A 57,671-nucleotide genomic window follows, 5' to 3' on the forward strand; every position below is an offset into this window, starting at 1 on the left:
CTGCTGCGTAAATTTTTAATGGAGCGGGAAACGAGATTTGAACTCGCGACTCCAACCTTGGCAAGGTTGTACTCTACCACTGAGTTATTCCCGCTCGTAATGCTTTTCAGCAATGCAGTCAGCTTTTTAAGGAACTTTCTTGTTATAATCAAGTCCTAAATTATCTGCTGCGTAAATTTTTAATGGAGCGGGAAACGAGATTTGAACTCGCGACTCCAACCTTGGCAAGGTTGTACTCTACCACTGAGTTATTCCCGCTCGTTGCGTAGGAACTTGTTCGTCCCAACGGGTGAGGTGTATACGCAGAGGTTGCACACTGGTCAAGCAAAAAAGAGTTTTTTTTATTTTTTTCTGTAAATTGTCATTAAAGCGTTACTAAAATAGATTAGCACTCTTATGTAGTGAGTATGCGGGGATGGTGGGGCAATATATAATAAAGGATGCATGCTAAGGTAGAGTAGAAGGAAAATGCATTTGTCCGGTGGTATATATGATTAACTCCGGTAATGCGTTTGAGGTATTCAATAATCATGGTAACCTTGCCTTCTGAAGCTACATTTATCAGGATACAACGCAATTTTTCCAAACATATTATAACTCATAACGAGAGCTTTGCTTTTTGAGATATTTTAGTTTATTGGGTTGTTCTTCTTTTATGGTAATGCGCATACGACCACACTCTTGGCGTTATTTGCAGTGTAGTTTTGACCGTTATGAGAATGGCGGTCTCGGTTTAGAGATGCCGAGGAGGACATACATGGAACAGAAAGATCTTGATTACTTCCGTAAGCTTCTTAATGATATGCTCGAAGAAGCTCAGCAAAAAGGTGACGCAACTCTGGATGATCTGACAGACAACAGCGAAATGTTTGCAGATCCTGCAGACCGTGCAACCGCGGAATCTGATCGCGCGTTTACATTGCGTATTCGTGACCGTGAACGCAAGCTTATTAAAAAGATTCGTTCTGCTATTGCTCGTCTTGACGAGGGGTCTTTTGGCATTTGTGATGAATGTGGTGAAGACATCGGTATTGCACGACTTAAAGCACGTCCTGTTACTAAACTTTGCATTAATTGCAAAAGCAAACAGGAAGAGGACGAGCGCCAGCGCGCTGACTAGCAAACAATGGAAGCACATTTTTTTCGGCGGTTGTGCGTGGAACTTGCTGTGCATCTTACTGGTGCACGTATAGAGAAGTTCTTTGAGCCAGCACCCGATACAACTACAATAGTAATACACCGCACCGGCCGGAAACAGAATCTTCTGCTTCAGGCCGGTCGCCGTTTTCCCCTTCTTTTTCTCAGCGACAAACGTCCTGTTAATCCCGATAATCCTTCTGCAAAATCCATGTGGCTACGCAAGTATGCTGCCGGTAAACGACTGGGAGCACCTGTTGTAGACTGGAGTAACCGTCGCCTCGCTTTTCCGTTAACAACTACCCCGACAACGTGGCTTGTTCTTGATTTGTGCAATGGCGTAAGCATTGCCAAAGAAAAGCCGGAGTGGGGCGGATATGAGCCGGAATGGTGTGAGCCGGAAGACTTGCCGCAAGTACTCGCCAGTAGTGATGTGTGGAGCAAGTATCCGCAACTTACGCCTCCGTTGCGTAAAACGCTGGCAGCGCTTCTTCACGATGACCCTATGGATGCACAAGCACTTTTTGTTGATCTTGAATATGGATACGGCGTTGTAGCGACGGCGGAAGAGGTTAACGAGCTTGGCGAAGTGTATTTATATACTAAAGATGGTAAGCCTACAGATGCCTATGTGTGGCCATTGCCAGAGAGCCTGCTTGGAAAGCGTGAAGAGCAGCGGGTGGCAACGGCTCTTGAGGCTGCAACAGCCATTGGTGAGATGCGGCTGTTTGCTGAGCTTGCACAATCCCAAGCTGCGGCTGCTGCAAAACCTGTTCTTGCCGCATTAAAACGTACAAAAAAGACTCTTGCCAGATTGAATCAGGAAAAAGATCGGCTAGAGCGCATGATAGCTGGGCAGCAACATGCCGTACTGTTGCAGGCAAATTTGTGGCAGCTTGATGCAGATTCTAAGCTGTCTTCAATTACGCTTTCTGTGCCGGAAGGAATTGAAGGCATGGCGGCAGGGAGCAGCTGTACGATTAGCCTTGATCCACGCAAAACTATTCGTGAAAATATGGCGTTTATGTTTAAGCAGGCAAGGCGTGGCAAGCGCGGTATGGATATGCTTGCTGAGCGACGTCATGTTTTAGAAATGCAATATGCACGTCTTAAGAGTGGAGAAGAAGATGCACCTAAGTCACAGGCGATTAAGCCGTTGACAGGTGGTGCACTGAAGCGTCAGCAAAAGCGTCAGGCTAAAGATAAATTTATTCAGCGTTACAGAAGTTCTGATGGTTTTCTTATGTTGCGTGGGCGTAATGCGCAGGGGAACCATGAAATTTTAAATCGTGTTTCTTCGTATGACCTATGGTTTCATGCAGAAGACGGCCCGAGTGCACACCTTGTGTTGCACCTTGATTACCCGGATCAGCAAATTCCTGAGCAGACATTGCAGGAAGCTGCTATTTTAGTGGGGGTTAAGAGTTGGCAGCGTGAGGACGAGCAGGCAAGAGTTATGTTTGCACGAGTCAAGAACGTACGAAAAATAAAAGGCGCTGCTGCTGGTAAGGTTCGTGCAGAAGCAGAAGGTTCCGTTCTCGTAAAGCTCAACCCAGAGTTGGAAGAAACACTGAAGTCAAGCATATAGGTGTGCCTGCCATTGTGCCGACACACCTACAGACATGGTATAGATCAATGGCTATCGCGATAGAGGTAGGGGAGCAGAGCAGGTGATATGCTTGCAAAATAGCCCTCTATCCGAAAAAAGCTCCTTTTAATTCGTCCAGCAAATCTTTTATAGAGTCCTTAAGTTCAATCAGTAACTTTTGGGCTTTTGCAGTGCTTTCCTTCAGCGTATCTATTTCGTCTTGTAAATCTTTTTTGCAAAGAGTGTAATCGGTGGTGGATTCTGCCCGCTCCATAATGCGCTCTTGCTGTTCGTTAAGCGTCTCGACCATTTCTTCAGAGCGCTCCTGAGCTGATTCTACAAAGTCATTGAACGATGTAATGTCGTTAGCATTTGCTCGTTTGTTGAGAGCTACGAGTGCTTCTGTTGTCGCAGCAATAGATTTGGCAAGCAAGCGCGCGGTGGTTGCCAGTGGCTTTGCGTAGTCAATGCATTGGTCATCAGCAAAGGCAGGTTGGCTAAAGCACAGCATACATGTGCATATGAAGGCAAAAAAAGCGGTGGCAAAACATTTCATGGTGAACTCCTGTACGTACTATCCCGTGAAAATAGTATTATGAAATAGTACAGCGTTGCTGCGTTGTCATTCTAGTATTGTTTTTGTGCTAATTATATAAAAACCCCTCTGAAGCGCTGCCTCAGAGGGGTTTTGTGTTCGATAGAAACAGGGCAGCTTACATTGCGTCGCCTGCATCAAGTTCGTCGATCTGTTGTTCAATTGCGTCTTGCAGCTCTTTAGGCAGACCTTCCATGTCCACGTTGAGGAAGCCTCGAACGATGGTGGAGGTCGCTTCGTCTTCATCAAGACCGCGAGCCATCAAGTATTCAATTTCTTCTTGTGCAATTTTACCTACAGCAGCTTCGTGCGAAAGTTCTACGCCGTCCTGATCGGAATCAAGTTCAGGGATTGCGTGGATGCGACCGCCGCCGAGGATAAGACCTTTACACTCAAGGTGACCACGGGCAGGAACAGACTCTGCACCAATGTAACCACGGTTGATAATAGTACCACCTGTGGTGAGTGTGCGTGCGATGATTTCTGCGCGAGTATTTGGAGCCTGCATTTCAATGCGGTTACCGCAGTCGATGTAGGAACCTTCCGGTGCAACGATTACAGAGTTGAATCGTGCTACGGAGTTTTCGCCTTTGAGGGTAAGTTTAGGGTACATCTGCAAGTCTTTTACAGGCTTGAGCAGAACGTAGTTGCTAAGGAATACCGCGTCTTCTTCGAGAACACCGGCAGAGCGTGGACGTACAGCTGTATCAACGCTCCAGTTGTGAATCATAGTAAAGGTGAGCTTGCCGCCTTTGTGAACGTAAAATTCGGAGATGCCGAGGTGAGCAGATTCTTTAGCGCCGTGTGCTGTTGCACAGCCGGAGATAATGTGAAGCTCTGCGCCTTCTTCAACAACAACGATGTTGTGCACGTTCTGGGAGATTCCAGCCTTGTCGATAAACAGACATGACTGAACAGGCTCAGTAATTTTTGTTCCTGCTTTAGCACGGATAAAGTAGCCGCCATGCAGGTTTTCAGCAGTTGCTTTGGTAAATTCGTCTTTATCTTTGTCAACAAGCTGCCAGTAGTAATCTGGAAGACCGTCAAATTTATCAAGCGCTTCTTTGATGTCCATAACTTCAAGACCTTCACGGTGGGTCTTGCAGTGAACACCGGAGTGGTTCAAGTGCATGAATGCACCGGAGTCACTTGGATTCTCAACATCTATGCCAGCAAATAACAGGCGTTCTTTATCTTCAGCAGAAAAGCCGGAGAAGTCTTCGATAGTAGTTTCGGTAGCACCATCAGTACGGTACTGGGAGAGATCAAGTTTTTTCATGTCTAGGAAGCCTCGTTAAAGCTGGAGAGATCAAGAATCTCGCCGGTTTCAGCAGAAAGACAACGCAGACATTCCTGATAACCGTGGTTGGAAATATGATCGAGAATGTCACGCGGGTTCGCTTCACAACACAGCTTACCGTTGTACATTACCTGACCGCGGTCTGCATTTACGTATTCGAGAATGTGACCTGTGTGGGTAATAATAAGACCGGAAGTGTTAGAACGCTGAATTGCCTTTTTCATGGTGCAGCCTTGAGCAAGACCGTCCAGCAGGTTGCGTGCAGTCTTGCCGATAAGAGCCATGTTCTCAAGGTCAACGCCGGATTCCGGTTCGTCAAATAAAATCAGATCAGGACGCTGTGCCATCAGCTGAAGCATTTCAGAGCGCTTTATTTCGCCGCCGGAGAATCCAGCGTTGATGTCGCGATCAAGGAAATTGCTGAAGTTAACTTTCTGAGCGAGTGCTTCAACGTCAACTTCGCGTCCTTGTCCGCACATGCGTACAAGGTGGCTTGTTTTGAGACCATGAATTGTAGGAGGGCGCTGGAAGGACATACCGATGCCGAGGCGGGCACGTTCATACATAGGAGCGTATGTGATGTCCTGACCCTTATAAATGATCTGACCTTCAGTCACTGTGTAGTTTCCGAAGCCCATCAGAGTCATGAGCAGCGTTGTTTTACCGGAGCCGTTCGGGCCAAACAAAATAAACGTTTCACCGTCTTCGATAACGAGGTCGATTCCTTTCAATACCTCTTTATCACCGATGTTAACGTGAAGGTTTTTAATTTCAAGCATGGGAGAACCGTCCTTACGGGATTCTTTTTCAGTCACGTCAAGTGTAACTGGACGTCCAGTTATGAGGCATCAATCGGCTCAAGTCAATCGTGTTTTCAATACTGAATGATCGCAAAAGGTTGGTGAGTGGTAGCTTATCACTTTTTAGGGGTACGAAAATCACTCGGTTTTGGGAGGATAAGTTGCGGGCGAACCGGAGGGGTTCCTTCCGGTACTGTGCAGTAATAGCATCGATCTTTTTTGCGGAAAAAAGGCAGCAGAATAAAACCGCAGGCAAAGCCTCCTGCGTGTGCCCACCATGCAACAGCAGAACTGCCATGTCCGCTTAATGTGGCTATGCCGAAGATAATCTGCATGGCAACCCAAAGCAGTAGAAAGAACACTGCGGGTAGGTTGAAGAAAAAAGGGATGATGACGACTGGAATGAGTGTAAGAACTTTTGCATGCGGATATAATAGAAAGTATGCCCCCATAACGCCTGCAATGGCTCCAGATGCCCCGACGACAGGGGTAGTACTGGACGGGTTGAACATAATATTAACCCCTATGGCGACAATGCCGCAGGTAATATAGAACAAAAGAAAGCGCAGTGGTCCCATAACGTCTTCAATATTGTCACCGAATATCCACAGAAACCACATATTGAAAATGAGATGCATCCATCCGCCGTGAATAAACAAGTGCGTGATGAAAACATATTCTGCATCAGGAGGAAAATGCATGCGCGCTGCCCACGCCGTGTTTGTAAAACGGGCAGGGACAACGCCGTACAGATAAAAAAACTCTGTCAGGCGCGGTTCAGATAATATTTGTTCAAATAAAAAAACAAAAGAACATGCTGTAATTATGGCATAAAGCATGTATGGCTTATGGACACGCGGGATAGAGTCATGGAGTGGAATCATGCCTAACGATAAACCAATCTTGTAATGCTGCCTAGTACAATCACCTTTTTGTAGAAAGAATCAAAAAGCATTAAAATTCACTGCGGCTCAGTAAAAAAGGTTGTAATAAAAAGCATCTAAGGAGTTGAGGAAAAAATATTATGCAGTTACAATGGATTAGTGCTTTGATATTCTAGTAAAATTATGTACAAGGTTCTGTAATGTAACAAAAAAGTGAAAAACGTACAGTCACGATAGAAAGTCCGTTTTTTTTATAACTTTTTATTTGTAGTTTCGATACCGCGCGAAACTGCGCAATAGATTACCTATTGTAGCGGTTATGTATTTGAAAAAAGATGCTTGTTTGTACCGGACAATTGTCGTGCAGTTATCATAAGTAATATGACGGGGGTAAGGACACAATGAAACGCTTTTTACTGTGTCTCATACTAGCGCTAAGCGCTTGCAGCTATTCATTGGATGCAAGGGCTGAATCGCTTGTCGTCGGGTTAATGAATGTAGATAGACCGCCATATTTTTGGAAAGATGACGCCGGAGGTTACCAAGGAATATTTATAGATATTTTGCACGAATTGAAAAAAGAAACCGGAATTCATTTTATTTACAAAGCGCTGCCAATGGCTCGTCTGCGGTTGTATATGGTTGTGGGCAAGGTAGATGTTGAAATGGGTATAGATCCCCAGTGGCGCACTGCTCGGAATGAAGCGGAATCTTCCATTTATTCTGAACCGTTTATGGAATCGAAAGAAGTATATGTAATTGGCGCTTCAAAGGGCAATTTTGATTACGCAAGGAATGTGCCTTCTGCAGGAAAATTTTGTGGTGTTCTTGGGTTCAATAAACCAAAGTTTGTTGGCGAAACGTATCGTCAGGCTCTTTTGTCTGAGGCGCAATTGCTTAAAATGATAAATAAAAATAGATGTGACTACACGGTGATGCCATACGACGCATTTCGTTATCTGAAAGAAGGGCAAATTTATAACCTCACGACCTCAAAGCCGATTGCAACATATAAATTGCGAATGCGATTGCATAAGCAAAAAGCGGAGTTGTTGCCAAGAGTTGATGCAGCACTAGCCAGAATGAAAAAAGATGGAAGGCTGGCAGCACTGTTACAGAAATATAATTAATTATTCCAATAGATAAAAAGAATTACAAGCTCTCAATTTTGAGACCTTATAGTAATGTGCATGGGAACAATTCGAGGTAGTGTTTTGGGGTCATTCGCTTCCTAGATTGTCCAGATTATGTACTGTAGTTGCAGTGAAAGCAGGACTCACGAGTGGGTGGAACGTTGAAAAAATTTCTACAGAATGTGTTTTGGTTGCTGATGGTATCCGTTCTTTTGGTAGCGGCGGTTCCTACGGCATATGCCAGCCCGGATGAAGCATATGCAAGATCAGGTCAGAATGGCTCTGAACTTGCGACAGAATTATCGCATTTGAGTGCGGTTTTTTTATATAATCTTGATAAAATCCAGCTTGAAGGGACACTTTCTGTAATTATTAAACGAACGCCCGCAATCAAAGCCTTACGTGTAGTAGACACTATTACCGGTGAATCTTTTTTTACGTATTATAGAGCGCGCAGACATCATGTTTTCAATGAAAAAATTCCTCTTATAGCAGAACAGTATCCTAAATATACTTCGTCAATTTTTTACGATGATACCATTATCGGGCGCCTTGAGTTGTTTTATGACGATCCAACGATGGTGCGGAAGGGTAAAAGAGATGTTTGGCTGACGAATAATGAGCAGCAATGGCTTGAAGAGCACCCCGTAGTCACAGTTGGAATTGAGCAGATTCCTCCATTCAACTACTTTACTCAAGGGGAACAGCCTAAAGGTATTATCGTAGATTTAATACAAAAAATTTCCGAACGCGTGCCTGTCCGCTTCGAATTTAGAGGGGGAGAATTCGCTGAAATTTTGCGGAAGTATGAGCATGGTGAAATCGATCTGCTTCCTAACCTTTATTACCATTCATCACGCGACTCTCTTGGTAACTTTTCCACTCCGTTTATGAGTGTCCGAGATTTTATGTTTGTTCGGCAAGATGATGAAAGAATAACAAAGATTAGTGACTTACGTGGGAAAAAGGTTGCAATAGTCAAAGGGTACTTAATGGAAAAGGTACTCGCGAAGCGATATCCAAGTATACAAGTCGTTACTACGCCTACTCTTGTGGACTCTATAGCGGCACTTTTGAATCATGAAGTAGATGCACTGATTGATGCTCATATGTCAGTGTTGTACGCCCAAAAAGAGAATAGCTTGACTGGATTAAAAGCTATTTCACAGAATGAATTTCCCTCACAGTCGCTACACTTTGTTACCAGAAAGCATGAACCTTACCTGCACTCGATTCTGCAAAAAGCGTTAAATTCAATTACTGAAGCAGAAAAAGATGAAATAACGAAACACTATATTCTAGCGCAAAGTGTAATATCGCACAGGCAAAAAGTAGAAAAGACACTGGAAAAGAATGTAGCGTTGCTTACTATTCTTTTTCTTTTCTTGTTACTTGTGCTGTTTCATATCGTCCGCATGCTCAATAAAAGTTTCAAAGAGGACGAAGGGCTGGCTTTCGGGTCAAATAAATTCGCTCAGCTGTTGTTGCTTGCTATCGGAATGTTTGTCCTTTTTTGTTCTGGAACGTCGTGGTTTATTTTAGATCAAAGTAAAAAAGATATTCTGCGTAAAGAAGAATATTCTTTAGACCTCAGCTTGGAGGCAACTGAAGCACGCTTGCTGCGTATGGTAGATGTACATTCGCGAATGTTGCAATATTTAGCTGGCAGGGCAGAGTTTTTTTCTATTGTTGAGGAGGTAATGAACTCCGTTTCTGATAAAAACTCTTTGAGACATCAGCAAGCCTTAGCAAGCCTGAAAGGCTACTGGAGTGAATACCGCGCGCTTTCTGGCGATCAGGGACGTGTTTTGTTGTCCACTACAGGTGATGTAATTATGGGTGCTGGAGTGTGTGAGGGAGGAAACCTTGCAGATAAGCACCCTAAGCTGTTTGAAAGTGCCTTGAAAGGGCAAACAGTGTTTGTGCCGCCTTGCTACTTTAGAGATCCGGTTACAGGGAACAGTAGCCGTGGAATGTATTTGCTGATTCCTGTTATGGACGAACAGCGTAAGCCTGTTGCGGTTATTGCTGCGTTGCTGGATGTAGATGAAAATTTTCATTTATCAATTAAAGAAGGTAGCGTTGAGCAGCACGGGGAAATGTTTGTTGTAAATGCACAAGGCAATATATTGTATGAACATCGTGCATCTAAAAGCGCAGTAGAAATCGACGACGCTAATACTCACTTAAATGCCTTTATCAATGTGAATGTACCGTTTGTAATTAATTCAATGTCTAGTGTTGAAGTGCAAGATGGAATGCGTCTTGTGAAGTATAGGAATTACAAAGGAGAACAGGTTTACGGACTTGCCCGCTGGATTGGGGGGATGGAAATAGGGCTGGTGACCGAAGTTAAGGTTAACGAAGTTCTGGAGCAGTATTTCCGCTTTAAAAATAGCGTTATCACCATGATGATACTGATGCTGTCGTTTACCATTCCTTCGATTCTTTTCACGTTGAGTATCGGCAGAAAGGCAAACCGGAGTCTATTGGAGGCAAAGGAAGAGCTTGAACACAAGGTGCTTGAGCGGACGCAGGATTTGAGGCAGCTGGAAAAACAGTGGCGTCTTATATTAACTTCAGTAGGGCAGGGGTTAGTGGGACTCAACACCGACGGTGAAGTTATTTTTGCCAATGATGCTGCTTCATCATTGTTAGGGTATTCGCATGATGAAATCACCGGAAAGAAAATATTCGAGATGGTGCTGGTTAATGCGGATTCTAAAAAAAGTTCAGGGCTTGTAACATCACCAATTTATCAAGCATTGTACACAGGGCACACAAGTACTCATCAGAATGAATTTTTTAAGGCAAAATCGGGACATGTATTCCCTGTAGAATACACTTGTCGCTCTATAATTAATGAAGAAGAAATCCAAGGTTGTGTAGTTGTTTTCACCGATATTACACTGCGCAAGCGAATGGAGCAGGAATTAGAGTCGGCACGAATTACAGCAGAAGAAGCCTCTAATGCCAAAAGTGAGTTTCTGGCAAACATGAGCCATGAAATTCGTACGCCTATGAACGCGATTCTCGGCATGTCGCACCTTGCGTTGCAATCTGATTTAAATGGAAGGCAGCGGAATTTTATAGAAAAAGTACACCGCGCAGCATATTCTTTGTTGGGAATTATCAACGATATTCTAGACTTTTCCAAAATTGAAGCTGGCAAAATGCAGATCGAAGGTGTGCCGTTTTATCTGGATGACGTCATGCAGGATGTTGCAGGCGTGGTGGGATTAAATGCCGAAGAAAAAGGGCTTGAGCTGCTTTTCAAAATTAACCCCGCTGTTCCTCTGAAGATGATTGGTGACCCGTTACGACTGACACAGATATTAATCAACCTTGGTAATAATGCTGTGAAGTTTACGGAAGAAGGTGAGATTGTCGTTAGCATTGATGTGGTAAAAGTTGATGGTGCTGACTTGGAACTCCTTTTTTCCGTGAAAGACACTGGCATAGGAATGACGCAAGAGCAGATTTACAAGCTGTTCAAGTCGTTTTCACAAGGTGACACTTCAACAACCCGTCGATACGGTGGAACGGGCTTAGGGCTTGTTATATCCCGCAGGTTGGCACAACTCATGGGGGGAGAAATCTGGGTTGACAGTAATTACAGAGAAGGTGCGACTTTTTCCTTTAATGTTTTGCTTACCTTAGATGAAGATAGTGCTGTGCAGGAGCCTGTACTGCTTTCTAACGGCTCACGAGTTCTTGTAGTGGATGACAGTAAAACCTCTCGGGAAATTTTAAGCTCTATGCTTACGGAGGCAGGGTTCGTAGTAGATGCTGTCGCCTGCGGTAAAGAAGCTGTTAAGCTTGTCCGCGAGTCTGTTAAAGCAGAGCAATATGAAACTATTTTCCTAGACTGGCGGATGCCGGATATGGACGGTGTGACAACGGCAACGCTGATTAAAGAAGAGTACAACGGCGGTATATGTCCTGACCTTGTGATGGTGACTGCGTTTGGTCGTGAAGTTGCGGCGGATGCTGCTGAGCAAGGTATTATTAACGCGTGTGTCACAAAACCGTTGACGAAAAATTCTCTGCTACAAACTCTTTCTTCAATAAAAGGTGTACCTAATGTTGTTGACGAACACAGTACAGGGCGTCGAAATGCTATCGATGCCGCGTTACGGAAGTTAGCAGGAGCAAAAATTCTGCTGGTTGAAGATAATGAGGTTAATCAGGAGCTTGCTGTTGAATTGCTTGAAACCAACGGTATGAGTGTTTCGGTTGCGGCAAACGGGCAGGAAGCCATTGATATTTTGAATGATAATACATTTGACGGTGTTTTGATGGATTGTCAGATGCCTGTGATGGACGGGTATAAAGCGACACAAACCTTACGTGAAGATGCTAGATTTGCAGAATTGCCAATACTGGCAATGACTGCAAACGCTATGGTTTCTGATAGAGAAAAGGCTCTTGCGGTAGGAATGAACGACCACATTGCTAAGCCGCTCGAACTTGTAGATATGTTTAGCAAAATGGCGCGATGGATTACTCCTGAAAATTCAACGGCTGCTCCTGTACGCGGTGAGTATGCAGATGAAGAATTACCAGAAATTCATGGTGTTGATTTTGAAAAAGGGTTGAGTGTTTGTCAGCAGAATAAGGCATTGCTTCGCCGGTTACTGATTCGTTTTGCAGAAACACAGGCAGATTTTAGCGTAGAAATTAATGAGTCTTTGCAAAATGGAGATATTGAAGCCGTAAGCAGACAAGCTCATACCTTGAAGGGCGTTGCCGCCAATATCGGTGCGACAAAAATTCAGGAGCTGGCAGCAGAGCTGGAGTCTGGCATTCAGGAAGAGCAGGCACTTGCAATGCAGCGCCATTTGATAAACGCGCTGGGAAGTGTGTTGGCTGTAACAGTCACAGATATTCGGAATAAACTTGTACTGGCTCCGGTTGTGTCTGAAATTCCATTATCGAATGAAGTGTTAAAAGAAGAACTGTTGCAACTACGAGCTTTGCTTGCAGATGATGATACTGATGCTGTTGATATGATTGAGGAGATTCAACGTCATATGGAAGGAGCGCCTGATCTGCAAGAAGTGGTTCGCAGTATGGCAGAGATGGTTCGGGATTATGATTTTGAGAGTGCTCTTACTCTATTGGAACAGCTCGAAATAGATGTTAATGAGCTTTCCGCATAGTAAAAAAACGTTGTTTGTGTAAAAAAAATGGAGAAAATGGACAAATTTCCCTTGAAAAGGGAATAAAATTATATATCAATCAGTTTTACAACATAAAAGCGTGCCGCTTTTGGTTTGGTATGAACGTAGATAGGCATAGGGGCTGTTCTGTGAACCAAGAGAAATTAACAGTTCTGGTAGTGGATGATGTACCGGAAAATATAGAAATTCTGCGTGCAATTTTGCATTCGCAGTATAAAGTAAAAGCTGCCCGGACAGGCGAAAAAGCGCTCAAAATCGCCCGCAGCACTCCTCCACCGGATATGATACTACTTGATGTAGTCATGCCGCTTATGGATGGATACGAAGTCTGCAAACGGTTGAAGTCTGATCCTGCAACAGCAGAAATTCCAATAATTTTTATTACAGCAAAAAATTCTGCGGATAATGAGACCTTAGGGCTGGAGCTTGGTGCTGTTGATTACATTACCAAGCCCGTAGTACCTGCTATTGTCAAAGCTCGTGTCAGCACGCAGTTAGCATTGCGCGATCAGCAACATCATTTGGAAGAGCTTGTTTTGCAACGGACAATGGAGTTGCAGAACACTCGCTTGGAACTTATTCAATGTTTGGGACAGGCTGCTGAATATAAAGATAATGAAACTGGCTTGCATGTTATCCGCATGAGTCACTATTCCCGCATCATTGCTCAGCAGCTTGATGCAGACAGTGAATGGGTTCAGCTTGTATTTCAGGCGTCACCCATGCATGACGTAGGAAAAATTGGTATTCCAGATTCAATTTTGAGTAAGCCGGGTAAGCTTACCAGTGAAGAATGGGATATTATGCGTATGCACCCTGAGTATGGTGCCCAAATTATCGGCAATCATCCTTCGCGGTTGCTTTCTATGGCGCGGGAGATTGCGCTGACGCACCATGAAAAATGGGATGGTTCCGGCTATCCATTTAACCTTTCTGGCGAAGACATTCCTCTTTCCGGCAGAGTTGTCGCAGTTGCAGATGTTTTTGATGCGCTTACATCCGAACGTCCGTACAAAAAGGCGTGGGCTGTTGAAGATGCAGTGGCGTTTATTCAAGAAAATGCAGGCAAGCACTTTGATCCAAAACTTGTTGATATTTTTATCAAAGAGCTGCCAGCCATACTTGAAATTAAAAACAAATATGCAGAATCTGCGGTGACCGGCACTAAGAATTTTTCACACATGCTGGGCGTAGGTACATAATAATTTTGTATACGCTATATTGAGATTTAGTGATTGTTTATCAATTATGCATAAAAAAGGATGGAACGTTGAGTTCCATCCTTTTTTCGTTGTGTCATTGTAAGATTACACTTGATGTTGCGTAGAAGAAAGATGTTGTGCGGATTGTTAATTATGCAGCAAAAGTTTTTGAATTAAAATGCAGTGCGTTATGATTCTAACTCAAGCAAGTCCGACTCTTTGCCGATAGCTACAAGCGTGTCACCTTCTTCTAACACTCTGTCAGCAGCAGGGACAAACTCGTAATCTTTGTCTCCCTTTTTTTTGATGGCAACAACCATGACGCCAAACGTTGTCAATCCTAAGTCAATAAGGCTTTTGCCAGCCCAATTATCTACTTCTAATTCCTGCAATAAAATGTTCCCACCTAGGGGAAGCAAATCCAGCATGCCGGGGTTTGCTATACGGTGAGCAAATTGGCTTGCTGCGTCACGTTCTGGTTGGATTACCGTCTCAACACCAAGCCTGCGGAGTACTATTGCGTGTTCATGGCTGATTGCTTTTACAGCAAGGTTTTTGATTCCCATTTCTTGAAGATTAAGCACGATGAGAATAGACGTTTCCATCGACTTGCCTACACTGACCACGACTTTATCTAGGTCCATAAAGCGAAGTTGCTTGAGTACGTTGTCGTCCGTTGCGTCTGCCTGATATGTTTGTGAAAGGAATTCTTCAGCTTTTTTTGTAGCGTTGGAGGAGCTGTCCACGCCAATAACAGTGTGTCCGAGGTCGGATAAAAATTCGGCGAGTGCGCTGCCAAATTTGCCAAGTCCAATAATTCCGACTTCTTTTTTCGTCATGTTCTATGCTCCTAACCGATAGGAAGGTCTGTTTCCGGTACCTTGTACCGGAGGTTTGAATGAAACTGTTGGAGTGTTGTCAGCAGCCAAATGGGACCGATTCGTCCAATAAACATAAGAATAATCAGCACACATTTTCCTGCGGTAGTTAATTTTGCTGTCAATCCCATGCTGAGTCCTACGGTTCCGAATGCTGAAACAACTTCAAAAAATATTTCTAAAAATTGTCCACGCAACTCACCGTGCGAAAGGTTGCCGCCCTCTGTCAGATTGAGTGCAACTGTAGCAAGGCAGATAATGATAGTAGCGATAAAAATGAGGGATACTACTTTATTAATCGTTTTTGCATCCAAGGCTTTGTTGTCGATGACAACTTGTTCGCGCCCGCGAACTTGAGCGAGCATAAATGCCCCGAGAGCACGAAAGGTTGTCACTTTAATCCCACCAGCGCATGAACCGGGTGCACCTCCTATGACCATTAAAAAAATCATAAATAGCAAATAGAGGTTCGTCATTTCCGACATGTCTACAGTGCTGAATCCGGCTGTGCGTGCGGATACTGACTGGAAAAGTGATGTAAGCAGTGAGGTGCTTAACGGCTCTTCTGGGAGGTAGGATATGCGTGAAACAAACAATGCCAGTGCTCCGCCAAAAATAAGAACAGCCGAGGTAGATAAAATTACTTTTGTGATGAATGTAAGGCGGCGAGTTCTGCCTTGCCTGAGCCATAAATGGATTTCATCCAATACAGCGAACCCTAAACCGCCCAGAATAATGAGCAGCATGATGGTGAAATTGACCCCCGTGTTGGTTGCCATGCTTAGTAAGCTATCAGGGAATAATGAGAATCCGGCATTGCAGAATGCAGAAACTGCATGGAAAATAGCTGAAAAGACCGTGAATCTGCCATCTGCAAAAAAGTAGAGAAGAATAGCTCCTACGATCTCGATAGTGCAGGTCATAGCGACAAGTCGGAGTAAAAAGCGTCCGAGATCAAAAGAGGTATTATGGAGAAGCGCCTGTCCTACTGCAAGCCTGTCTGTCAGGGTTACTCGTCTTCTGAGTAAGTAAAGGGCTAGGCTTGAGTAGGTCATGATGCCAAGTCCGCCAAGCTGAATAAGGACAAGAAGTGCTGTTTGTCCTTCGCTTGTCAATGCTGATGCAGGATCAACCACTGATAAGCCTGTTACGCATACCGCAGAGGTTGCCGTAAACAACGCATCTACCCAGCTTACTGTTGACACTGAAAATTTATGCAGCAATGCAGCGCCAGCGATGATTGCAGTAATGAACGCTGCGACAGGAAGAATAAAGGGAAGTAGTGTCTTTTTCGTCATGCTGGTGCAATACGCCTACATGGTGTGGTGTGCAAGAGGCAGAAAATACCCCTTGCACAATTTGTTACAATACGTGGAGTTATTCACTCCACAGTGTCGTGATAGCCTCTACAGTTTGTTGTAATTTTTTGGCACGTACACGCATTACTGCTTCAATAAATTTATCGACAGATTTATTGAGGGCTTCAAGCGTACCATTGTTTTCAAGAATAATATGGCATGCATTCATCTTGTTTTCTTCTGACCATTGCCATGATTCCATAGTTGCAATGAGATCATCGCTCCAGCCGCGAATGTTTTGTAATCTGCCTTGCCGTGCTTCGGAATCACAGCGCACACCAGCTATAATATCTACCTCGCGATCCCAGTGAGATTCATGCAACAGAGGAATTTCAGCGACTGCAAACGGGTCCGCTGCATGTTTTTTCCAAAAGAGCATAAGGTCATGGCGAAGTAGTGGATGAATAAGCTGCTCAACTTCATTCCGACTGGATTGTTTTTCTTGCATCTTGGCGAGTAAGGCTCTTCGATTAACGGGCGCATCGTCTGGAGATACATCAGTGCCAAACCGACCACGTAATACATACCAGCCATCTGCACCATTTTCGTAGAGTTTGTGGACAACAGCGTCGGCGCTCCATGTTGCAATACCTTTTTCAGCAAGGGCAGATAGCACTACAGATTTTCCGCAGCCGGGCATTCCGGTAAGTGCAACCCGCTGTACAGAAAGAGTCAGTCGTTCAATTAGTGCTGTAAAATCCTCTGGTGGCTGGCAAGTGAAAGACATAGTCGCATTGGTGGTAGGGTGCTCAAAATTAAGCTTCCAAGCGTGGAGCATCTGGCGTGAAGCAAATGGTGCCAGAGGCGAATCGTCTTTCACTCCGCCGCCATACAGCGTATCACCCCAGAGAGGATATCCAATATGGCTCATATGTACTCTGATTTGATGAGTGCGCCCTGTAAAGATTTTGATAGCGACTAAAGAGAATTTACCTTTAGGGTCAGAGTAGAGTGTGCGGTATTCCGAATGCGCTTCTTTAGCGTTGGGTACAACAGCCATGCGGATTTTCATTTTAGGATCGCGTCCGATGGGTTCAGAAATTTCACCGGAAGCTGGGGGAGTGCCATGCACCAGCGCAAGGTATTCTTTGGAAATAGTGCGTGCTGCAAATTTTTCTGACAAGGCAAGTCGGGTCTTTTCATTCAGTGCAACAATAAGCAGTCCGGATGTGTCCTTGTCGATGCGGTGCACAATACCGGGGCGGAAGCCTTCCATCTGTGTGATTTCTGGAATGCTATGAGCAAGGCGGTGTACAAGGGTTCCTTCAGGACAGCTTGGGCAAGGGTGTACAGTTAGCCCTGCTTCTTTGTTGATGACGATGAGGTCATCATCGCGATGAAGGATATCGATATTCCCCTCTTCTGGAATAATTGTGTTGTGGACAACAGGCATACTTACGGTAAGTTTCATGCCGGAAAAAATTTTTGTGTTCGGTTTTTTGCAAATTTTACCATCAATGGTCACTAAACCGTCTTTGATGAGCTTTTTTACTTTTTCTCTGCTAACTGCTTCATTTTTAAGGGCATCACCAAGGTTTTTGTCGAGTCTGCTGCCGTCGGCGTGTGTCGGGACAAGGAGTTCGAATTTAGAAAAATCGCTGTATTCTTCGGGTGTTGTCATAATATTTCTAGCTTATTGTTTTTGTTTCTTGACCATTGGCGATTAGTTAGAGTATATGTCATTCGTTTAGGCGCGGTCTTGGCAATAAGACCGCTTTTTTCAAGCAATCGCTCAAGGAGGCCGATGTGGCTGTTTACGTGGTTGACCATCCGCTGGTCAAACATAAACTCGGACGAATTCGTGAAGCAGATATCTCTGTTGCAGAATTCCGTGCACTTTCCAATGAAATTTGTCGTCTTCTTACCTACGAAGCAACCAAAAGTCTCGAAACTGAGAAATGCACCATCGAAGGATGGGCTGGTTCTGTAGAAGTAGACCAGATTAAAGGAAAGAAAGCTACCGTAGTTCCTATCCTTCGTGCCGGAATCGGCATGCTGGACGGAATTATGGATATGATCCCTGGCGTTAAAGTTAGCGTTGTGGGTATGTTCCGTAATGAAGAAACTCTTGAGCCTGAAGAATACTACGTTAAGCTCGCAAAGAACATTGAAGAGCGTACCGCGATTATTCTGGATCCAATGCTTGCAACCGGTGGTACTCTTATCGCGACCATCGATTTGTTGAAAAAAGCTGGATGCAAAAAAATCATCGGTCTGTTCCTCGTTGCAGCACCAGAAGGTGTTGAGCGTGTTGTTGAAGCGCATCCTGACGTAGATATTTACACTGCATCTGTGGATGAAAGACTCAATGAGCATGGATATATTTTACCAGGTCTTGGCGACGCTGGTGATAAGATTTTCGGAACCAAATAGCGTTTCGATCCGTTTTTGAACGGGAAGAGCATTTGACCCCCCTGTTTCAGTCCTTTTTTTTAAAGGCTGTGAACTCGGGGGAAGGGTGCTCTTTTTTTGGGCGGTCAGAATAGGTGTTAGCGCGGATATAGTCTTTTATATCAATGTGTTGCGCTTTTGTGTTGAATTATGAGTCATAAAGACTCAACGTAGGAGGGAATGGTGTCAAACGTAAATACAGAATACTCTTTTAGGCTTAAAGATTGTCTTCTTGGTGCACAGATGTTGTTTGTTGCATTTGGTGCACTTGTGTTGGTGCCGCTGCTCACAGGGCTTAATCCTAACGTGGCATTTTTTACTGCCGGTGCGGGTACCTTGCTGTTCCAGCTTGTTACCAAACGTTCTGTACCAATCTTTCTTGCATCTTCTTTTGCGTTCATTGCGCCGATTATTTACGGGGTACAGACTTGGGGCATTCCAGCAACCATGTGCGGTCTTGCTGCTTCCGGTTTTCTGTACATGGGGCTTTCTGTTCTGATTAAAGTGCAGGGTCCTCAGATTCTTGAGCGTGTGCTTCCTACAATCGTAACTGGTCCGGTTGTAATGGTTATCGGTCTTATGCTTGCACCTGTTGCAGTGCACAGCGCTCTTGGTAAAACTGGCGATGGCGCAGTACAGCTTATTCCAGAAGCTACAGCACTTATTATTTCAATGGCATCACTTGGGACAACCATTCTGGTGTCACTGTGCGGCAAAGGTATCTTACGCCTTATTCCAATTCTGTGCGGTATCAGTGTAGGCTACACCTTAAGCCTTTGTTACGGCATTGTAGATTTTACTCCGGTTATGAATGCACCTTGGTTTGCTGTTCCTGATTTTGTTGCACCAGAGTGGAACTGGGAAGCCGTGGTATACATTGTTCCAGTGGCTATTGCTCCTGCCATTGAACATGTGGGCGATGTTCTCGCTATCGGTGCTGTTACTGGTAAAAACTACATCAAAGAGCCGGGCATTCACCGCACTATGCTTGGTGACGGTATTGCAACAACCTTTGCTTCCATGCTCGGTGGACCTCCAAACACAACATACTCTGAAGTTACTGGTGCAGTTGCTCTGACAAAGTCTTTCAACCCGGGAATCATGACATGGGCTGCTCTTGTTGCCATGTGTCTGGCTTTTGTGGGTAAACTCGGTGCGCTGCTTGCAACTATTCCACTTCCTGTAATGGGTGGTATTCTTGTGCTGCTCTTCGGTACAATTGTTGTTGTAGGTATGAACTCTTTGGTTCGCGCAGGTCAGGATCTTATGGAACCACGCAACCTTGCAATCATCGCAGTTATCTTGGTGTTCGGGGTTGGCGGTATGACCTTCAATGCTGGTGCATTCAGCCTTAAAGGTATCGGTCTTGCCGGTATCATCGGTATTATTCTGAACCTCATTCTGCCAAAAAGTCGCGCATAGCCTTAAGTTACCGTCCAAGTAAGGCAAACGCCCCTGTTGCAGGATATGCAGCAGGGGCGTTTTTTTATTCAAATTTATGGAGAATAATTGTTTGCAGATACTTTGCCAGTAGTGCTGTCACGTGGGGAATAAGCAGTAGTGTACCAAGTAGGCTGAAGGTAATTCCTGGTAGCAGGAAAAGGACTGCGGTAACCGTGACTATTGCAGAGCGATATGCAGTTGCGGGGGGCAGCAGACCAATCTGCATATTGGCAAGGCTAGCTGTAATCCATTCTGAGCCGTTATATTTAAGGATAATAAGACCGATGCAATTTGTGAAAAGAGTAAGGCATAAAAGGATGAGGCGTGGTGACGACGGAGCAATAAGCGTATGTTCAAGGGGGTTGATTATAGAAAAAAAGAAGAACAATGCGAGATAATTATACAGTTTTATTGGATACAATACATGTATAGCTTTGAGGACAGCTGTACATGTTTCAAGGCGTTTTACCTGTCGTAATTGTGCCTCGTTTATTTCATTTTTATTCAGCAGAAAATGTAGTTCTGCCTCGGTAAGGATGGGCTTCATAATAGTATGGTGGTTACGGAAAAAAGAAGGGAATACAACGAATACAACGGCGTCACTATGCCACAATAAGGCGTAAGTTGGTGTGAAAAGATGTTATAGCGACTAACGCAACTATATTAGTTTGTTGGCAAGGTGTTTTATAGATTTTTGCATAAAAAAACCTCTTCACCGGACTATGCCGGAGAAGAGGAGACAGCTTTTATGGGTACAGAAAGCAGGTAAGCAGTTAATCAAAAAAATTCATGATTGAATCAAAAACTCCGTCGATGTCCAAATGAGTAGTGTCGATGATGTGGGCATCTTTTGCAGCCACTAGCGGTGCAATTGTGCGGGTTCTATCTTGCAAGTCACGTTCTTTTATCTGCTCAATAATGCGGTCAAGGTCAGCTTCTTTTCCCATCTCTTGCAATTGGTTGAAGCGCCGTGCACCACGTTCTTCTGCTGTTGCATCGAGGAAAAATTTGTATTTCGCGGTGGGAAATACAACAGAACCCATATCTCTTCCTTCTGCCACAAGTGATGTTTGTGTGCTGATTTCCCGTTGAACCCTTTTGAGTGCATTACGGACTGCGGGCAGTTTAGCTACAGAAGATGCCAATGCTGCAACTTCCTCTGTACGGATTTCGTTACCGACAGGTGCACCGTTTACGGAGAGCACAGAGTCAAATCCGATTCCTGAGAGAGAAAACGAATACTGTGCAATGTGGTCTTCGAGTTCTTTTTCGGACATATTTTGTGCTGATTTACCAAATTTCCAGCCAAAGATGCGGAACATAGCTCCGGTATCAAGGTAGGCAATGGAAAGTTCTTGAGCAACACGTTTGGCAAGAGTTGTCTTGCCTACACCAGCGGGACCGTCGAGAGTAACGACGCGCAGGTTATTCTGCATTAAGAATCTCCTTGAGAGCAGAAATAAGTACTTGGTTTTCGCGGGCTGTGCCTATGGAAATACGCAAGTGTTTAGAAAGATTATACCCTTTTACAAGTGGGCGAATAATAAGTCCGCGTTTAAGCAATTCCTCATTAAGGTAGCTGCCATCAACGGGTGCTTCTACCATAATAAAGTTTGCAAGAGACGGATAGACGTTAAAGTCTAACGCTGTGAGTTCTTTTGTAAGATATTCGCGCCCTTCGCGTGTGACCCGCAGTGTCTCTTCAATAAACGGGGTGTCCTTAAGAACTGCTATGCCAGCTTGTTCTGCAAGAATATTAACGTTGAACGGGGCACGGATACGACGGAGATATTCAGCAAGGTCTGGGTGCATAGCACCAAACCCGAGGCGCAACCCTGCAAGCCCAAAGCATTTAGAAAATGTGCGCAGCACGCAAATGTTTTCATATTCTGTAAAGCGGGGCAGCATGGAATATGAGTCTAAATTTTCCGCAAAATCCATGTACGCTTCGTCTACAACCAGCAGGCATTCTTTTGGAAGTTTAGAATGGAGGGAAATAATTTCCTCTACTGGTGGGGCGTAGCCGGAAGGGTTGTCGGGGGTTGTGATGAATACAATAGAAGTGTTTTCATCCACCAAATTCAATAAGTTATCCCAATCAAACGTAAAGTCATCGCGTAGTGGGGTTTGACGAAATTCTATACCGCACAGGCGAGACTGGACTTTATACATGGAAAAGCATGGATCAAACGCAACAATATTGTTTTTGCCGGGGGTCGCTTTTACGCGAATGAGCATATCGATGACTTCATCAGAACCGTTTCCAGTAACAATGGAGTCTTCGGGAATATGAAAATATTGTGCAATGGCTTCGATAAGATGCGGGGTTCCTACTTGAGCGTAACGGAATGCGTGATCTGCATACAGTTTGATAGCATCTTGAACTCGTGGGGATGTTCCCAGCGGGTTTTCGTTACTCGCAAGTTTGATGATGGAATCAAGACCGTACGCTTCTTTGACTTCGTCGATAGACTTTCCTGCCGTGTAGGGCGAAAAGCTTTTAACCTCAGCACGAATAGCTTCACATACTTTTGAGCTCATGTATTGCCCCTTTTCCCAAATTTTTTTCAATACGTTTTGACATACTGCGTGTGCTTAATTTGGCTATTATATATAATGTTACAATTGCAAAAAAGCACACGGAAGTCAGTTAGCCGGACAATAGTTGAGCGCGCTGTGCAAGAAAAATTGCACAACAAAAAAGGACGACCCGCAAGGAGCCGTCCTTTTGAATAGACTACTAAAATGTATATCGCAAGTGGCAGGGTGCTACTTGTCAAAATCCGGTCGTACAGTAAGAACCGGAATGTCCGCGCCGCGTACGATTTTTGCGGCAACAGAGCCAAACAAAATTCTGTCGATACCTGTTCTGCCGTGTGTTCCCATAATAATGAGATCGGCTTTTTCATCATCGGCAATTTCCAGAATCTCTTCCGCAGCAAATCCTGTCACAACTTTACCTGTCGTTTTTATACCGGCGAAGTGTTTTTCAAGGAAGCTTTCCATGCTTTTTTCAGCACCAGTAACAATTTCTCCCACAAAGGATTCAATTGTATTTGGCGGTACATGAAAGCCTACGTACTGATTAAGGGAAGGAGCCGCATAAACAACAATAAGTTCAGCATCAAATTTTTCAGCAAAAAGCTTCGCATACTCTGCGATGTAGGTACTTTCATCAGAAAAATCAACAGCCACAACAGCCTTTTTTATAGCAACCATACTGCCTCCTGAAGGATATCGAGTATCTGTCTATAGCGGGTATCTACGTTATTTTATACCACATATACACCTACTATGTGAAGATAGACAAGGATAAGGTTCTTATGTACGTTGCAGCAGTTGTACATTTTTGCTCGGAATAATAGGCAGAAAATGCCGCATGAAGAGTGTCTAAAAAATGAAAAGCCACGGTTTTCAAGGGTTCAGAGGTTTTGGCAAGCTCTTTGCTTCATTAGCAGTAAATCCTAATCGCCGAGGATATTGTTATGCGAATTAATACTACAGAACAGATTACATCGATAGCGAAGCAGAGTCAGGCAACCAAAGCACCTAAAAGAGCTGCCGACGGTTTCCATAACCTGCTTTCACAGGAACTTGAGTTGCAGACCAAATCTGCAACTGAGGCAGTGTTGCCTCCCGGTACTCACTCCTTAGCGTTTGACCCGCGTTTGAATGCAGATCAGATGGAAGCTGGACAAAAGGCTGTTGATCCAAAACAGGTTGCTGATAAGCTGGAAGGTCTTCTCGATAAATGGGAAAAATATTCCACGCAGATTAGCACGCAAGGATCACCAGATCTTAAAGGTGCGTTTGGGACGCTAAAAGAGCTTGCACATAGTCTGACAACGCTCAAACAGTCCGCACCATCGCTTCAGGCAGAATTTCCAGAACTGGATAACGTGCGCAACGAACTTGAAGTTATGACCGTGACCGAACAGTTTAAATTAAACCGTGGGGATTACCTCGTGTAATACATACGGTAGTGCTGTGTTTGTCTGTAGTGGACTGCACAGAATGCAAGTTGCAAGTGCATACACAGAGTATTTTGCATATCTTGCACAAAAAAATGGAAAAGGCAGCCTACGGGCTGCCTTCTTTCGTAAATAGTGTAGGTGGTAAGCTTAGCGTTTAAGTTCGTGCAGCAGAGTAGTAATTGCTGCTGCGGCGGTCTGGTGTCGTATTTCCGTTCTGGAGCCGCTAAAGACATGATGCTGGGCAAAAACTTGTTCGCCCACCGCAAATCCTATCCAGACAGTCCCCACCGGTTTTTCATCTGTCCCGCCTGTCGGACCAGCAATTCCTGTTACGGATATTGCCACTTGTAAGTCCAGCACTTTTTGCACACCGCGAACCATTGCAAGTGCTGTTTCTTCGCTTACTGCTCCATGTTGCAGTAGTGTTTGATGCGGTACATGAAGCACCTCTTCTTTCACCTCATTGGCATAGGAAACAACGGTTCCCTTGAACCAGTCCGATGAACCGGAAACCTCAGTGAGCAGCATAGATATAAGTCCGCCAGTGCATGATTCTGCTGTGCCGAGCATGTATTTGTTTTGACAAAGAATTTCGCCCAGTTCTGCAATTTGTGTAGATAATTCTGTAATATGCATATGATTGCTCCCTGAGTATTCGCTATCATTGCGGGAGAAGCATAGCAAGCAGTCCTTGCTAGAAACTTAGCGGGCAGTGTACAATGGCAACAAGAACAGGAGGCATAAAATTGACAGATTTTTATTCCCTCTCATCGGCACTTCAAGGCGAGGTCATGACCGACATAGCGAGCGGTTTTTTTGGTGCTCGTAAAGCCATAGATGATGAACGTGAACTTTTTGAATATATTGAAAGTGATATCAGATTAGCAGAGCAGCGTGCGCTGAATATTTGTGCTCAGCTTCAGGCTCTTTTGATTACGAGAGATAATGTTAAAGAGTTGCTACAGCTTCTCGATGTGCCAACAGATTTTTTGCATCGTGTGGAAGAGACAGACCCGTGGCTGAGTATGGAGCTGCCTTTTGCTTTTACAGCAGAAGGACGATACAAAAAGTGTGTTGTTGAGACCTACGAGCGCATGCATAATGCATTTGGTTTCTTTTTGCACGGAGTACCGTATCGAAAAAATACACCGGAAAAATTTGGTAAAACAACAGGGTATTATCGCTATATGCAGTGGTGTGATGATTTAAACAGCCGTATTGAGAAGGTTAACAGAGACCACTCACCTACGGATGTCTTAAGTGTTGTACGTGGCATGGATGTTGATAAAATCGCAAAGCAACGCACCGTCGGTACAGTAAACAGCGAAGTAGGTTGTGTACCGGGCGATGATATGTGTTTGTTGTTGCTCCCGCGCGAAGAGCTTGCAGAAATGGAGCTTCCGGAACTACCTGCGCTTGATGAAAATTTGCCGAAAGGAAATGTCGTCGCAGCAGTTATCAAACGATACGCAGCAGATGTCTACCAGCGAGAGCGAGCAAACGTTGCATCTGTATTGCACATCTTGAAAAAGAACTAGGAGTTGATTCTAATTTGTGAACTTGTGCTGCTGTCATCTTTTCTTCCTCAATGGGGTTTCAGCAAAAAATATATTACGACGTAGGGCTGCTATGTTTTCAATATGTTTTTCACGCCTGCCTTGTAAGGAGAAAAACTGGCGAGCTTCCCATCGTGTACAATATAGAATCTATTTTGAAAAAAATTGCATGTAAAAGGCAGTGTTACACTTCTTCCGGCAGTAATTACAGTTTTCTCTGATTGTGCCGAAGAGGTATGTAGGCTGCCTTTTTTTATGATTTTGTACTACATTGCTGTGCATAAGGCAGGTGGCAGCCTTTAGTAAAAAAGGATACAGGCTTACAAAAAAGCATGTTTATTTTCAGGAGATAGTAATGCGCTGTCGATTTTTAGCTGTGTTTATGGGCGTTGCCCTGAGTGTGTTTACTTTTGTTATTGTGCCTCAGGCAAATGCAGAAGAGCCTATTAAGGTTGTGTATGGGTTTGACAGAGAATTTCCGCCATTTTCTTTTGAAGAAGCAAAAGGAAAAGCCGTCGGGTTTGATGTTGACCTTATCCGTGCCATATTTAAAGGGCAGAACGTAAAATTAGTTACAAGACCGCTTGTATGGGATCATGTATTAATGGAACTTTCTTCCGGTGCAATTGATTTGTCTACCGGTATGGCAAAAACAAAACAGCGCAAACTGCTTTTTAATTTTTCAGAAAAAGCCACGCTGCCGATGAAGGTTCGGCTGTTTACGAAGTACCCGAACAGAGTTGGCAACATAACCTTGCTTCGCGGGCAGACTGTCTCTGTAAAGCGTGGTTCGTTCCAGCAGCGAGTATTGGAAGAATTCGGCGGAATGAATATTAAACCGTATCCTACCAAAGCGGATGCTATTCATGCTCTCGGACGTGATAGGGTACAGGCATACTGTGGACCGGAACAGACAGCATATTACTATTTGAATCGGTTTAAATATGCCAAAATCAGCGCTGTTGGTAGTCTCATGCGTATTACAGACTCATATATTGCGGTAAACCGCGAGAAGGGTCGTATTCTTGAGATGGTAAATAAAGGATTTCAGCGTGTTGTTGCGACAGGTGAATACGACAGAATTTACCGCAAGTGGTTTGTGCCGGAGCTCTATGAAGATGACTTGAACAAACTGTTTGAAGCAGCTTCTGAAGCAGCAGTAAATGCATACGCTCCATATACTAAGGTTCCTGTCGGGGCGGCAGTATTGACTCGTTCAGGCAAAACATACGTAGGGTGTAATGTAGAAACAGCTAAGGAAAATATTACTGCTATTAAAACAGCGGTGCTTAAAGCCATTGCAGATGGTGAATATGATTTTCGTGCTGTAGCTGCGCTTGCCCCTGATGGTTCTGTAGTAGCACCGACAGCAGAAGACAGACAATTTTTATTTGAATTTGGTCGTGGTATTCTTGCTGCAGTTGAACCAGATAAGGGTGATGTAAAAATGATAATGGTATCTCAATTGTTGCCATACCCTACGCTGTCTGGGAACAAAGGTTTTACTTACGATTAATAAAAACTTTTGCTATACATGCACACAACAAAAGCCGACGTAGTCGGCTTTTGTTGTGTGCATAGTTGTAAATACGTATTGTAGAATTATGACCTTGAAAATATCTTTTATAAATCTATTGGTTAACGTAAATACAAAATTGCCGATAAGAACAGTGTTCTGTTGCAGTTAAATTGAGCGTATAGCGTTTAATTCTGTAGCAGGGGGACGCGTATACAGAAAAATTTAGGCATATCGCAAAATCACGACTCTTATACAATTAAGAAGTCATGAACGAGATTTTGTTGTTGCTGATGTAGTTTTCAGCATGATTTTTTTGTTGGAATCGAAGAATGGGGGCTATTGAACACTTATGGACATCAAACGCAAAGCATCAAACTTTTTATTAGTGGGTGTGGTTACAGTACTTCTTTCTGCGCCGGTACTGTACTATTCATTGGAGCATCTTGGTTCCGCATACAACGATTTTTCAAAGCGGGTTGTGACTCGTCAGGAATTATTACTAAGCATTAAATCTCAATTTGGTTATGGTGGTATCATCCATAACTTTAAAAACTATGTGTTGCGTGGCAGTGATAAATATTACAATCGCGTAACAAATAACCAGCAGGCTATTGTTGGTGCGATTACAGAGTACGAAGGTCTTAGTGACATTACGCCTGAAGAGCGACAGGCTCTTGAAAAAATTTCTTCTGTTGTAAAACATTATTTTGATAATGTTCGGCTTGTGAAGCAACTGTGGGCGGAAGGAAAGACCCCGGCAGAAATTGATGCTGTGGTGAAAATTAGCGATACACCAGCCTTTGAAGGATTTGCTGTTGTTGAGAAGTATTACGAAAAGCTCAAAGCTGAGTCTGTTACAGAGTTTACCAGTGCGCTTTCGTTGCTTCATTACGCGTTGATTGCATCTATTTTTGTAGTCACATTCTTACTGATTGGTGTTTGCCTAGGATATGCAAAAACAGCGCGTGAACTCAGCCTTGTGGCAGGAGTAGCTAAACGTGTTGGCAGCGATCCTGAAGTAGTTTCTTCCCTTGATATTGATCGCGCTGACGAGCTTGGTCTTCTTGCGCGTGCACTGAGCAGCATGGTTCAAAGCTTGCGCAAACAAATTTTGGATGCAGAAGAGAAAACTGTAATTGCAGAGCGCAGCACAAACGAAGCCTTGGCAGCGCGTACAGAAGTAGAATCTCGTGAGGAAGAAATTCATAAAATTTCTGCTCAGATCATAACTACTGCGAACAAATCCAGCGAAGCAATGCACTCTGTAGTAGCAACTACTGAGCAGCTTACTGAGCAAATTGAGCACATAGAAGTCGGCGCAAATGAACAGCGGTCACGTATTTCAGAGACAGCTATGTCCATTGAAGAAATGAACGCAACCGTTTTAGATATTGCGCGTAACGCAAGTGACGCTGCACAAAAGGCAGACCAGACCCGTGCACGTTCTGATGAAGGCGCAACCGTTATTGCAGAGCTTAAAGACGCGATCGCATCTGTAACAAAAAGTGCAGAAGATTTACGCGGTGTTATTACAGACCTCGGTGTACAAGCTGATAATATTGGCGGTGTGATTTCAACCATTTCTGACATTGCAGATCAGACTAACCTGCTGGCACTTAACGCTGCAATTGAAGCGGCACGCGCAGGGGAAGCAGGGCGTGGTTTCGCCGTAGTTGCTGATGAAGTACGTAAGCTTGCGGAAAAAACTATGGTTGCAACCCGCGAAGTTATTGAGCAGGTCAGTGGTATTCAGCGTGGCGTTGAAGGAACAGCAAACGTTGCGAATGAAATGGATAAGTCTGTGGAGATCACAACCAGCGGTTCTGACAAGGCGCTTGTCGCTCTTACAGAAATTAATGCTATGGCGGTTGAAACTGCGGATAGTATTCGTTCCATTGCAACAGCTTCTGAACAACAGTCTGCAACCAGTGAGCAGATTAGCAATGCTGTAGCAGAAGTAAGTGATATTGCGACAAACACGACTGAATCCATGAGCGAATTTAGCCGTTCCATGTACGATGTACGCTCTCAGGCAGTAGAGCTTGAATCACTTATGGCTGAGTTGAAGCAGTAACTCTCGGTACTTGCTTTACGAATATAAAGGCTGTCCTACGCATGCAGGACAGCCTTTTTGTTTTTGAGATAGCGAATTGTTAAGCGCGACCACGATATTTGAAAAGGGTGCGAAGTACTTTGCGTGTGAATGGTGAAAAAACTTTTTTGCTGAGAATTGTTCCAGCAACTTTTTTGTTGATTTCACTAACAGTTGGGTATGGATGTATAGCTCCTGCCAGAGTTGATAAAGAAACCTTGCCTCCAAGAATAGCGACCCATTCATTTATAAGCTCACCGGCATGTATTCCGGCGATCTGAACGCCGATAATGCGCCCCTTTTGATCTTGCAGTAGTTTCAATTTTCCTTCCGGCTGGTTTTCGGCAAGTGCACGGTCATTGAATGCGAAAGATTCTGTGTGCACTGTGTACTTGATATCAGCTTGTTGTGCTCGTTTTTCATTGTATCCGATAGAAGCTAGTTCGGGATCACTGTATGTCACCCACGGCAGCAATGTGTAGTCTGCTTTTCGCGGCATCTTAAAAACAGCGTTGGCAATTACAATACCGCCTTCATATCCGGCAGCGTGGGTAAACTGATACTTGCCTGTGATGTCGCCGACAGCATAAATATGCGGCACGTTTGTTCGCATTTTTTCATCAACAGGAATACCTTTTTTCGAATATTCCACACCTGTGTTTTTAAGATTCAAAGCTTCGACAGCAGGTGCTCTTCCAAGTGCGACCAGTAGTTTTTCGCTGGTTACAGTTTGCGAGGAGTCTCCCTTTGTTCCGCAGGTTACTGATATTTGATCGTCATGTTGACTGATTTCTTTGATGCTGGTGTTAGTAACAATGGTAACACCATCTTTACGGAGTGAAGTTTCAACGACTTCTGCCATGTCTGTATCTTCTTTTGAAAGAATATGGGCAGAGCGTTGCAGTAGTGTAACCTGTGAGCCGAGGCGTTGAAATGACTGCGCCATCTCTACCGCAATAGGACCACCCCCGATAACCGTAAGTGTTTTTGGAAGTGTCTTTTGGGAAAAAACAGTTTCGTTAGTAAGGTAGTCAACTTGATCTAGTCCCTTGAATGGTGGCTTTGATGGAGTAGAACCAGCTGCAATGACGATTGTTTTGCCGGAGATGTGTTCAGGTGTTCCACCCTCCGGTGGTTCAAGAGAAATAGTATGCGGGTCTCTAAATGATGCTGTACCGAATCGCACTGTTGCACCAAGCCCTTCAAAGCGCTCTGGTGAATCGTGCGGCTGGATAGTGTCGATGACTGATTGAATATGTGCAGCGACTTTTGCAAAGTCTACTGGGTCTAAATTGGGGGTAGGCAGTCCATAGCTGTCTGCATTTGTCATCTGATGGCGCACTTTTGCACACTTAATCAGAGTCTTACTTGGGACGCATCCATAGTGCAGACAATCTCCACCCATTTGTTTTTCTTTTTCGATTAACAGCACTTTCACGCCTAGCTGTGCTGCACCGGAGGCTATTGTTAAACCAGCAGCGCCGCTACCGATGATGATGAGATCAAAATCATATTCTGCCATGTTAATTGCTCTCTTTTATTTTGCGAATAAATTTCAAAAGGAATTTAGCAAGTAGAGGAAACACGCCAAGGAGGGCAAAAGAAATAATATGTACAGGCTGAAGCACATCAGCAATATCATTAATGGTTGCAAGCTGTTTTCCTGCGTTAACAAAAACAGCAGTTCCGGGTAGCATACCTAGTTGTGAAACCCAAAAAAACGTCCGCAACGGTAGGCTGGTGATGCCCATAATCAGGTTGATCGCGAAGAATGGAAATATTGGGACTAAGCGCACTGTAAAAAGATAGAATGCACCTTCTTTTTTTACCCCATCGTCAATTTTTTTAATTTTGCTGCCAAAGGTGTTTTGTACCCAATCTTTAAGAATATATCTGGAAACAAAGCAGGCGAGTGTTGCACCAATGGTAGATGCAAACGATACTGCAATAAGTGCTGTCCAGAATCCGAATAACCCGCCAGCGGCAAGGGTCATAATTGCCGCTCCTGGAATGGAGAGTGCTGTGACAAGAATGTAGAGAATTACAAATCCTCCTACAACAAGGTACGTGTGCTCATGATGTAACATTCTGAAGGCATCTTGTTTCATTTTGATATATTCAAGCGTCAAATAATCTGTGAGGTCGAAATACCAGACTGCGGTGAGCATGAGTATAATAGAAATGACGATAGTGAGTCTTTTGGCTTGAATTGCTGTCATGAGTGTATCCTTACACCATCGGGTGAGGTTCGGAGGTATGCATAAGGTGGTCTGCACCATATTGTGCAGCACCCCATAGACCGGATTCTTCGTTTTGATTAAGCTTTATTGGGATATTGCTGAATATATCGTTGTGTGGTTCGCAGCCGCGAAATGCTGTTTTGAACTCGTCATGCTCAATGACAATTGGGTTTTTTGCAGCGATTCCGCCTGTTATATATAGCCCGCCGAGGGCAAAAGTATCTAGTACAAAATTACGACATACGCGCCCGTAAAAGCGTGCGAACCACTTCAGAACCGTAGGGTGTTCAGTAAAATGTGCGACAACAGTATGTGACGGCGCAACATTGCCAGTGTGAAATTCAAATAAATGCTCGAGACCGGAGCCGGAAAGCACATGATCTTGAATTATGGTGGTGCGTTGAATTTTTGAACGAAGGAACTCGGCGTACTCAACTTCATCCTTTGTTATGAAAGGAAAGACACCATGCCCTCCCTCTGTTGGTACAGGGAGGTAGCCGCCACTTCTGTCAGGGACAAGGAGAGACTTGCCCAGCCCTGTGCCTGCTCCCAGCATTGCGATAGGGCAGTTGGGGACTGAAGTTCCTGCCGTGATTTCGAGAGCATTGCTAAATGCAGGAGTAGAAACGGCATATGCTTGCGCGAGAAAGTCGTTAATCAGCAACGCATTGGCACAACAAAAAGTATCGGGAATAGTGGTGAGGTCGATGTCCCATGCAATATTCGGAGGGCTGCACCGCAAACCATCTACTACAGGACCAGCGACTCCAAAAATCGCAACATCTGCTTTGATTGGATGTAGGTCAAAATTGGAATGCACCAGCAGTTCAAGTAAATGCGAAAAACTGCTGGCAGCGTTGGTGGAAATCCAAATGCTACTGTCGTATCGTATTTTTTTCCCGTGTATTGTAAATGCGGCAAAGCGGCTATTTGTTCCGCCTATGTCGGCAGCTAGAATTTTCTTCATATGCTGTGTGTCCGGTTCAATGAATGTTTATCACTGCAGTATACGCTTGAGAGAGAAAATGGACTTTTATACAATACTGGATTTTGAATAAAAGTAATAACTAGTCCTAGTTTTTCTGTAAAGTTCAAAAATAAAAGCAGTAATTAATAGTAAAATCTTACTGGCGAGCAATAGTAAAAAATTTAGATAGAATTGGGCGGAGTTGTTCAAGGTAGCCACTAGGGTGTTGTGGGGGCTAGTGCTGCTTAACTGTAGGGGCATTAAGTTTTCGCTTTGCTGAGAAGTGTGAACCATTACTGAGCAGTATTAATTGTGCATAGTAAAAAAGGCTGCAAGGATTATTCCTTGCAGCCTTTGCTTGTGTTTGTTTCTGTCAGTGCTTTTTACGCTTGAGTTGCTATCCAGTCGGAAGCTTCTTTTAGATCGAGTGTTCCGGTGTAAATTGCTTTACCAGAAATAGCACCTTGAAGATTTGCATCTTTTGTGAGTGGGTAGAGCGCTTTAATGTCATCAAGCGTTGCAACACCACCAGCAGCAATTACTGGCACAGAGGCTGTCTGAGCCAACTTGGTAAGAGCCGGAAGGTTTACACCCGTCTGCATACCGTCGCGATCAATATCAGTGTAGATGATGAAAGCTACGCCTTGTTCTTCCAAACGAGGGAGTACATCGTAAATAGTTTGACCGCTGTCTTCTACCCAACCTTTGGTCTTCAGTACGCCGCCCTCAGCATCGAGAGAAACACCGATTTTACCCGGAAAGGCTTTGCAGATAGATCCGAACAATTCTGGCTCTGTAAGTGCGATAGTACCAATGATGAGACGGGATACGCCTGCATCGAGGTATGCTTTTGCTGTTTCAAGATCGCGGATACCACCGCCGAGCTGAACAGGCATGCTCACACTTGAGCAAATATTCTGAATAAGGTCACGGTTGACCGGTTCACCGGAAAAAGCACCATCAAGATCAATTACATGGAGCCATTTTCCGCCTTGTTCCTGCCATTTTTTAGCCATTGCAACCGGATCGGAGGAAAACACAGTTTCCTGATCGGCTTTACCCTGTTTAAGACGAACTGCCTGTCCGCCTTTAATGTCTACAGCAGGAAAAATTATCACAGACCAAGCTCCGTTATCGCCTGACGCATTCCTTCTTCTGCAAGTTGTTCAGCTGTAATCCATTTACCGCTACGCTTAAACCACTTGTCGATGTTGAGAAGGTTGTTTGAAAGGCTTTCTTGAGTTTCTTCAAAGTGAAAACGAGAGATGGAAGGCTCGTCAACATTTACGCGCAATGCGTAAAAGTCCATATTTACCCCAGCGGACTGGAACGCGCCGATTTCGCCGCCTTCTCTAGGAGTCCAGTCAATAACCTGTGGAATAATAAGAACGTCAGCCTTCATGCATAAGCCAACCTGATTCCAGAATTTAAGCGCGTTCATAGGGTCTTCTCTACGCTGGGCAGTGGTAATTTCAAAGCACTGACGTGCAGAAGCACCTCGTAAATAAATGCGCTTAGTTTCTGTAAGCAGAAGTTTTTCAAAATCAGCATCAAGCTTGTTCAGTGTCTCAGCAGAAACTTTAAACTGGTCAGAAGGAATGTATCCGGCGAGTAGCTCACCGGTATTGGTCGGCTGAGTGAACATTGCCAGCCCCATTGTTACTTGCGGTAACTGAGCAGGTGCTTTTGATTTGGAGCAACCGGCAATCATAAACAAGCCAATAAGGCAAAGAATAAGTCCGGCATAACGTAATTTTTTTGGCATTAATCGAGACTCCCTTTGGTACTGAGTAATTGATTTCGGTCGCAGGAAGCAGCCATGCGCAGTGCAAGTCCTAAACCCTTGCATGCTGATTCGAGCAGATGATGCCCATTTTTACCATAAAGGTAAGAAATATGCATGTTTATTCTTGCAGCATAGCTGACCGATTTAAAAAATTCACGCCATAAGTCGGATTCATCACCGGCAATAACTGGCGGAAGCAAGTCATCGCCTCGATATACAAGGTATGGACGACCAGAAATATCAATGTTTATTTCGGAAATAGATTCGTCCATTGGTACTTTTGCCATGCCGATGCGGTTGATACCTTTTCGGTCACCAAGAGCCTCTCGAAGTGCGTTGCCAAGGCAGATACCAATGTCTTCGAGTGTATGATGTGCATCAACGTGTAAATCTCCGTCGCAGAATATATGGAGATCAAATCCGCCCCAGAATGCGATAAGTGTGAGCATATGATCGGCAAAACCCCAACCAGTTTTCACATCTACATTGCTGGTTCCGTCCAGAGTAAGAGTAAGTGATACTTTAGTCTCACTGGTGTCTCTTGTAATGGTTGCGGTACGTTGAGTCATACTTTTTCCTCAAAATATAGTCGCTAGATGGTTAAAAGCCGGGCAAAAAGCCCGGCCTGTGTACACCTAAATATGTGGGTAAGATTGATGACAGCTCAGCACAGAGCATTGTCAGCATTCTTACTCTGCCACTGGTTCCTTCTCTTCTTCGTCAGTTTCATCTTCTTCGGAAATTTCTTCAGAAGGACGACGTCTGCCGAAGAGGGCTGCGATGATGATTGAAATTTCATATAAAATCATCAACGGTCCTGCCATGAGAAGCTGTGATACAACATCTGGTGGTGTAAGAAGGGCAGCCAGAATGAATGAGAAAAGAATAGCAAATTTACGTGCTTTACGCATCATTGTTGCTGTTACAATTCCCAGTCTGCTCAAGAACAGGGCAAAGAGCGGCATTTCAAATACAAGTCCGAACGCAAATATAAGTTTCATTGAGAAACTTAAATATTCGTTCAGCTTAAGCATAGCCTGAATGTTTCCTGTGTTGAAGCTCATGAAAAATTCAAAAGCAAACGGGAAAACAATAAAGTAGGCAAAGGCTCCGCCGCCTATAAAACAGGCAGCAGAGAAGAACGCGATTGGTACAATGTACTTTCGCTCTTCTTCATATAGACCTGGTGCAATGAATGCCCAGATTTGGTAGAAAATGTAAGGGCTGGCGGCAAAAAAACCTGCCAGTGCAGCTACTTTAAGGTAGGTTACAAACGCCTCATGCGGCGCTGTGTAGATAAAAGAACTTTGATCCGGCATAACTGCAACCATTGGCATAACCAGATAATCAAAGAGCTTTTCAGCAAAGCTGTAACAGGCAAGACAACCGATGATAACTGCAAAGCTGATGCGCTTTAAGCGCAGGCGCAGTTCATCAAGATGCTGAAGGAGAGTCATGGATTCCTCTTCTTCCTCATCGTCATCTTCCTCCTCTTCCATTTCGTTAATACGATCTGTCAGAGTGGCAGGAGCGGAATTATCGTCAGAATCACCGCCGTCCGGAGCACTAGGTGCTCCGGACTCGGTGTCATCTATATTGTCATCGTCATGATCTTCAATGCGATCAGGACGCGGACCATCTGAGAAATCTATCTCAGCAGAAGGGTCAGAGTCATCACTTCCGTTGTCGTGCACAGTTTCGTACTCTTCAGTATCATTGGAAGATTCGAGTTCTTCAGTGTGCTCTTTATCGGAAGCAGTTTCATCTGCTTCGGAAGGCTGAGCGTCTGTTTTTTTATCAACGCTCATTATGCCTGTTCCTTCTCGGTCTTTTTGCTTGCAGCTTCAGCTACTGGAGGAACGTCTGCATTGTCAGGTGCAACTGCAAGGTTTCCGGTGGAATCCTGCGCAGATGACTCAGTAGTCGGTTCAGGGGTAGGTGTTGCTTCTGCTTTAGAGTCGTCGCCAAAAATTTTCTTTTCAGCGGCTTTTTTCTCTTTTTCGTGTTCATCCAGTGCTATTTCAGTGTTGATAGTACGCTGAAAATCTGTGGATACACGGCGGAATTCCGCAAGACCCTTCCCAAGAGTACGAGCCACTTTCGGCAAGCTCTTAGGACCCAGCACAATAAGTGCTACAACAAGAATAACCAGTATTTCAGTAGTACCGATTCCAAACATGCAGTCACGCCCAATTAGCTAAGGTTGTTTTATTCCCACTCGATAGTGCTCGGTGGTTTTGATGAGATGTCGTAAACAACGCGGTTCACGCCTGTAACTTCGTTAATGATACGGCTTGAGATTCTTTCAAGCAGTTCAGAAGGAAGACGTGCCCAGTCCGCTGTCATAGCATCTACACTATCAACAATACGTAGGGCAATAACGTTTTCGTAGGTTCTGTCGTCGCCCATTACCCCAACGGTCTTGAGCGGAAGCAGAACAGCAAAGCCCTGCCACACTTTGCGATACCATCCGGATGCAGTCAACTCGTTCTGTACGATTTTATCTGCTTTTCTCAAAATAGTAAGGCGTTCGTCAGTAATTTCGCCAATAATACGGATAGCAAGGCCTGGACCCGGGAATGGGTGACGCCATACTACAGAATCCGGCATGCCAAGCTCAATAGCAACTTTGCGTACTTCATCTTTGAAGAGTTCGCGAAGCGGCTCGATGAGTTCGAGTTCCATATCTTCAGGCAGACCGCCAACGTTATGGTGGCTTTTAATAACTGCGGAAGGACCTTTGTGGGAGATAGATTCGATTACATCAGGGTACAGAGTGCCCTGTGCAAGGAATTTAACGTTGTTGATGCGAGATGCTTCTGCATCGAAAACTTCGATGAATTCGTAACCGATGATCTTACGTTTTTTCTCTGGGTCTTCAACGCCATCAAGCTTGGATAAGAAGCGATCGCGTGCGTCAACTACGGTCAGGTTGAGGTCGAAGTGTTCGCGCAGGTAGCTGGAAACTTCTTCAACTTCGTTCTGGCGCATAAGACCGTTATCTACAAAGATGCAGTGGAGGCGGTGACCGATTGCTTTGTTCAAAAGAACTGCAACAACGGTGGAGTCGATACCACCGGAAAGACCACAAACCACGTTGCCTTCAGGACCAACAGTTTCCTGACAATCTTTAATTACAGCATCAATAAAGCCGGACATAGTCCAGTCTGGTTTGATGCCAGCAATTTTGAAAAGGAAGTTGTTAATCATGGTGTCGCCACCCTCAGAGTGGTGCACTTCCGGGTGGTACTGGAGAGCGTAGATGTTTTTTTCTACACACGCCATCGCGGCAACTTCGAGAGTTTCTGTAGAGCCAATAACTTCGAAGGAAGGTGGCACAGATTTAACCTGATCGCCGTGAGACATCCATACACGTAAAGATTCTTCACGGTTAAGATCAGCAAAGAGAGGGCAGTCTGCGGTCATGTTAAAGTCCGCAGGGCCGTACTCGCGTGTTTCAGAGCTTGCAAGTTCGCCACCCAGATTGTGGGCGAGAAGCTGCATGCCGTAGCAGATACCGAGTACTGGTACGCCAAGTTCGAGCAGACCCATATCGAGAGTTGGTGCTTCGTCATCACCAACGCTTGAAGGACCGCCGGAAAGGATTACAGCGGAAGGATTCATTGCTTTGACTTCTTCGGCTGTAACGATGCAAGGGTGAATTTCAGAGTATACGCCTGCTTCGCGTACGCGACGCGCGATAAGCTGAGTAAACTGAGAGCCGTAGTCAACAATAATGACTTTGCTAAGTGCGTCCATAATGTCCTCTAAAAAGAGAGATTAGTTCTCAACTCGGTAGTTGGGAGCTTCTTTTGTAATGATAACGTCGTGAACGTGAGATTCACGCAGACCTGCAGCAGAAATTTCTACCATTTTAGAAACTTCAGGCATGTCAGTAATAGTCTTTGCGCCAATGTAGCCCATACCGGAACGGAGACCGCCCATTAACTGGTGCACGGAATCCTGTACAGGTCCTTTATATGGAACACGTCCAACAATGCCTTCTGGAACAAGCTTCTTGCTCTTTTCCTGGAAGTAACGGTCAGAGCTACCAGCTTTCATTGCATCGATGGAACCCATGCCACGGTAGTTTTTGTAACGACGACCCTGATAGAGAACTGTTTCACCCGGGGATTCGTCTGTACCGGCGAAGAGGGAGCCAATCATGATGGAAGATGCACCAACACAAAGGGCTTTTACAATATCACCGGAGTACTTGATGCCACCGTCAGCAATGATATGGCGACCAAATTCTTTAGCAGCTTTGCAGCATTCCTGAACAGCTGTAATCTGTGGAACACCAACACCAGCAACAATACGGGTTGTGCAGATAGAACCAGGTCCAATCCCAACCTTAACGGTGTCTGCGCCAGCTTCGAACAATGCTTTTGCGCCTTCGTAGGTTGCAACGTTACCTGCAATGATCTGTGCATCAGGGAACTCGGTGCGGATAGATTCTACAGCTTTAAGAATATTTAATGAGTGACCGTGAGCGGAGTCGAGAACGAGCACGTCTGCGCCTGCATCAAGCAGAGCTTTCGCACGTTCTTTACAATCTGCGCCTACACCCAATGCTGCTGCCACACGCAGACGACCATTTTCATCTTTACATGCGTTAGGATATTTAATTTCTTTTTCAATATCCTTCATGGTGATGATGCCCTGCAAGTGGTTGTCGCTGTCAACTACGAGCACTTTTTCAATGCGGTGCTTGTGCAGGTGCTCTTTTGCCTGCTCCAGAGTTGTGCCAACAGGAACAGTTACCAGCTTGTCTTTTGTCATCATTTCAGAAACGAGCGTGGTGTCTGGGTCGTCAACAAAACGGACGTCACGGTTTGTTATAATACCGACAAGATTGCCGTTTTCAACAACCGGAAGACCGGAAATTCTGTAAGTAGACATAACTTCGAGAGCCTGAGTGATGGTCAAGGAAGGCTCAACAGTTACTGGATCAAGAATCATTCCGGATTCTGATTTTTTTACTTTTTCTACTTCAAGGCACTGCTGCTCAAGCGGCATGTTCTTGTGAACAACGCCGATGCCACCGTGTCTTGCCATCGCGATAGCCATGTCAGATTCGGTGACGGTATCCATTGCTGCTGAAATCAGCGGAATGTTCAGTGCGATGGAATTAGTGAGCTGAGTGGATAAGTCCACCTGATCCGGCGTGGCTTCAGAATAACCAGGAAGAAGCAACACGTCGTCAAAAGTCAGTGCTTTGCCTAAGATTACGCTCATGGTGTGGGTCTCCAAATTCGTTTTGGGTAGCTATTAAAAAAGGCCACAGTAGCGTAAATTCACGCATTTAACCGGCCTGGAGTTCAGTACTTTCTTCCCTAGCAAGTAGGCGGATAGTACTTTAGGTAATCCCGTTAGCGTATGCGTCCTTTAGGTCTATGTCAACGCTTATTATACTTTTTATATGGTAGTGAAACCGATACCGAGCATTATATCACAAAAAAAAGAAAATATACTTTGATACAGCATGAGACATAACCTTGATACGCTGCGGGACAACCTATGCAAAAAGCGCATTGCAAGTGCAATGCGCTTTTGAAATTAGAAAAACATCAGCATGTTATTTTTTATCAAGTTCTTTTTGTGCTGCTATCTTAAGATGATTTTCAGCAGCTGATTCAACAATTTTCTGGAACTGTATTTTACCCTCGGCAGGTTTATCCAGATAGTATGTAAGCAGTATGCCTAAATTATACCGAGCGGAAGGATCGTCCGCGATGCTCAAAGATGTTTCAAATGCTTTGGCAGCGTTGGTGTAACTTTCCAGTTTAAAGTTCGCCATGCCGAGCATGTAGAACAGGTGGGCGTTACTAGGCTGAGCTGCAATGCCGCGCTGGATAAACTTACGCGCCTGACTGTATTCCCCGTCTTCCATGAAGTGTCGGGCAATTTCTTCAATCAGTTTTACATTATTTGCATCTTTTTTGAGTTTCCCCATCAAGTCTGCAATATGTGCTGAATTGTCTGGTTTAGACTGTTCTGAGGTGGCATTGCGTGACTGTACAAAGTTGGTCAGACTCGGGTGATTCGTACGGTAGACACCAGAGGTGACCAGCATTGCTGCGAATCCCAAAAGGATTGCCGCAATGAATATTTTTGCAGCGGCGTTCGGCTGCTTCATTGGAGTTTTAGTCATTCATTAACTCCATTTGGCGAATGCGTTTGCTGAGTTCGCAATGCTTACGGGCAATAACAAAAAGGTAACCTGCAATGCCTACCCATACTGCAACATTAGCCATGAGGAGCCAGTTGGAGCTTTCCATGATGAATCTCCTTGTGTGCCTCGTAAAATAAGGCGGTTATATTTCGTCGTGTGTTGTTAAGTTATCAATTCGGTCAGACAACGCCATCTGTGAAGATCGAATCCCCACAAGAGCAGCCCAGATAAGACCGAAGCAGAGAACGCAGACAATAACAGTAAGTTTCATTTCCGGTTCCAGCCCACCTGTCTTGCTGTTGAATACAGCAGGGTGGATGGAGCGCCAAAGGCGTGCGGAAAGAAATACAAGAGGTACGTCGATAAAAGCGGCAATGCCGACAACAGAGCTGACTACCGCTTTGCGTTCTGTCGAAAGGGACATGGAGCGCAGGATAAGATAGCCTGCGTAAACGAACCACATAACAAGGGTTGTTGTTAAGCGAGGGTCCCATGTCCACCAGACGCCCCAGCTGTGGCGTCCCCAGATCATTCCGGTAACAAGTGCAAGCCCGCTGAAAAGAACACCTACTTCAGCAGAGGCGGCAGCAAAGTTGTCCCAGAATCGTTTACGGGTTTTGAGGTACAGAATGGAGGCAATGAATACACAGAAGAAGCTGAAGAGTGACCACCACGCCAGCGGCAGATGGGTGTAGAACACCTTCTGCACAATGCCCATAACCTGTTCAACAGGGGCATACTGGTAGATGAGGTACTGGCTCAACGCCATTGCCGGTGCGGCTAAGAGTGCCACAGGTGCTATCCATTTTGTTCGCATCATATCCTCTGTAACTGTTATATGCGTATCTGACATTTTTTGAATAAGAAAACAGTCAGTTACTGATAAAGTGCTTCCTATCCTTGCGAGCGTAATACGGCGAACATGTCCGTATTCTATTCTTCGCCGCTGTAAACAAAGCCGAAGAGCAATAGCCCAGCTGCTCCGAATAGTGCGTCGAAGGCACAGGCGATGCCAAGCCAGTCGCCAAAGCCTTCCGGAATGATTCCGGAAAATGCAGCGGAGCCGATACGCACGCCTGCAAGCAATATAGGAATAAGCAACGGGAACAGAATGATAGAGAGTAAAGACTCTTTTGCAGCCTGTCCCTGAGAAAGCGCACCAAGCAGCGCGCCGAGCAAAATTAATCCAAGGTCAATAGCAAGGAGCATTGCCAACCCTATGTGCCATAAATGAGACACGGATTGACCAAGGAAGACAATTGTTGCTGGCAAAAATACTGCCTGAGCACATAAAAGAAGAATAAAGCCGCCCAATGCCTTACCAATCCAGACTGCCTGCACAGGCGCTGGGGAAAGAAGTAAGCCGAAACGGGCACCGTTTTGTTCTTCCAGACTGAATAATGTATTGAAAACAAGTACCTGACAGAAAACTGATGCCAGCCAGAATATGGCAGCAGCAGCCTGTGCACTCATTTTTTCACCGATCTGTTGGGATAAACTGAATACAAAGATAAGCAGTAAGCCGAGTAAAAGCGCCTGAATAAGACCTGTGCCTCGCGCAAGCACGAGTTTAAGATCTTTTGCAGCTATTGAAACAGCAGCCCTTAGCATACCGCCTCCGGTGTGTAGCCTTGTGCTTGACCAAAGTACTCTACCTGCTTGTCGCGGATAGCAAGTACATTGTCAGCACGTACAAGGTCAGCAGCAACCGAATGGCTGATCCAGACTAATCCTGCACCGCGCTCTTTTGCCGCAGCAATCTCGTTGTGCAAGATGCCCATAGAACGGACATCCAACCCAGTTCCCGGCTCATCGAGCAGGATCAGGGACGGCTGAAGTAAGAACACGCGAGCAAGATTCAAGCGCTGCGCCATGCCTCGAGAAAAACAACCGGCGCGCTCAAAAGCAAAACGTTTCAGCTCTACACGGTCAAGTGCGTTCAGCAAGGTTTTCTCGTCCGTCTTTTGCCCATGCAGGCTAGACCAGAATGACAAGTTTTCAATGGCTGACAAATCAGGATAGATAAAGGTTTGATGCCCTACATATCCAATTTTATTGTTTTCTACTGTAAGCTCAACGTTTCCGGCGGTAGGCTCGGAAAGTCCTGCCATAATCTTGAGCAAGGTCGATTTACCAGCACCGTTAGGACCAGCCAGCAATGTGACAGTGCCTGATTCAATAGTGCAGGAAACGTCCTTGATAATTAGACGGTTGCCATACATTTTGGCAACCTTGTCCAGTTTAAGCAGCATCCGTTACCTTTTCAGATTTTCGGAATCGGGTGAACCCGATGAACGGGAAGAGACACATAATCGTACCACCAATCCAGAACCAGTTAACCATAGGCTCAATACTTAATGTAACTGTGATGTTACCTTGAGTGTCTGCGCCTAACAGAGATGAGTATAACTCTTCTCCAAAGGACGGAATGATAGATACTTCTGCGAAGGATCTGTTTTTACCGAATTTATGGTAAAGGCGGCGCTGAGGCTCAAGTGTACCTATGAGCTTGCCGTCTTCATAAACATCAATGTCAGCTTGAAGGAAGATGTATTCCCTTGCTTCGCCTTCATACAGCTCTTTGTACTTGAAGGTATATCCTTCAAGAGTAACTGTCTCACCGCGTTTAATCTGTGTTTGCAGTTCCTGCTTGTATGGTCCGGAGAATGCAATACCGATGACGATAAGCGCTACCCCGAGGTGTACGCCGTATGCACCGATGGCACGGTTGCTTTTGCGTGTAGAGGCATCCGTTGCGAACAACAACACGATACCAACAATACAGGCCGCAGCGGAAGCGACAGCAAGGATTGAAACAGGAATTGTGTATCCGGAAAGGTACATAGCAACACCTGTCACAACAAAAACTACGCTTACCGCACCGAACATGATGCCGCTTTTAACGCCGCCGTTCCATTTCATCCAAGGGCAGATCATAAGCAGTACAGAAATGATTGCTGCCAAAGGCATGCAAACGCTGTTGTAGAACTTCTGGTCTAAACCTTGCGGGTTTTCTGTGAAGAACTTGGAGAAAACCGGCCACATAGTGGCGATAAGAATGATAACGCCCAGTGCAATAAGGAACCACGCAGCAACCAGCAGCAAACCTTCACGGCTGAAAAGTTCTGCCATAGGTTTTGCTTTTGGATTTTTACTCGTGATTGCTGCAAACAAGGACAGCACGGTGAAGAATATAATAAAAATGAGCAGTGGCGTTCCAACGCTACCACCGCCGAATGCATGCAGAGATTCAACAACACCACTACGGACAAGGTAGGTTGCAAACAACGCAGAAATACTTGTGAGTGCAACAAGGAAGGTGTTTGTTCTGTGCAGCTTACCGCGACGGGTTTCGATAACGGAGGTATGCAAAAATGCAGAGCCTACAAGCCACGGAATAAGAGAGGCGTTTTCTACAGGGTCCCATGCCCAGTAACCACCCCAGCCGAGTTCCATGTATGACCACCAGCAACCGAGGATAATACCTGCGGTAAGGGTGAGCCATGCAAAAAGAATCATGTTGCGGGAAGCATCTGTCCAGCTGTCTTCGTTATGCTGACTTCTGTTCAACGCCTGTGCTAGAGCAAGGCAGCTTGGAATGGTAAAGCCACCGTAGCCAAGGAATAACAATGGCGGGTGGAAGATCATACCAGGGTTCTGCAACAGCGGGTTCAAACCGTTACCGTCAGCAGGAATAGGGCTGATGAGGGTAAATGGGTTTGACCATGTAGTCAGTAGGAATAAGAAAAAGCTGGTAAAGGTAAAGAAGAGCATCCAGAACCACATTTTAGTGCCATCTGAAAGCGCTTTGTATGCGTTAGTATAAAGAAAAATCATGCCGCATAACGCAACAGACCATGCCCAGAACAGTAATGAACCGGCTTGTCCTGCCCAAAAGGCGGTTACGCGATAAAAAAGTGGAAGGTCGAGGCTGGTGTAGCTTGCGACATAGTAGTTTGAAAAATCAAAATTAACCAGCGCCCATAAAAGAATGGATGAACTTACAGTGATGAGCGTTGTTATCATCATCTGTGAGGTTTCAATCCAGTGCAGCAGGGTAGAGCGCCCCTGCCAAATCTGCAATGCAGCGACTGCGCCGAAGCCAAGGGCAAACAGCAAAGACGCTACCAGCAGCAAAAATGCTAAGAGATGCATAATGCTCCTTCAGCCGGTATAACGGCAGCGTGGGGGAAGTAGTACGGAGAGAATAGTTTTCGGTGTGCAGCCGGTTATTCTCTATTTTTCTTTTCGTACTTCGATGGACATTTAGTCATAAGCGTACGGGCTTGAAACGCCTTGGTGGCGTTATCAATATTGCCTTCAACAATAACTTCTGCACCGGATTTAAATGTATCCGGCACTGCGCCATTGAATACAACAGGCAATACAATTTTCTTGTCGTGAGCATCTTCAAGCATAAAACTAACACCAAGACCCTCCTCATGTCGCTTGATTTCGCCTGCCTTAACGGTACCGAAAAGGCGTGCTGAGCCAAGCTGATCTGGTGTCATTGCTAATGCTTCAGAAACTTCAAGAAAATATACGCTGTTTTGTGAAAAACCGGTGAAAAGCAAGTACCCAAGACCTCCTAAAAAGAGGAACAGGGCAGCAATGTATACGCTTTTTCCGTTTTTCTTTGCCATAGTGTCTCCTGACAGTGTCTAGTTTATGGACAGATATGTCCGACAGTATCTGAGCCTTTCTCCCCCGGTTCAGATGCCTTTTCAAATAATTGGTTTGGTGCTTCATTGCAACAAATAGTTTGCAGACTATATCTGTCGGATATCCGTTGCAGGTTGCATGGAGCAACAAAAACTGTTCCTGTCAGCACGCAAAAAGCAGACTTTCTGCCGTAGCGTATCGGAACCAGTAAATATGTTATTAGTTGCTATACATTACTATTAGCGTTTAAGCAATTTCCCTTTGCCAAGCTGTTTTCGTTTTTCTCGCGCAAGGCGCTGCATATCGTCGACTCTGTCGGTTTCATCAACAATTTCTTTGCCGAGGATTTCTTCAAGCACGTCTTCCAACGATACGAGACCGCTTATGCCGCCGTATTCATCAACGGCAACAAACAGGTGGTCTCTGCGTTCCAGAAAGTTTCTGAGAACTTTGTCGAGCGTAACGGAGTCGAGCACAAAATGGACAGGGCGCATCAATTCAGTAAGCTTTGTTTCTGTGCGACCAGCTGCTAACTCTTCATAAATTGATCGGCGCATTACGATACCAATAATGTCTTCATTATCTTCAGCATAGACAGGAATACGGCTGTAATGCTTCATTTCCAATTCTTGCTGCGCTTCTTTTACTGTGAGTTCAACAGGAAGCGTGAACGAAACCGTGCGCGGCGTCATAACTTCATGCACATGTTTGTTGTCTAGCGAGAGGATATTTTGAATTGAAATAGCCTCGCTCGGTTCAATTTCACCAGCTCGACGTGAAAGGCTTACAATAGCCCTGATGTCGTCTTCCGTTGCGTTAGGCTCTGTTGCTGAAGGCGTGAGCTTTCGAGTCATCCATGAACATAGATAGATGACAGGGGTAAGCATAAATACAAGGAAATTAAGTGGTTTTGCGATAAAAGAACTTAGCTGGCGAGAATATGATACACCAAGCGTTTTCGGTAGTATTTCTGAAAAGATTAGAATGCTTACAGTGAAGCATATTGCAAAATATGGCATGTGCTCCGCGCCGTACACCTTGGTAAAAGCAGCGCCGGCAAGGGTCGCGCCAGCGGTGTTGGCAACTGTGTTCAGAGTGAGAATAGCCGTAATAGGGCGCTCAACATCACTGCGGAGTTTGAATAGAGTAGTACCGATTTTGGAACCTGTGCTACGAAGCCGTTCAATATGGCTCCATGGTACAGAATATAAAATAGCCTCAGTAATAGAGCATGTTGCCGAAATGATGATAGAAAATGCTACGGCAGTTATTAACTCAAACATGTAGTTCCTTCGAATAAATTACATACACCGTCGTGGTTACGGAAATTTGTAGGATGCAACTCCTACCATAAAACGTACTGTATATATTACAATTCTGTTTCTGTTTGAAATAGCAAAAAAGCTTCAACGATGCGTACAAGGTTTGTCGGTTCAACAAGAGGACGCCTAGTTGAACTGTGATTATACATAATTATTATTAAGTTACTGGCAAGATAGCAATATAGTAACCGTGCTAAAAAAATGCAGTAGGTACAATTAGGCGAAGTGTTCCCACAATGCCAATGGCTTCAAGCTAAGCGTGACGTATAGCATGAAGCTGTGTTTTATTTTGCTCTGTTGATATACCGTTAGCAGTGCATAGTCGTTGTTGCAGAATGTCGCATCCAGCAAACAGGGGCAGTTGTCAAGAGTCTTGTGTTTCATTTTCTTGCAAAAAACAGCATGCCGTGCGAAAGAGTCGCCAACGCTACTCCAGTATAACTGATAACAGATTCTCAGGGAAAAAATAAATGGCGCACATAAAAAATATACTGCTTGATCGTGACGGTACGGTGATTGTTGACAAACACTATTTATCTGATCCTGAAGGGGTGGAACTTATTCCTGAGGGGGGTAAAGCCCTTGCCATGCTGCAACAGGCGGGAATGCGCTTGTATGTTTTGACCAATCAGTCTGGCATCGGACGGGGCTATTTTTCTGAAGATGACCTCCATGCGTGTACTGTTCGCCTTGATGAACTTGCAGAACTTTTTGGTGCCTTGATCGAAGATACTGTATACTGCCCTCATACTCCTGAAGATGATTGCAATTGCCGCAAACCACGCACAGGTATGTGGGAGCAGCTAAGTGACATGTACGGCTTAGAGGCGAAGGAATCAGTTATGATCGGTGATAAATTTGCAGATATAGAACTCGGTAAAAATGCTGGATTAGCGGCGTCTATTCTTGTTCTCACAGGCAAAGGTGAGAAAGAGCGCCAGAAGCTGGAATTGCCTGAGGTAGATGAATCCACAGGATATGTAACTGTATCGAATGAAAATGGTTGGACGCTTGCCGTTGCAAAAGATATTTCCGCAGCCGCACGCTGGATTTCCAATGCATTCGCAGCAGGGGATAAGTAAATGGATAGGATAGGCATTTGGAATACCGCCTTTCTTGGTGATGCCGTACTGACGCTTCCGCTTATTCGCACGGTGAAAGCCGCATATCCAGATTCCCCGATAGATTTTTATGTCCGAAAGGGTGTTGAGCCGTTATTTGCTGCTCAGCCTGAGTTGGATAACGTGTATGCGTATGACAAACGCGGGGCGCAAAAATCTATTTTTGCCGCAATGTCGTTTGGTCGAGAATTGGCAAAAAAAGATTATTCATTGTGGATCTCAGCGCACACAAGTTTGCGAAGCGGTGTGATTGCTCGCTGGACATCAGCCCGTACTCGTATTGGCTACAATAAACCTGCGTTCAACAACTGGCTGTATACAACAACAGTCGATAGAAAGTTTTTTGAGCTGGAAGAGATTGAACGGCTCATGCAGCTTGTTAAGCCGCTGTCTATTACAGACACTGTGGACTGGCCGGAACTGATTTTGCCGCAGCAAGCATATAATGATGCTGATGGGTACTGGAATAAGCATGTGGATTCCCCGGTGCTGGGCGTTCATCCCGGTTCTGTATGGGCAACAAAGCGTTGGCCTGCTGAATATTACGCAGAAGTAGTCGCAAAGGCTATTGAGGCAGGCGCGCAGGTAATGGTCTTTGCCGGTCCCGGTGAAGAAGCTATAGCGCAGGACGTTATAGCCCAGAGCGGTGCGGCGCAATCAGATAGATTACTCGACCTTTCCGGCTCCCTTTCCCTTGTGCAGCTTGCAGCATACTTAAATAAACTTGATTGCTATGTGACAAACGACTCCGGTCCAATGCATATTGCATGGGCGCAGCGTACGCCTGTTACCGCAATTTTTGGTCCTACAGTTCAGGAGTTAGGTTTTTATCCTCGTGGCGAATCTTCTACCGTTCTGGAAACAGAGATAGTGTGCCGTCCTTGCGGGATGCATGGTCCTAAAACATGCCCTAAAGGTCATTTTAAGTGCATGCATTCTGTGACACCGCAAATGGTGTGGGAAGACGCTAGCAAGAAACTCTTTGGGTAGGATCTGCTTCCAGCTTATATTTTCACTGTCGTTTTATAGGGTGAAAAACTGGCTAACAGTTCTGCGCATACAATGTAAAAACAGACCCTCAAAAAATTTATATACTCCATAGCTACCTTGAATCTGCTATACTGCTCTCAATTCTAAGGAGGGTTTTATGGCAGTTTGTAGTGAAATGAAAAAAGGTGATGTCTACCATTGTTCTTCATGTCATTTGGAAATTAAGGTAGAAAAAGGGTGTGCATGCAAAAGTGACGGCGACGTTGAACAACGGTGCTCTGTTCCGTTACAATGTTGTGGTAAGCCGTTGAAAAAGAAACAAGGCTAATAAGCTCGACGCTATTAGCTTCAGTGCTAGCAGAAAAAATCAGGCAAATTATGTTTCAGTACATGGTATACGCCTGATTTTTTTGTAATGTATGTACTGCATCATGCCCTTATATTTAAATAAATGGAGACCAGTGGGAGTAACGTTTAACTTGCTTCATTTGTTTGAGAAAAATATGGATTACGTCATGTTATGTTCATTTTTTCGTAACTGTGACAACATAAAAAGAGCAGAATAGAACGTTCTGCTCTTTTATTTCAGATCGTTTTTTATTCTGCCATAGCACTGGAAAAAGTACTCGATAATCAGGCGTACTTGCTCTGAATACATTCCTTTTTTGTGTTATATGTATTTTACGGCAGTGTAATAGGAAAAAAAGAACAAGAGCAGCGCGTTAGGGGCTGCTCTTTTTTTATGTCATGGAAATAATGAATAAAAAAAGAGTATACTTGTGGGATAACGATTAGGAGAAAGCCTGTGAGTATACGTAATCAAATCGTCATTGCGTTGTTGTTTATTCTTGTCGGCTGTCTGCTTGTAAATGTGAGCAGAGCGGCAGAGTCTGCCGTTCCACAAATTCCAGAAAATGCCACCAGCACACAGGTGGACGCTATTCTTGCAGGTATGAGCGATGAGCAAGTACGGGCGTTACTAATAGAAGAGCTTCGCAAAGATATTGCATCTGCTCCAGCGACGAAAACAGAGACGAATTGGGCAGCCTCGTTTTCTGCAATGCTTACAAAGGTTCACAATCGATTTGAATACTTATTCGGCGATGCTGCACAAACAGCGCAGGACATGCCGGATGTTTTGTATGACGCTGTAAGCGGAAGCGGTAAAGTTCCCTTAGAGAAGCTTGCGACGGGAATAGTGATGCTTTCACTCGTGTGGATTGTCGTCCGCTTTCTTTATCGGAAAAAGACGCAGAAGTTACGAAAAATTATTGAGACTACACCAAAGGAGTGGGGCTTTTTAAGAAAAGTTTTCAGGCTTTGTATGCGGGCTGGTATCGACTTAATCGGCATTGTACTTTCAAGTGTTGTAATTCTCATCCTGTACCTTATTTACTACGAGCAGAACAATGCTGCTAAGCCGATTATTATATCGTGGTTTATCGCTGTTGTGCTGGTTGATACGGTTGCCTTGCTTGCACGCTTTGTTCTTGTGCCTAAAGCGGAAGGGCTACGGTATCTGCCGTTAAAAAATGAAACTGCCATGACAATTTATAAGTGGACGCAATGGATAAGTCGCATTGGGGCAATTGGACTGCTGATTTCATTTCTTATTCTTTTGCAAGGCGAAGCAGAACGCTGGTATTTGCTTTCACTGGCGATAACAGGCTTTGTTGTTGTCTGCGGTATTTCACTGTTGATTGTCTGGGAAGCACGAAACGGTACAGCAGCGTTACGCAGGGGCGCTCAGGAAGGGACATTGCGGTATCAGCTTGCAGGTATTTGGCATATAATGCTTGTGACGGCACTCTTTATAGGGTGGGGATGCTGGCTTGTTGTGCTTATGGTTCATGGTTCCAGCGCTGTTATTCCTGCCATCGCTACTATTTTGAGTGTTCCAGCATACTGCGTGATTAATTGGCTTGCGCAGCAGCTTGTTGATTGCATGAGTGGCGTGGCGCTACAGACAGGAACATGTACCTCAGCGGATATTTCTACCGAAATTTCAGCTTCTGACGACGTAAAGCCGGATGAAGATTTCGCAGAAAAAACAGACGCAAATTCAGAAAAACAAACTATTACAGCCGATCAAGACGCAATTACGACATCGGAGTCAACAGCTGTTGAGCCCAAAAAAGTAGCCTTTGACACACATATTTCAACAGCAGCGCGGTTCCGCAATATTCTAAAAATGAGCTTCCGTATCGCTATTTTTCTCGTATTGTTTATGGCATTGCTCTACATGTGGGGAATTCCTGTGCGTGTTGGCTTAGCGACGGCTCAATCGTTTATCGGCATTCTTATTACAGTGGTTGTTGCGTATATAGTGTGGGCATTTATAAGTGTGGCTATCGAGCGGAAAATTAATACTCACGGTGTTGAAGAAGCTGACACAGGTGGAGAAGGTGGCGGTGGGGGCGGAGATCGCTTTGCAACGCTTCTCCAATTATTTAGAAAATTCTTGTTTGGTTTTCTTGTCATAGTCGTCTCGCTTATTATTTTGTCGTCACTCGGTATTGATATAACTCCGCTTCTTGCCGGTGCCAGCGTGTTTGGTCTTGCCATCGGTTTTGGAGCACAGACGTTAGTCAAAGACATTATTTCCGGCATATTCTTTCTTATGGATGATGCGTTCCGCGTGAATGACTACATTCAGATTGGCGAATCAATGGGAACAGTGGAAGAAATCTCTATCCGTGCGCTTAAACTTCGCCATCATCGCGGATCGTTATTTACCATACCGTTTGGAACAATAAGCTTTGTAACGAACATGTCCCGTGGTTTTGCCATTATGAAACTGTCGTACCTTGTTCCATTTGATACTGATGTGAAGAAAATTAAAAAAATTATGAAGCGTATTAATAAGGAAGTACGTGAAGACCCTGCACTCGATGCGTTGTTACTGGATGACATTAAATCGCAAGGTGTGAAATCAATTGAACAATACGGGCTTCGTATGCGCGTTAAGTTTATGACAAAACCGGGTGGGCAGTGGAATATAAGAAAAGTGGTCTACGATAAGATGCGTAAAATTTTCAAAGAAGAAGGAATTGAGTTTGCTCGACCAACTGTAGGCGTGCATGTGCCGGACGGTGAACAATTGACTCCAGAACAGCAGCAAGAGCTTTCGGCAAAAGCGCAACAATTGGCAGATGATAGTGCGGCAGCACAGGCAAAAAGCACTGCCTAACTTCTGTATTATTATGTATGTGATAAGCCTGCGGCGCTTTTTTTGTCTCCGACGGGCAGGGAGATAATCCCCCTGCACCCCTATTATTCGAGGCAAGCCGTTCTCGTCGTCCCATACGTGGCTCAGTCGCCATGCGTCTTTTGTTGATTTGGCGGGTGATGTGGATACGGAGTTTGTTTTCGCTCAAGCACCATACCCATAATCGGGTCAAGGGGGACTCCCCCTTGCGGATGCAAGGCAGCGCCTGCCCCTCGGAGAGTCGCCGAAGGCATTCCAATAGACGACAGCGAGCGCGCTATGACTGTTCTTTAAGAAACTTGCTGATTGCTTGACGAGTTACGCCGATAAGCTGTGCTGCGCCGGATTGATTGTTGTTTGAACGATGGAGCGCTTCCTTGAAAAGAGCCGCTCGTACTTCTTTTACGGTAGGAAGCGAAGTTCCGAATGTGATTGAAGGTTCAATTTGTATGGAGCCAGAACCGTCCGGTTGATAATCATAAGACTGGGTAAGTAGCCGTTGGACGTGGCTTGTTTCTAGTACCCCGCTTGAACAACTGCCAGCGCAATCAAAGATAAGATTTTGTAACTCGCGTATGTTCCCCGGGAATGCATATTGAGAAAGAAATCCTGCTAGCTCTGAAGGATTGGAGCGTATTTTTTTGCCTGAATTGCTTTCTGCTTCTTGTAGAAAATGAGCGATAAGCTGCGGAAGGTCTTCTCTTCGTTCTCGGAGCGGTGGTATGTGCAGCAGGTGTCCCCGTAATCTGTAGAATAAGTCTCGTCGAAATTTACCGCTTTCTTGCAATTCAGTAAGATTCTGGTGTGTTGCGGCAATGATACGAGCCGATGAACGCTTTGGCATATCGGAGCCGAGTGGGCGGTATTCATGCTCTTGAAGAAGTCGCAAGAGTTTTGTTTGCGATGCAAGACTCAGATCACCTATCTCATCAAGAAAGAGCGTGCCATTTTTTGCTTTTTCCACAAGTCCCATGCGAGGCGCTGTTGCACCTGTGTAGGCTCCTTTGGTGTGCCCGAAGAGGGTGTCTGCGACGACATTATCGTCAAGCCCTGCAATATTGAGTGCAACAAATTCACCTGTACGACCACTGGAGTCGTGCACAGCCTTGGCTATAAGCTCTTTGCCAACACCACTTTCACCAGTAATAAGCACAGGGCGCGAGGTCTCTGCAATGGCTTCAATATATTGAAAGATAGAGTGCATCTCTTTATTTTGCGTTATGATGGTTGCAAAATACTCTGGGTGATCCAACTCTTTTTTGAAGAAGCGTTCTCGCAGTGATGTGTTTTCCTGCCGCAATTCGAACATTTCAATAGCATGCCGCACTGCTGCTATGAGCGTGTCGCGCTCTTCTGTTTTGACTATAAAATCGAAGGCTCCAAGCCGCATACAGTTCACAGCACTTTTTACCTGATTTAGACCGGAGACAACGAGAATTGGAATATTGGGATGCTGGGCAACAATTTGCGGAATGAGTTCTTCACCGGAAATATTGGGCATCATCAAGTCAATCGCAATGGCACAAAATTGTTGTGACTGTAAGCGGGCTAGTAGATTCGTACTGTCGTTTTCTGTGACGACGTTATCAATTCCTTTGGCGCGTAGCGTTGTTTTAAAACTTACAAGCCAAGAATCTTCATCATCAACAAGTAAAAGTGGGTGTCTTGGATAGTTACTGGACATTATGAATCTCCGCCAATAATTGCTGGCAGGTGTAATTGTGCGATTGTACCGCCTGCGGGGTTAGGAAAAAATTGAAGAGTTCCTGAATGCTCCTGAACAATTGCGGATGAAACGGATAACCCAAGACCTGTTCCTCCGGAGTCTCTTTTAGTTGTGAAGAAAGGATCAGTGATTTTTGATAAGAGATGCTCAGGGATGCCGCTTCCTGTATCTGCGACAGAAATTCCTACAAGGTTTGATTCTGCAAGGTACGCTGATGTGATGGTGACACTGTCATTTTTGCAGTTGAGCGCTTCGCAGGCGTTCACGAGCAGATTAATAAATACTTGGGAGAGGCGTTGTCTGTTACCTCGCACAGGTGGCAGTTCTTCTGCAAGGTCGGCTGTAAATGTGTTGGTGTGCATGGATATCAATTTTTCCAATAGTGGAAGTGAACTGCGAATCATGTCGTTTATATCGACATCCCACATCAATTCAGCCGGTTCTACGCGTGAGTAATCTTTAAGGTTGTTTACAATTCCTTTAATTCGAGCTGCTCCATCCTGCATGCGTGAAACGAGATTCGGCAATTCATTTCGTAGCGAAGAATATTCTAAACCACCTGCCAAAAAATCCCCGTTTTCTTTGTAATATTCTTCTAGGATTGGAGTGATGCCTTGCCAGACATCGTTAATAAGCGGCAGATTCATGGTCATAAAGCTGTTCGGGTTGTTGATTTCGTGTGCGACGCCGGAAACAAGAACCCCGAGTGAGACCATTTTATCTGCCTGAATAAGCTGCTGCTCTTTTTCTTTTGCTGCCAGTTCAGACTGTATCCGCTGGGTTATGTTGCGAATAGCGCAAACGCGAACATTTCTGCCTTGGAACGTGATATTTCGTTCCTGCACTTCTCCGATGATAGATTGAGAAGTTTTGCATGCAAACTCTCCTTGAAACCATACATTACCACTTTGCTCAGAGTAGGCTTGAACCGCTTCGCGATATTCAGGAACAGCAAGTGCATATATTTTTGTGCCGATAAGCTCTTCGCGTGTGAAACCAAACAGGGTGGTTGCTGCTTTATTTGCTTCTAAGATTGTTCCTTTATGGTGGATAAAGATAGCTTCGAACGTAGAATCTGAAAGCTGCCTGAAGCGCTCTTCACTTTCACGTAAGGCATGTTCTGCTTGTTGTCTTCGTGCAATAGCTTGTGCTTGCAAGTAGTTTTGTTGTGCCAGTGTGGAGAGTTGGTTGGCAATAAGACAAAGTGCTTTGCAGACTTTGTAGAACTGCTCTTTAGACATAATCGGTACATCTTCATATGCTTTTTGATATGCCTCTTCATCCGCTCCAATAGCTTTGGCGTACGCGATTATCTTTTTGTCCGGTTCCGAGGAAGTGCGTCTTTGTCCGATAATCCAGTTTGCCACATGCCGTTTGCCTACATAGATACTTGTCCCGCCATCTAACAGTCCGCTGCTCAAACACGGACGCATAATTGGTTCAAGCGGATTAAGAGTTCCGAATGCTGCGTCTGATCGCATGCAATTCTTCAATCCCATTTCAGTCTTGCGAATAACGTCGTTGCAAAGGCAGCAAAAGCCGCTTGGCTTTGTGATCGGTCTTCCATCAGGGTCTGTGATGATGGAGGCTACATCTGTGGCGTCGGCAAAGGCATCTTGAATTTGCTGAATTGCTGATAAATCGAAAATATTTTCAAATTTGAAATGAGAGTTTTCGGCTGGCAGGGCGCTGATGTCAGGAGGAAATTCACAAGACTGTCCGATATTTTTCCAAAGCATTTCCTCTGCTTCAAGTAGCGTAATGCGTTCTTGAAGAGAGGCAATTTCTTCATGCAACGATACAAGGGCATCATTACTTCGCTCGGCAGTTACGGGCATACATCCTTCCAGCAGCTAAAACGTGTAAACCATGTGTCAACCAAATTAACATGGTTGATAAACATAGGCAGTTAGCGGATATGCAGACGGCTAAGAACAGACAGCAAGAAAAGCTGTCAACTCTGGTTTACAAGAATGAATCACTCTACGCAATAGAACGGTGCTATTTTTTAGTAACTGTATAAAATATAATGTTATTTTTTATTTGGAACAAAGTTTTCTATAAGCATGTTGAATATCTCTGTGTTTGGTCGGCGTTTTGTTTGGCGGAGCCTCTGGTGCAGGAAGTTTCGGTACGGCTGATAGCTGCCGCTTTGTGCAAGGCGCTGCTGAGTTTTTAGAATTTATGGAGAGGGAGCTTCAATGGATCTATCAAAAGAAACAGCGTTGCGGATGATTTCAGCTGCCGAGGAAAAAGCCAATGAGTTGGGCGTGCCTATGGTTATTGCCGTAGTGGACAGAGGCGGAAACCTGATTGCACAGGTGCGTCAGGATGATGCTTTGTTGGCGAGTATCGATCTTGCGCTGAACAAAGCCTACACCGCTGTTGCCGTGAAAGTTTCCACAGAAACTTTGGGAGAACTCGCACAACCGGGTCAAAGTTTATATGGCATTCAAACTGATAAGAATGGTCGTTTTGTAATTTTTGGTGGTGGACTTCCGGTAACACACGATGACGTTATTATCGGTGGAATTGGTGTAAGCGGCGGCAGTGTAGAGCAGGATATAGCCTGTGCTGATGCTGGCTTGAGTGCGTTTTGCTAATCAGGAAAAAGTAAGGAGAAAGAGATGACAACTAATCCCCCGAAATTGGTGATTCCAAAATTGTGTGAGCCGACTGAACGTGTTTCTCAGGCACTTGAGCGTTTTGTTAATACAGCTCCTGCAATTTGTGCTGAACGCGCTGTGCTTTTGACAGAATCTTATAAAGCGACCGAAGGGCAGCCCATTGCTATTCGTCGTGCAAAGGCGCTTGAAAATGTACTGGCTAATATGTCCGTCTTTATTCAGGAAGGTGAGCTTATTGTCGGTAACCAATGCAGCATGCCTCGCTCTGCACCTATTTTTCCTGAATTTTCCTGCAAATGGGTAGAAGAAGAACTTGATCGTCTGGAAAAAAGAACAGCGGACGTGTTCCTTATTTCTGAAGAAACAAAAGAAAAGTTACGCAGTGCTTTTACATACTGGGATGGTAGAACCACTAACGAAATTGCTGCCGCTCTTATGCCGCCTGAATCATTGGAAGCGCATAACGATGTTGTCTACACAGTTGGAAACTATTTTTATAACGGCGTAGGGCATATTTCTCCTGACTACAGCAAAGTTCTCAATGAAGGTTTGAATTCTGTTGTTGAATCCGCAGAAAGCGCCATCGAAGAATTAGATTTTGCGGATGCCGATGCACAGAATAAACGTCGTTTCTTAGAATCTGTTGTGATCGCAAATAACGCTGTTATTGCATTTGCAGAACGCTTTGCAAAGGTTGCAGAAGAGCAGGCTGCTTCATGTGAAGGAACTCGTAAAGATGAGCTGCTAGAAATTGCTCGAATTTGCCGTAAGGTTCCTGCACAGCCTGCTGATACATTACAGGAAGCGTTGCAGGCGTTCTGGTTTGTTCATCTTGTTGTGCAAATTGAGTCTAACGGTCACTCTATTTCCCCTATGCGCTTTGACCAGTACATGAATCCGTTCTTGCAAGAAGGTTCAACTTCTGTGGAAAGAGCACAAGAAATGCTGGATATGCTCTGGGTGAAGTTTGCTGAACTGAATAAAGTTCGAGATGAAGCCTCCACCATGGCATTTGCCGGTTACCCTATGTTCATGAACCTTATTGTTGGTGGACAGCAACGTGATGGTTCTGACGCAACAAACGCTATGTCGTTCCTCGTTCTTCAAGCAAGCGCAAACACCAAACTCTACGCTCCTTCCCTTTCTATTCGTATTCATGAAGGCACTCCAGATATTCTATATAAACGTGCAGCAGAGGTAAGCCGCCTTGGTCTCGGATATCCGGCATACTACAATGATCGTGTGATTATTCCGGCACTCCTCGCACGCGGTTTAAGTAGAGAAGATGCACGAGACTACGGTATTATCGGCTGCGTAGAACCTCAGGTGGGCGGCAAAACTGAAGGATGGCATGACGCTGCATTCTTCAATATGTCTAAAGTCGTTGAGCTATGCTTGAATGATGGTGTGGACAGACGTACCGGTAAACAGATTGGTCCAAAGAGTGGTAAACTTGAAGATTTTACCAGCTTTGACGAAGTGATGCAGTCATACGAAGCTCAGACAAGCTATTTCGTAAAGCTGATGGCTGCGGCGGATAATGCTGTTGATATGACACATGGTAAGCATTGTCCGTTACCGTTCCTTTCCGGTTTAGTTGAAGATTGCATCGGGCGCGGTATGTCTCTTCAGGAAGGCGGCGCAATTTACAACTTCACAGGGCCACAGGGTGTTGGCGTTGCTAATGCTGGTGACTCTCTTGCTGCAATTAAGAAGCTTGTGTTTGAAGAGAAGTTGATTACTGTCAAAGAATTGCAAGATGCTCTGCACAGCAATTTTGAAGGACAGGAAGACCTGCGGCTTATGTTGGTAAA

At 44.8% G+C, this 57,671-nt stretch carries 49 protein-coding genes and 2 tRNA genes (1 of these 51 running past the window's edge); 17 read left to right on the top strand and 34 right to left on the bottom strand.

The features are described 5' to 3' along the window. Positions 1-19: 19 nt before the first annotated feature. Together N4A56_RS02690 and N4A56_RS02695 are read right to left on the bottom strand one after the other, a co-directional pair. Positions 20-94, bottom strand: a tRNA-Gly gene (locus tag N4A56_RS02690). Between the two features lie 89 nt (positions 95-183). Beyond that, positions 184-258 (bottom strand) — tRNA-Gly (locus N4A56_RS02695). A 499-nt stretch (positions 259-757) separates the two neighbouring features. Here N4A56_RS02695 and dksA point away from each other — a divergent pair. Together dksA and N4A56_RS02705 are read left to right on the top strand one after the other, a co-directional pair. Then, positions 758-1,120 (top strand): RNA polymerase-binding protein DksA, encoded by a 363-nt coding sequence (gene dksA, locus N4A56_RS02700; RefSeq protein WP_293668413.1) that lies wholly within the window; start codon positions 758-760, stop codon positions 1,118-1,120. A 6-nt stretch (positions 1,121-1,126) separates the two neighbouring features. Continuing rightward, positions 1,127-2,725 carry an NFACT RNA binding domain-containing protein gene (locus tag N4A56_RS02705; protein ID WP_295544909.1) on the top strand — a complete coding sequence of 533 codons (1,599 nt, stop codon included), beginning with the start codon at positions 1,127-1,129 and terminating at the stop codon, positions 2,723-2,725. Between the two features lie 106 nt (positions 2,726-2,831). On the opposite strand, the gene N4A56_RS02710 is transcribed toward N4A56_RS02705, so the two are convergent. The 4 genes from N4A56_RS02710 to N4A56_RS02725 all read right to left on the bottom strand — a co-directional run bounded on the left by N4A56_RS02710 (position 2,832) and on the right by N4A56_RS02725 (position 6,304). After that, positions 2,832-3,281 (bottom strand): hypothetical protein, encoded by a 450-nt coding sequence (locus N4A56_RS02710; protein WP_295544911.1) that lies wholly within the window; start codon positions 3,279-3,281, stop codon positions 2,832-2,834. Positions 3,282-3,438: 157 nt separating this feature from the next. Further along, positions 3,439-4,599, bottom strand: a complete 1,161-nt coding sequence (locus N4A56_RS02715) for a SufD family Fe-S cluster assembly protein (RefSeq protein WP_293668418.1) — start codon at positions 4,597-4,599, stop codon at positions 3,439-3,441. Between the two features lie 2 nt (positions 4,600-4,601). After that, positions 4,602-5,399: an ABC transporter ATP-binding protein gene (locus N4A56_RS02720; protein ID WP_293668420.1), complete on the bottom strand. Its 798-nt coding sequence runs from the start codon at positions 5,397-5,399 to the stop codon at positions 4,602-4,604. Positions 5,400-5,536: 137 nt separating this feature from the next. Continuing rightward, positions 5,537-6,304, bottom strand: a complete 768-nt coding sequence (locus N4A56_RS02725; RefSeq protein WP_293668421.1) for a rhomboid family intramembrane serine protease — start codon at positions 6,302-6,304, stop codon at positions 5,537-5,539. Positions 6,305-6,705: 401 nt separating this feature from the next. Here N4A56_RS02725 and N4A56_RS02730 point away from each other — a divergent pair, with 401 nt between their 5' ends. The 3 genes from N4A56_RS02730 (at position 6,706) to N4A56_RS02740 (ending at position 13,822) form a co-directional block, all read left to right on the top strand. Further along, complete coding sequence (locus N4A56_RS02730; protein ID WP_295544913.1) at positions 6,706-7,434, top strand: transporter substrate-binding domain-containing protein; 729 nt, start codon at positions 6,706-6,708, stop codon at positions 7,432-7,434. A 164-nt stretch (positions 7,435-7,598) separates the two neighbouring features. Beyond that, positions 7,599-12,599: a response regulator gene (locus N4A56_RS02735; RefSeq protein ID WP_295544914.1), complete on the top strand. Its 5,001-nt coding sequence runs from the start codon at positions 7,599-7,601 to the stop codon at positions 12,597-12,599. Between the two features lie 149 nt (positions 12,600-12,748). After that, positions 12,749-13,822 carry a two-component system response regulator gene (locus N4A56_RS02740; RefSeq protein WP_293668426.1) on the top strand — a complete coding sequence of 358 codons (1,074 nt, stop codon included), beginning with the start codon at positions 12,749-12,751 and terminating at the stop codon, positions 13,820-13,822. A gap of 188 nt (positions 13,823-14,010) precedes the next feature. Here the strand turns inward: N4A56_RS02740 and N4A56_RS02745 are convergent, their stop codons facing one another. The 3 genes from N4A56_RS02745 to coaE form a co-directional block, all read right to left on the bottom strand. Continuing rightward, positions 14,011-14,661: a TrkA family potassium uptake protein gene (locus tag N4A56_RS02745; RefSeq protein ID WP_293668428.1), complete on the bottom strand. Its 651-nt coding sequence runs from the start codon at positions 14,659-14,661 to the stop codon at positions 14,011-14,013. Positions 14,662-14,672: 11 nt separating this feature from the next. Next, positions 14,673-15,998 carry a potassium transporter TrkG gene (locus N4A56_RS02750; protein WP_295544915.1) on the bottom strand — a complete coding sequence of 442 codons (1,326 nt, stop codon included), beginning with the start codon at positions 15,996-15,998 and terminating at the stop codon, positions 14,673-14,675. Between the two features lie 79 nt (positions 15,999-16,077). Then, positions 16,078-17,679, bottom strand: a complete 1,602-nt coding sequence (gene coaE / locus N4A56_RS02755; protein ID WP_295544917.1) for a dephospho-CoA kinase — start codon at positions 17,677-17,679, stop codon at positions 16,078-16,080. A gap of 125 nt (positions 17,680-17,804) precedes the next feature. On the opposite strand from coaE, the gene upp reads away from it, so the two are divergent. Together upp and N4A56_RS02765 are read left to right on the top strand one after the other, a co-directional pair. Next, complete coding sequence (upp, locus tag N4A56_RS02760) at positions 17,805-18,431, top strand: uracil phosphoribosyltransferase (RefSeq protein ID WP_293668433.1); 627 nt, start codon at positions 17,805-17,807, stop codon at positions 18,429-18,431. Between the two features lie 198 nt (positions 18,432-18,629). After that, positions 18,630-19,871: a uracil-xanthine permease family protein gene (locus N4A56_RS02765; RefSeq protein WP_295544919.1), complete on the top strand. Its 1,242-nt coding sequence runs from the start codon at positions 18,630-18,632 to the stop codon at positions 19,869-19,871. Between the two features lie 64 nt (positions 19,872-19,935). On the opposite strand, the gene N4A56_RS02770 is transcribed toward N4A56_RS02765, so the two are convergent. From N4A56_RS02770 to N4A56_RS02785, 4 genes are all read right to left on the bottom strand, one after another. Beyond that, the gene (locus N4A56_RS02770; protein ID WP_295544922.1) at positions 19,936-20,439 is read right to left on the bottom strand and encodes an FxsA family protein; all 504 of its coding nucleotides are present in this window, start codon (positions 20,437-20,439) and stop codon (positions 19,936-19,938) included. A gap of 226 nt (positions 20,440-20,665) precedes the next feature. Beyond that, positions 20,666-21,328, bottom strand: coding sequence for a (d)CMP kinase (gene cmk / locus N4A56_RS02775; RefSeq protein ID WP_295544925.1), 663 nt, complete (start codon positions 21,326-21,328; stop codon positions 20,666-20,668). Then, positions 21,318-22,433, bottom strand: coding sequence for a histidinol-phosphate transaminase (gene hisC / locus N4A56_RS02780; protein WP_295544927.1), 1,116 nt, complete (start codon positions 22,431-22,433; stop codon positions 21,318-21,320). The genes cmk and hisC overlap by 11 nt, the downstream gene beginning before the upstream one ends. A gap of 228 nt (positions 22,434-22,661) precedes the next feature. Next, positions 22,662-23,111, bottom strand: a complete 450-nt coding sequence (locus N4A56_RS02785; RefSeq protein ID WP_293668440.1) for a universal stress protein — start codon at positions 23,109-23,111, stop codon at positions 22,662-22,664. Positions 23,112-23,377: 266 nt separating this feature from the next. Between N4A56_RS02785 and N4A56_RS02790 the strand changes: the two genes are divergently transcribed. After that, positions 23,378-23,863: a hypothetical protein gene (locus N4A56_RS02790; protein WP_293668441.1), complete on the top strand. Its 486-nt coding sequence runs from the start codon at positions 23,378-23,380 to the stop codon at positions 23,861-23,863. Between the two features lie 150 nt (positions 23,864-24,013). On the opposite strand, the gene N4A56_RS02795 is transcribed toward N4A56_RS02790, so the two are convergent. Next, the gene (locus N4A56_RS02795) at positions 24,014-24,502 is read right to left on the bottom strand and encodes a CinA family protein (protein ID WP_295544929.1); all 489 of its coding nucleotides are present in this window, start codon (positions 24,500-24,502) and stop codon (positions 24,014-24,016) included. A 110-nt stretch (positions 24,503-24,612) separates the two neighbouring features. Between N4A56_RS02795 and N4A56_RS02800 the strand changes: the two genes are divergently transcribed. The 3 genes from N4A56_RS02800 (at position 24,613) to N4A56_RS02810 (ending at position 29,015) form a co-directional block, all read left to right on the top strand. Then, complete coding sequence (locus N4A56_RS02800; protein WP_295544930.1) at positions 24,613-25,404, top strand: hypothetical protein; 792 nt, start codon at positions 24,613-24,615, stop codon at positions 25,402-25,404. 373 nt (positions 25,405-25,777) lie between these two features. After that, positions 25,778-26,938, top strand: a complete 1,161-nt coding sequence (locus N4A56_RS02805; RefSeq protein WP_293668445.1) for a cytidine deaminase — start codon at positions 25,778-25,780, stop codon at positions 26,936-26,938. Between the two features lie 352 nt (positions 26,939-27,290). Then, the gene (locus tag N4A56_RS02810; RefSeq protein WP_295544933.1) at positions 27,291-29,015 is read left to right on the top strand and encodes a methyl-accepting chemotaxis protein; all 1,725 of its coding nucleotides are present in this window, start codon (positions 27,291-27,293) and stop codon (positions 29,013-29,015) included. A 79-nt stretch (positions 29,016-29,094) separates the two neighbouring features. On the opposite strand, the gene N4A56_RS02815 is transcribed toward N4A56_RS02810, so the two are convergent. From N4A56_RS02815 to N4A56_RS02900, 18 genes are all read right to left on the bottom strand, one after another. Continuing rightward, positions 29,095-30,555 (bottom strand): FAD-dependent oxidoreductase, encoded by a 1,461-nt coding sequence (locus N4A56_RS02815; RefSeq protein ID WP_295544935.1) that lies wholly within the window; start codon positions 30,553-30,555, stop codon positions 29,095-29,097. A gap of 1 nt (position 30,556) precedes the next feature. Next, positions 30,557-31,252 carry a TVP38/TMEM64 family protein gene (locus N4A56_RS02820; protein ID WP_295544936.1) on the bottom strand — a complete coding sequence of 232 codons (696 nt, stop codon included), beginning with the start codon at positions 31,250-31,252 and terminating at the stop codon, positions 30,557-30,559. 10 nt (positions 31,253-31,262) lie between these two features. Further along, complete coding sequence (locus N4A56_RS02825; protein ID WP_295544938.1) at positions 31,263-32,240, bottom strand: glucokinase; 978 nt, start codon at positions 32,238-32,240, stop codon at positions 31,263-31,265. 383 nt (positions 32,241-32,623) lie between these two features. Next, a complete protein-coding gene (gene hisA / locus N4A56_RS02830) occupies positions 32,624-33,358 on the bottom strand; it encodes a 1-(5-phosphoribosyl)-5-[(5-phosphoribosylamino)methylideneamino]imidazole-4-carboxamide isomerase (RefSeq protein ID WP_295544940.1) in 735 nt (244 codons plus the stop codon). Continuing rightward, positions 33,355-34,005 carry a hypothetical protein gene (locus N4A56_RS02835; RefSeq protein ID WP_293668456.1) on the bottom strand — a complete coding sequence of 217 codons (651 nt, stop codon included), beginning with the start codon at positions 34,003-34,005 and terminating at the stop codon, positions 33,355-33,357. Before N4A56_RS02835 ends, hisA begins: the two co-directional genes overlap by 4 nt. Further along, positions 34,005-34,595, bottom strand: coding sequence for an imidazoleglycerol-phosphate dehydratase HisB (gene hisB / locus N4A56_RS02840; protein WP_295544941.1), 591 nt, complete (start codon positions 34,593-34,595; stop codon positions 34,005-34,007). Before hisB ends, N4A56_RS02835 begins: the two co-directional genes overlap by 1 nt. Positions 34,596-34,715: 120 nt before the next feature. Next, positions 34,716-35,834 carry a twin-arginine translocase subunit TatC gene (gene tatC, locus N4A56_RS02845; RefSeq protein ID WP_295544943.1) on the bottom strand — a complete coding sequence of 373 codons (1,119 nt, stop codon included), beginning with the start codon at positions 35,832-35,834 and terminating at the stop codon, positions 34,716-34,718. Further along, on the bottom strand, positions 35,834-36,205 hold the full coding sequence (tatB, locus tag N4A56_RS02850; protein ID WP_293668462.1) for a Sec-independent protein translocase protein TatB: 372 nt from the start codon (positions 36,203-36,205) through the stop codon (positions 35,834-35,836). The genes tatC and tatB overlap by 1 nt, the downstream gene beginning before the upstream one ends. Positions 36,206-36,234: 29 nt before the next feature. Continuing rightward, positions 36,235-37,785 carry a glutamine-hydrolyzing GMP synthase gene (guaA, locus tag N4A56_RS02855; protein WP_295544946.1) on the bottom strand — a complete coding sequence of 517 codons (1,551 nt, stop codon included), beginning with the start codon at positions 37,783-37,785 and terminating at the stop codon, positions 36,235-36,237. A 21-nt stretch (positions 37,786-37,806) separates the two neighbouring features. Continuing rightward, positions 37,807-39,264: an IMP dehydrogenase gene (guaB, locus tag N4A56_RS02860; RefSeq protein ID WP_295544947.1), complete on the bottom strand. Its 1,458-nt coding sequence runs from the start codon at positions 39,262-39,264 to the stop codon at positions 37,807-37,809. Between the two features lie 340 nt (positions 39,265-39,604). Continuing rightward, positions 39,605-40,180, bottom strand: coding sequence for a hypothetical protein (locus N4A56_RS02865; RefSeq protein ID WP_293668467.1), 576 nt, complete (start codon positions 40,178-40,180; stop codon positions 39,605-39,607). Beyond that, positions 40,173-40,307: a CcmD family protein gene (locus N4A56_RS02870; protein ID WP_293668469.1), complete on the bottom strand. Its 135-nt coding sequence runs from the start codon at positions 40,305-40,307 to the stop codon at positions 40,173-40,175. Before N4A56_RS02870 ends, N4A56_RS02865 begins: the two co-directional genes overlap by 8 nt. 36 nt (positions 40,308-40,343) lie before the next feature. Beyond that, complete coding sequence (gene ccsA / locus N4A56_RS02875; RefSeq protein ID WP_293668471.1) at positions 40,344-41,018, bottom strand: cytochrome c biogenesis protein CcsA; 675 nt, start codon at positions 41,016-41,018, stop codon at positions 40,344-40,346. A gap of 116 nt (positions 41,019-41,134) precedes the next feature. Continuing rightward, a complete protein-coding gene (locus N4A56_RS02880; protein WP_293668472.1) occupies positions 41,135-41,812 on the bottom strand; it encodes a heme exporter protein CcmB in 678 nt (225 codons plus the stop codon). After that, entirely contained in the window at positions 41,806-42,453 is a 648-nt protein-coding gene (locus tag N4A56_RS02885) for an ABC transporter ATP-binding protein (RefSeq protein ID WP_295544949.1), read from the bottom strand. The genes N4A56_RS02880 and N4A56_RS02885 overlap by 7 nt, the downstream gene beginning before the upstream one ends. Further along, positions 42,443-44,356, bottom strand: a complete 1,914-nt coding sequence (locus N4A56_RS02890) for a cytochrome c-type biogenesis CcmF C-terminal domain-containing protein (RefSeq protein WP_293668475.1) — start codon at positions 44,354-44,356, stop codon at positions 42,443-42,445. The genes N4A56_RS02885 and N4A56_RS02890 overlap by 11 nt, the downstream gene beginning before the upstream one ends. Before the next feature lie 74 nt (positions 44,357-44,430). Continuing rightward, positions 44,431-44,844 (bottom strand): cytochrome c maturation protein CcmE, encoded by a 414-nt coding sequence (locus tag N4A56_RS02895; RefSeq protein WP_293668477.1) that lies wholly within the window; start codon positions 44,842-44,844, stop codon positions 44,431-44,433. Positions 44,845-45,102: 258 nt separating this feature from the next. Beyond that, positions 45,103-46,146, bottom strand: coding sequence for a hemolysin family protein (locus tag N4A56_RS02900; protein ID WP_293668478.1), 1,044 nt, complete (start codon positions 46,144-46,146; stop codon positions 45,103-45,105). Between the two features lie 509 nt (positions 46,147-46,655). Here N4A56_RS02900 and N4A56_RS02905 point away from each other — a divergent pair. The 4 genes from N4A56_RS02905 to N4A56_RS02920 all read left to right on the top strand — a co-directional run bounded on the left by N4A56_RS02905 (position 46,656) and on the right by N4A56_RS02920 (position 51,486). Next, on the top strand, positions 46,656-47,267 hold the full coding sequence (locus tag N4A56_RS02905; RefSeq protein ID WP_293668480.1) for an HAD family hydrolase: 612 nt from the start codon (positions 46,656-46,658) through the stop codon (positions 47,265-47,267). Next, positions 47,268-48,296, top strand: a complete 1,029-nt coding sequence (gene waaF, locus N4A56_RS02910) for a lipopolysaccharide heptosyltransferase II (protein ID WP_293668481.1) — start codon at positions 47,268-47,270, stop codon at positions 48,294-48,296. It abuts the gene before it with no gap. 157 nt (positions 48,297-48,453) lie between these two features. Then, positions 48,454-48,624, top strand: a complete 171-nt coding sequence (locus N4A56_RS02915) for a hypothetical protein (protein ID WP_293668483.1) — start codon at positions 48,454-48,456, stop codon at positions 48,622-48,624. A 477-nt stretch (positions 48,625-49,101) separates the two neighbouring features. Beyond that, a complete protein-coding gene (locus tag N4A56_RS02920; RefSeq protein WP_295544952.1) occupies positions 49,102-51,486 on the top strand; it encodes a mechanosensitive ion channel family protein in 2,385 nt (794 codons plus the stop codon). Between the two features lie 295 nt (positions 51,487-51,781). On the opposite strand, the gene N4A56_RS02925 is transcribed toward N4A56_RS02920, so the two are convergent. Beyond that, positions 51,782-53,188 (bottom strand): sigma-54 dependent transcriptional regulator, encoded by a 1,407-nt coding sequence (locus N4A56_RS02925; RefSeq protein WP_295544954.1) that lies wholly within the window; start codon positions 53,186-53,188, stop codon positions 51,782-51,784. Beyond that, on the bottom strand, positions 53,188-55,068 hold the full coding sequence (locus N4A56_RS02930) for a PocR ligand-binding domain-containing protein (RefSeq protein WP_295544955.1): 1,881 nt from the start codon (positions 55,066-55,068) through the stop codon (positions 53,188-53,190). The genes N4A56_RS02925 and N4A56_RS02930 overlap by 1 nt, the downstream gene beginning before the upstream one ends. A 363-nt stretch (positions 55,069-55,431) precedes the next feature. On the opposite strand from N4A56_RS02930, the gene N4A56_RS02935 reads away from it, so the two are divergent. Together N4A56_RS02935 and N4A56_RS02940 are read left to right on the top strand one after the other, a co-directional pair. Then, positions 55,432-55,833: a heme-binding protein gene (locus tag N4A56_RS02935; RefSeq protein ID WP_293668489.1), complete on the top strand. Its 402-nt coding sequence runs from the start codon at positions 55,432-55,434 to the stop codon at positions 55,831-55,833. Positions 55,834-55,857: 24 nt separating this feature from the next. Continuing rightward, a protein-coding gene (locus tag N4A56_RS02940; protein WP_295544957.1) for a glycyl radical protein crosses the window boundary here: on the top strand, positions 55,858-57,671 show its 5' portion. It continues 574 nt past the right edge of the window; 1,814 of the gene's 2,388 nt are visible here — the first part of the coding sequence; its start codon is at positions 55,858-55,860; its stop codon lies beyond the right edge, outside the window.

It is taken from the genome of Halodesulfovibrio sp. (genome assembly GCF_025210605.1).
In the GTDB taxonomy this organism is placed as follows: Bacteria; Desulfobacterota; Desulfovibrionia; order Desulfovibrionales; family Desulfovibrionaceae; genus Halodesulfovibrio.

Bases quoted from the DNA above. Each gene is read 5' to 3' on its own strand.
- dksA (WP_293668413.1), top strand. From the start codon at position 758: ATGGAACAGAAAGATCTTGATTACTTCCGTAAGCTTCTTAATGATATG.
- N4A56_RS02705 (WP_295544909.1), top strand. From the start codon at position 1,127: ATGGAAGCACATTTTTTTCGGCGGTTGTGCGTGGAACTTGCTGTGCAT.
- N4A56_RS02710 (WP_295544911.1), bottom strand. From the start codon at position 3,281: ATGAAATGTTTTGCCACCGCTTTTTTTGCCTTCATATGCACATGTATG.
- N4A56_RS02715 (WP_293668418.1), bottom strand. From the start codon at position 4,599: ATGAAAAAACTTGATCTCTCCCAGTACCGTACTGATGGTGCTACCGAA.
- N4A56_RS02720 (WP_293668420.1), bottom strand. From the start codon at position 5,399: ATGCTTGAAATTAAAAACCTTCACGTTAACATCGGTGATAAAGAGGTA.
- N4A56_RS02725 (WP_293668421.1), bottom strand. From the start codon at position 6,304: ATGATTCCACTCCATGACTCTATCCCGCGTGTCCATAAGCCATACATG.
- N4A56_RS02730 (WP_295544913.1), top strand. From the start codon at position 6,706: ATGAAACGCTTTTTACTGTGTCTCATACTAGCGCTAAGCGCTTGCAGC.
- N4A56_RS02745 (WP_293668428.1), bottom strand. From the start codon at position 14,661: ATGACGAAAAAAGAAGTCGGAATTATTGGACTTGGCAAATTTGGCAGC.
- N4A56_RS02750 (WP_295544915.1), bottom strand. From the start codon at position 15,998: ATGACGAAAAAGACACTACTTCCCTTTATTCTTCCTGTCGCAGCGTTC.
- coaE (WP_295544917.1), bottom strand. From the start codon at position 17,679: ATGACAACACCCGAAGAATACAGCGATTTTTCTAAATTCGAACTCCTT.
- N4A56_RS02765 (WP_295544919.1), top strand. From the start codon at position 18,630: ATGGTGTCAAACGTAAATACAGAATACTCTTTTAGGCTTAAAGATTGT.
- N4A56_RS02770 (WP_295544922.1), bottom strand. From the start codon at position 20,439: ATGAAGCCCATCCTTACCGAGGCAGAACTACATTTTCTGCTGAATAAA.
- cmk (WP_295544925.1), bottom strand. From the start codon at position 21,328: ATGCAGAATAACCTGCGCGTCGTTACTCTCGACGGTCCCGCTGGTGTA.
- hisC (WP_295544927.1), bottom strand. From the start codon at position 22,433: ATGAGCTCAAAAGTATGTGAAGCTATTCGTGCTGAGGTTAAAAGCTTT.
- N4A56_RS02785 (WP_293668440.1), bottom strand. From the start codon at position 23,111: ATGGTTGCTATAAAAAAGGCTGTTGTGGCTGTTGATTTTTCTGATGAA.
- N4A56_RS02790 (WP_293668441.1), top strand. From the start codon at position 23,378: ATGCGAATTAATACTACAGAACAGATTACATCGATAGCGAAGCAGAGT.
- N4A56_RS02795 (WP_295544929.1), bottom strand. From the start codon at position 24,502: ATGCATATTACAGAATTATCTACACAAATTGCAGAACTGGGCGAAATT.
- N4A56_RS02805 (WP_293668445.1), top strand. From the start codon at position 25,778: ATGCGCTGTCGATTTTTAGCTGTGTTTATGGGCGTTGCCCTGAGTGTG.
- N4A56_RS02810 (WP_295544933.1), top strand. From the start codon at position 27,291: ATGGACATCAAACGCAAAGCATCAAACTTTTTATTAGTGGGTGTGGTT.
- N4A56_RS02815 (WP_295544935.1), bottom strand. From the start codon at position 30,555: ATGGCAGAATATGATTTTGATCTCATCATCATCGGTAGCGGCGCTGCT.
- N4A56_RS02820 (WP_295544936.1), bottom strand. From the start codon at position 31,252: ATGACAGCAATTCAAGCCAAAAGACTCACTATCGTCATTTCTATTATA.
- N4A56_RS02825 (WP_295544938.1), bottom strand. From the start codon at position 32,240: ATGAAGAAAATTCTAGCTGCCGACATAGGCGGAACAAATAGCCGCTTT.
- N4A56_RS02835 (WP_293668456.1), bottom strand. From the start codon at position 34,005: ATGCCAAAAAAATTACGTTATGCCGGACTTATTCTTTGCCTTATTGGC.
- hisB (WP_295544941.1), bottom strand. From the start codon at position 34,595: ATGACTCAACGTACCGCAACCATTACAAGAGACACCAGTGAGACTAAA.
- tatC (WP_295544943.1), bottom strand. From the start codon at position 35,834: ATGAGCGTTGATAAAAAAACAGACGCTCAGCCTTCCGAAGCAGATGAA.
- tatB (WP_293668462.1), bottom strand. From the start codon at position 36,205: ATGTTTGGAATCGGTACTACTGAAATACTGGTTATTCTTGTTGTAGCA.
- guaA (WP_295544946.1), bottom strand. From the start codon at position 37,785: ATGGACGCACTTAGCAAAGTCATTATTGTTGACTACGGCTCTCAGTTT.
- guaB (WP_295544947.1), bottom strand. From the start codon at position 39,264: ATGAGCGTAATCTTAGGCAAAGCACTGACTTTTGACGACGTGTTGCTT.
- N4A56_RS02865 (WP_293668467.1), bottom strand. From the start codon at position 40,180: ATGACTAAAACTCCAATGAAGCAGCCGAACGCCGCTGCAAAAATATTC.
- N4A56_RS02870 (WP_293668469.1), bottom strand. From the start codon at position 40,307: ATGGAAAGCTCCAACTGGCTCCTCATGGCTAATGTTGCAGTATGGGTA.
- ccsA (WP_293668471.1), bottom strand. From the start codon at position 41,018: ATGCGAACAAAATGGATAGCACCTGTGGCACTCTTAGCCGCACCGGCA.
- N4A56_RS02880 (WP_293668472.1), bottom strand. From the start codon at position 41,812: ATGCTAAGGGCTGCTGTTTCAATAGCTGCAAAAGATCTTAAACTCGTG.
- N4A56_RS02885 (WP_295544949.1), bottom strand. From the start codon at position 42,453: ATGCTGCTTAAACTGGACAAGGTTGCCAAAATGTATGGCAACCGTCTA.
- N4A56_RS02890 (WP_293668475.1), bottom strand. From the start codon at position 44,356: ATGCATCTCTTAGCATTTTTGCTGCTGGTAGCGTCTTTGCTGTTTGCC.
- N4A56_RS02895 (WP_293668477.1), bottom strand. From the start codon at position 44,844: ATGGCAAAGAAAAACGGAAAAAGCGTATACATTGCTGCCCTGTTCCTC.
- N4A56_RS02900 (WP_293668478.1), bottom strand. From the start codon at position 46,146: ATGTTTGAGTTAATAACTGCCGTAGCATTTTCTATCATCATTTCGGCA.
- N4A56_RS02905 (WP_293668480.1), top strand. From the start codon at position 46,656: ATGGCGCACATAAAAAATATACTGCTTGATCGTGACGGTACGGTGATT.
- waaF (WP_293668481.1), top strand. From the start codon at position 47,268: ATGGATAGGATAGGCATTTGGAATACCGCCTTTCTTGGTGATGCCGTA.
- N4A56_RS02915 (WP_293668483.1), top strand. From the start codon at position 48,454: ATGGCAGTTTGTAGTGAAATGAAAAAAGGTGATGTCTACCATTGTTCT.
- N4A56_RS02925 (WP_295544954.1), bottom strand. From the start codon at position 53,188: ATGTCCAGTAACTATCCAAGACACCCACTTTTACTTGTTGATGATGAA.
- N4A56_RS02930 (WP_295544955.1), bottom strand. From the start codon at position 55,068: ATGCCCGTAACTGCCGAGCGAAGTAATGATGCCCTTGTATCGTTGCAT.
- N4A56_RS02935 (WP_293668489.1), top strand. From the start codon at position 55,432: ATGGATCTATCAAAAGAAACAGCGTTGCGGATGATTTCAGCTGCCGAG.